This window comes from Pseudalkalibacillus sp. A8 (assembly GCF_045920555.1).
Classification (GTDB): Bacteria; Bacillota; Bacilli; order Bacillales; family Fictibacillaceae; genus Pseudalkalibacillus.
On record NZ_CP174509.1, the window covers coordinates 807,133 to 864,803 of the forward strand.

The 57,671-nt window shown below is 42.1% G+C and carries 51 protein-coding genes and 1 pseudogene (2 of these 52 only partly in view); 37 read left to right on the forward strand and 15 right to left on the reverse strand.

The genetic code is table 11. From position 1 onward, the window contains the following. A protein-coding gene (locus ACJROX_RS04295; protein WP_408009528.1) for a CapA family protein crosses the window boundary here: on the forward strand, window positions 1-1,107 show its 3' portion. The gene continues 6 nt to the left of window position 1, outside the view; only the last 1,107 of its 1,113 coding nucleotides appear in the window; the start codon falls outside the window, past its left edge; its stop codon occupies window positions 1,105-1,107. A gap of 38 nt (window positions 1,108-1,145) precedes the next feature. On the opposite strand, the gene ACJROX_RS04300 is transcribed toward ACJROX_RS04295, so the two are convergent. Continuing rightward, window positions 1,146-3,713, reverse strand: coding sequence for a transglycosylase domain-containing protein (locus ACJROX_RS04300; RefSeq protein WP_408009529.1), 2,568 nt, complete (start codon window positions 3,711-3,713; stop codon window positions 1,146-1,148). 249 nt (window positions 3,714-3,962) lie between these two features. Here ACJROX_RS04300 and ACJROX_RS04305 point away from each other — a divergent pair, with 249 nt between their 5' ends. The 12 genes from ACJROX_RS04305 to ACJROX_RS04360 all read left to right on the forward strand — a co-directional run bounded on the left by ACJROX_RS04305 (window position 3,963) and on the right by ACJROX_RS04360 (window position 19,107). Next, a complete protein-coding gene (locus tag ACJROX_RS04305; protein WP_408009530.1) occupies window positions 3,963-5,081 on the forward strand; it encodes an ABC transporter ATP-binding protein in 1,119 nt (372 codons plus the stop codon). A 15-nt stretch (window positions 5,082-5,096) separates the two neighbouring features. After that, window positions 5,097-5,747, forward strand: a complete 651-nt coding sequence (locus tag ACJROX_RS04310) for an ABC transporter permease (protein ID WP_408009531.1) — start codon at window positions 5,097-5,099, stop codon at window positions 5,745-5,747. A 21-nt stretch (window positions 5,748-5,768) separates the two neighbouring features. After that, window positions 5,769-6,653, forward strand: coding sequence for a glycine betaine ABC transporter substrate-binding protein (locus ACJROX_RS04315; RefSeq protein WP_408011572.1), 885 nt, complete (start codon window positions 5,769-5,771; stop codon window positions 6,651-6,653). A 487-nt stretch (window positions 6,654-7,140) separates the two neighbouring features. After that, window positions 7,141-8,478 carry a S8 family serine peptidase gene (locus tag ACJROX_RS04320; RefSeq protein ID WP_408009532.1) on the forward strand — a complete coding sequence of 446 codons (1,338 nt, stop codon included), beginning with the start codon at window positions 7,141-7,143 and terminating at the stop codon, window positions 8,476-8,478. A 226-nt stretch (window positions 8,479-8,704) separates the two neighbouring features. Continuing rightward, on the forward strand, window positions 8,705-10,420 hold the full coding sequence (locus tag ACJROX_RS04325; protein ID WP_408009533.1) for a S8 family peptidase: 1,716 nt from the start codon (window positions 8,705-8,707) through the stop codon (window positions 10,418-10,420). A 378-nt stretch (window positions 10,421-10,798) separates the two neighbouring features. Continuing rightward, window positions 10,799-11,650: a hypothetical protein gene (locus tag ACJROX_RS04330; RefSeq protein ID WP_408009534.1), complete on the forward strand. Its 852-nt coding sequence runs from the start codon at window positions 10,799-10,801 to the stop codon at window positions 11,648-11,650. A 41-nt stretch (window positions 11,651-11,691) separates the two neighbouring features. Continuing rightward, window positions 11,692-12,723, forward strand: coding sequence for a hypothetical protein (locus ACJROX_RS04335; protein ID WP_408009535.1), 1,032 nt, complete (start codon window positions 11,692-11,694; stop codon window positions 12,721-12,723). A gap of 314 nt (window positions 12,724-13,037) precedes the next feature. After that, entirely contained in the window at window positions 13,038-14,780 is a 1,743-nt protein-coding gene (locus ACJROX_RS04340; RefSeq protein ID WP_408009536.1) for a carbon starvation protein A, read from the forward strand. 215 nt (window positions 14,781-14,995) lie between these two features. After that, entirely contained in the window at window positions 14,996-15,298 is a 303-nt protein-coding gene (locus ACJROX_RS04345) for a hypothetical protein (protein ID WP_408009537.1), read from the forward strand. Window positions 15,299-15,312: 14 nt separating this feature from the next. Next, window positions 15,313-15,579: a cory-CC-star protein gene (locus tag ACJROX_RS04350; RefSeq protein WP_221568885.1), complete on the forward strand. Its 267-nt coding sequence runs from the start codon at window positions 15,313-15,315 to the stop codon at window positions 15,577-15,579. Between the two features lie 18 nt (window positions 15,580-15,597). Beyond that, window positions 15,598-16,542, forward strand: a complete 945-nt coding sequence (locus tag ACJROX_RS04355; RefSeq protein WP_408009538.1) for an ArsA family ATPase — start codon at window positions 15,598-15,600, stop codon at window positions 16,540-16,542. A 450-nt stretch (window positions 16,543-16,992) separates the two neighbouring features. Further along, the gene (locus ACJROX_RS04360; RefSeq protein ID WP_408011573.1) at window positions 16,993-19,107 is read left to right on the forward strand and encodes a HelD family protein; all 2,115 of its coding nucleotides are present in this window, start codon (window positions 16,993-16,995) and stop codon (window positions 19,105-19,107) included. 175 nt (window positions 19,108-19,282) lie between these two features. Here ACJROX_RS04360 and ACJROX_RS04365 read toward each other — a convergent pair whose 3' ends face one another. The 4 genes from ACJROX_RS04365 to ACJROX_RS04380 are packed head-to-tail and all read right to left on the reverse strand — an operon-like array spanning window position 19,283 to window position 23,784. Beyond that, window positions 19,283-20,653, reverse strand: coding sequence for a GntP family permease (locus ACJROX_RS04365; RefSeq protein ID WP_408009539.1), 1,371 nt, complete (start codon window positions 20,651-20,653; stop codon window positions 19,283-19,285). A 32-nt stretch (window positions 20,654-20,685) separates the two neighbouring features. Further along, the gene (pdxA, locus tag ACJROX_RS04370; protein WP_408009540.1) at window positions 20,686-21,705 is read right to left on the reverse strand and encodes a 4-hydroxythreonine-4-phosphate dehydrogenase PdxA; all 1,020 of its coding nucleotides are present in this window, start codon (window positions 21,703-21,705) and stop codon (window positions 20,686-20,688) included. After that, entirely contained in the window at window positions 21,702-23,012 is a 1,311-nt protein-coding gene (locus tag ACJROX_RS04375) for a four-carbon acid sugar kinase family protein (RefSeq protein WP_408009541.1), read from the reverse strand. Before ACJROX_RS04375 ends, pdxA begins: the two co-directional genes overlap by 4 nt. A gap of 1 nt (window position 23,013) precedes the next feature. Then, entirely contained in the window at window positions 23,014-23,784 is a 771-nt protein-coding gene (locus ACJROX_RS04380) for a DeoR/GlpR family DNA-binding transcription regulator (RefSeq protein WP_408009542.1), read from the reverse strand. Between the two features lie 310 nt (window positions 23,785-24,094). Here ACJROX_RS04380 and ACJROX_RS04385 point away from each other — a divergent pair, with 310 nt between their 5' ends. The 5 genes from ACJROX_RS04385 (at window position 24,095) to ACJROX_RS04405 (ending at window position 30,688) form a co-directional block, all read left to right on the forward strand. Next, window positions 24,095-25,081 (forward strand): LacI family DNA-binding transcriptional regulator, encoded by a 987-nt coding sequence (locus ACJROX_RS04385; RefSeq protein ID WP_408009544.1) that lies wholly within the window; start codon window positions 24,095-24,097, stop codon window positions 25,079-25,081. Window positions 25,082-25,157: 76 nt separating this feature from the next. Then, entirely contained in the window at window positions 25,158-26,456 is a 1,299-nt protein-coding gene (locus ACJROX_RS04390; RefSeq protein ID WP_408009545.1) for an ABC transporter substrate-binding protein, read from the forward strand. A gap of 114 nt (window positions 26,457-26,570) precedes the next feature. Continuing rightward, window positions 26,571-27,881 carry an ABC transporter permease subunit gene (locus ACJROX_RS04395; RefSeq protein WP_408009546.1) on the forward strand — a complete coding sequence of 437 codons (1,311 nt, stop codon included), beginning with the start codon at window positions 26,571-26,573 and terminating at the stop codon, window positions 27,879-27,881. Between the two features lie 22 nt (window positions 27,882-27,903). Then, window positions 27,904-28,731 carry a carbohydrate ABC transporter permease gene (locus tag ACJROX_RS04400; protein WP_408009547.1) on the forward strand — a complete coding sequence of 276 codons (828 nt, stop codon included), beginning with the start codon at window positions 27,904-27,906 and terminating at the stop codon, window positions 28,729-28,731. 262 nt (window positions 28,732-28,993) lie between these two features. Next, on the forward strand, window positions 28,994-30,688 hold the full coding sequence (locus tag ACJROX_RS04405; protein WP_408009548.1) for a glycoside hydrolase family 13 protein: 1,695 nt from the start codon (window positions 28,994-28,996) through the stop codon (window positions 30,686-30,688). Between the two features lie 50 nt (window positions 30,689-30,738). On the opposite strand, the gene ACJROX_RS04410 is transcribed toward ACJROX_RS04405, so the two are convergent. Both ACJROX_RS04410 and ACJROX_RS04415 read right to left on the reverse strand, forming a co-directional pair. Next, window positions 30,739-31,167: a DoxX family protein gene (locus ACJROX_RS04410; RefSeq protein WP_408009549.1), complete on the reverse strand. Its 429-nt coding sequence runs from the start codon at window positions 31,165-31,167 to the stop codon at window positions 30,739-30,741. A 43-nt stretch (window positions 31,168-31,210) separates the two neighbouring features. Next, window positions 31,211-32,002, reverse strand: a complete 792-nt coding sequence (locus ACJROX_RS04415; protein ID WP_408009550.1) for a dioxygenase — start codon at window positions 32,000-32,002, stop codon at window positions 31,211-31,213. 245 nt (window positions 32,003-32,247) lie between these two features. Here ACJROX_RS04415 and ACJROX_RS04420 point away from each other — a divergent pair, with 245 nt between their 5' ends. Then, the gene (locus ACJROX_RS04420; RefSeq protein ID WP_408011574.1) at window positions 32,248-32,787 is read left to right on the forward strand and encodes a helix-turn-helix domain-containing protein; all 540 of its coding nucleotides are present in this window, start codon (window positions 32,248-32,250) and stop codon (window positions 32,785-32,787) included. Between the two features lie 144 nt (window positions 32,788-32,931). Further along, complete coding sequence (locus tag ACJROX_RS04425; protein WP_408009551.1) at window positions 32,932-33,129, forward strand: hypothetical protein; 198 nt, start codon at window positions 32,932-32,934, stop codon at window positions 33,127-33,129. A gap of 63 nt (window positions 33,130-33,192) precedes the next feature. On the opposite strand, the gene ACJROX_RS04430 is transcribed toward ACJROX_RS04425, so the two are convergent. Beyond that, window positions 33,193-34,050 carry a MurR/RpiR family transcriptional regulator gene (locus tag ACJROX_RS04430; protein WP_408009552.1) on the reverse strand — a complete coding sequence of 286 codons (858 nt, stop codon included), beginning with the start codon at window positions 34,048-34,050 and terminating at the stop codon, window positions 33,193-33,195. 212 nt (window positions 34,051-34,262) lie between these two features. Between ACJROX_RS04430 and gnd the strand changes: the two genes are divergently transcribed. The 4 genes from gnd to ACJROX_RS04450 all read left to right on the forward strand — a co-directional run bounded on the left by gnd (window position 34,263) and on the right by ACJROX_RS04450 (window position 38,927). Next, window positions 34,263-35,159, forward strand: coding sequence for a phosphogluconate dehydrogenase (NAD(+)-dependent, decarboxylating) (gene gnd / locus ACJROX_RS04435; protein ID WP_408009553.1), 897 nt, complete (start codon window positions 34,263-34,265; stop codon window positions 35,157-35,159). A gap of 22 nt (window positions 35,160-35,181) precedes the next feature. Further along, window positions 35,182-36,522: a gluconate:H+ symporter gene (locus tag ACJROX_RS04440; protein WP_408009554.1), complete on the forward strand. Its 1,341-nt coding sequence runs from the start codon at window positions 35,182-35,184 to the stop codon at window positions 36,520-36,522. A 25-nt stretch (window positions 36,523-36,547) separates the two neighbouring features. Continuing rightward, window positions 36,548-38,095: a gluconokinase gene (gene gntK / locus ACJROX_RS04445; RefSeq protein WP_408009555.1), complete on the forward strand. Its 1,548-nt coding sequence runs from the start codon at window positions 36,548-36,550 to the stop codon at window positions 38,093-38,095. Between the two features lie 265 nt (window positions 38,096-38,360). Continuing rightward, window positions 38,361-38,927 carry a glycerol-3-phosphate responsive antiterminator gene (locus tag ACJROX_RS04450; protein ID WP_408009556.1) on the forward strand — a complete coding sequence of 189 codons (567 nt, stop codon included), beginning with the start codon at window positions 38,361-38,363 and terminating at the stop codon, window positions 38,925-38,927. Window positions 38,928-38,942: 15 nt separating this feature from the next. On the opposite strand, the pseudogene ACJROX_RS04455 reads toward ACJROX_RS04450, so the two are convergent. Further along, window positions 38,943-39,439, reverse strand: a pseudogene (locus tag ACJROX_RS04455) (MgtC/SapB family protein). Between the two features lie 397 nt (window positions 39,440-39,836). Between ACJROX_RS04455 and ACJROX_RS04460 the strand changes: the two are divergent. After that, window positions 39,837-41,771: a lamin tail domain-containing protein gene (locus ACJROX_RS04460; protein WP_408009557.1), complete on the forward strand. Its 1,935-nt coding sequence runs from the start codon at window positions 39,837-39,839 to the stop codon at window positions 41,769-41,771. 47 nt (window positions 41,772-41,818) lie between these two features. On the opposite strand, the gene ACJROX_RS04465 is transcribed toward ACJROX_RS04460, so the two are convergent. From ACJROX_RS04465 to ACJROX_RS04490, 6 genes are all read right to left on the reverse strand, one after another. Beyond that, entirely contained in the window at window positions 41,819-42,604 is a 786-nt protein-coding gene (locus tag ACJROX_RS04465) for an HAD-IIA family hydrolase (RefSeq protein ID WP_408009559.1), read from the reverse strand. Window positions 42,605-42,721: 117 nt separating this feature from the next. After that, complete coding sequence (locus ACJROX_RS04470) at window positions 42,722-43,465, reverse strand: MBL fold metallo-hydrolase (protein WP_408009560.1); 744 nt, start codon at window positions 43,463-43,465, stop codon at window positions 42,722-42,724. An 11-nt stretch (window positions 43,466-43,476) separates the two neighbouring features. Continuing rightward, window positions 43,477-44,289 carry a carbohydrate ABC transporter permease gene (locus ACJROX_RS04475; RefSeq protein WP_408009562.1) on the reverse strand — a complete coding sequence of 271 codons (813 nt, stop codon included), beginning with the start codon at window positions 44,287-44,289 and terminating at the stop codon, window positions 43,477-43,479. A 16-nt stretch (window positions 44,290-44,305) separates the two neighbouring features. Beyond that, complete coding sequence (locus ACJROX_RS04480; RefSeq protein ID WP_408011575.1) at window positions 44,306-45,208, reverse strand: carbohydrate ABC transporter permease; 903 nt, start codon at window positions 45,206-45,208, stop codon at window positions 44,306-44,308. Between the two features lie 118 nt (window positions 45,209-45,326). Further along, window positions 45,327-46,601, reverse strand: coding sequence for an ABC transporter substrate-binding protein (locus ACJROX_RS04485; protein ID WP_408009563.1), 1,275 nt, complete (start codon window positions 46,599-46,601; stop codon window positions 45,327-45,329). A gap of 421 nt (window positions 46,602-47,022) precedes the next feature. Beyond that, the gene (locus tag ACJROX_RS04490; RefSeq protein ID WP_408009565.1) at window positions 47,023-47,667 is read right to left on the reverse strand and encodes an SDR family oxidoreductase; all 645 of its coding nucleotides are present in this window, start codon (window positions 47,665-47,667) and stop codon (window positions 47,023-47,025) included. 151 nt (window positions 47,668-47,818) lie between these two features. Here ACJROX_RS04490 and ACJROX_RS04495 point away from each other — a divergent pair, with 151 nt between their 5' ends. The 12 genes from ACJROX_RS04495 to ACJROX_RS04550 all read left to right on the forward strand — a co-directional run. Next, window positions 47,819-48,556 (forward strand): MBL fold metallo-hydrolase, encoded by a 738-nt coding sequence (locus tag ACJROX_RS04495; protein ID WP_408009566.1) that lies wholly within the window; start codon window positions 47,819-47,821, stop codon window positions 48,554-48,556. Between the two features lie 113 nt (window positions 48,557-48,669). Further along, complete coding sequence (locus tag ACJROX_RS04500) at window positions 48,670-49,665, forward strand: lipoate--protein ligase (protein ID WP_408009568.1); 996 nt, start codon at window positions 48,670-48,672, stop codon at window positions 49,663-49,665. A 125-nt stretch (window positions 49,666-49,790) separates the two neighbouring features. After that, window positions 49,791-50,120: a hypothetical protein gene (locus ACJROX_RS04505; protein WP_408009569.1), complete on the forward strand. Its 330-nt coding sequence runs from the start codon at window positions 49,791-49,793 to the stop codon at window positions 50,118-50,120. A gap of 282 nt (window positions 50,121-50,402) precedes the next feature. Then, window positions 50,403-51,734 carry a phenylacetate--CoA ligase PaaK gene (paaK, locus tag ACJROX_RS04510; protein ID WP_408009570.1) on the forward strand — a complete coding sequence of 444 codons (1,332 nt, stop codon included), beginning with the start codon at window positions 50,403-50,405 and terminating at the stop codon, window positions 51,732-51,734. Between the two features lie 94 nt (window positions 51,735-51,828). Next, window positions 51,829-52,797 carry a 1,2-phenylacetyl-CoA epoxidase subunit PaaA gene (gene paaA / locus ACJROX_RS04515; RefSeq protein ID WP_408009571.1) on the forward strand — a complete coding sequence of 323 codons (969 nt, stop codon included), beginning with the start codon at window positions 51,829-51,831 and terminating at the stop codon, window positions 52,795-52,797. A 20-nt stretch (window positions 52,798-52,817) separates the two neighbouring features. After that, entirely contained in the window at window positions 52,818-53,171 is a 354-nt protein-coding gene (paaB, locus tag ACJROX_RS04520) for a 1,2-phenylacetyl-CoA epoxidase subunit PaaB (protein WP_408009572.1), read from the forward strand. Next, a complete protein-coding gene (gene paaC, locus ACJROX_RS04525) occupies window positions 53,171-53,956 on the forward strand; it encodes a 1,2-phenylacetyl-CoA epoxidase subunit PaaC (protein ID WP_408009573.1) in 786 nt (261 codons plus the stop codon). The genes paaB and paaC overlap by 1 nt, the downstream gene beginning before the upstream one ends. 412 nt (window positions 53,957-54,368) lie before the next feature. Further along, window positions 54,369-54,878 carry a 1,2-phenylacetyl-CoA epoxidase subunit PaaD gene (gene paaD / locus ACJROX_RS04530; RefSeq protein WP_408009574.1) on the forward strand — a complete coding sequence of 170 codons (510 nt, stop codon included), beginning with the start codon at window positions 54,369-54,371 and terminating at the stop codon, window positions 54,876-54,878. 17 nt (window positions 54,879-54,895) lie between these two features. Then, on the forward strand, window positions 54,896-55,204 hold the full coding sequence (locus ACJROX_RS04535; protein ID WP_408009575.1) for an EthD family reductase: 309 nt from the start codon (window positions 54,896-54,898) through the stop codon (window positions 55,202-55,204). Beyond that, on the forward strand, window positions 55,197-55,973 hold the full coding sequence (locus ACJROX_RS04540) for an enoyl-CoA hydratase/isomerase family protein (protein WP_408009576.1): 777 nt from the start codon (window positions 55,197-55,199) through the stop codon (window positions 55,971-55,973). The genes ACJROX_RS04535 and ACJROX_RS04540 overlap by 8 nt, the downstream gene beginning before the upstream one ends. A gap of 14 nt (window positions 55,974-55,987) precedes the next feature. Further along, window positions 55,988-56,761, forward strand: coding sequence for an enoyl-CoA hydratase-related protein (locus ACJROX_RS04545; protein WP_408009577.1), 774 nt, complete (start codon window positions 55,988-55,990; stop codon window positions 56,759-56,761). 92 nt (window positions 56,762-56,853) lie between these two features. Then, window positions 56,854-57,671, forward strand: partial view of an aldehyde dehydrogenase family protein gene (locus tag ACJROX_RS04550; protein ID WP_408009578.1) — the 5' portion only. It continues 700 nt past the right edge of the window; the window shows 818 of its 1,518 coding nt (coding positions 1-818); the start codon lies at window positions 56,854-56,856; its stop codon lies beyond the right edge, outside the window.

The window sequence follows — 57,671 nt, forward strand, 5'->3', positions numbered from 1 at the left end:
GTATTTCTTGGTTTATTCGCTTCTTTAGTCCTTTTGCTTGCGAGCTGTTCCCTTCCTTCTACTCAGACGAGGGAAGGTGAAGTGAATGCTCAACCATCTACCAAAAACGAAACTGACAATCAATCTACTAATGAAATACAGGAAAAGCCCAAGTTAGATGAAATAGTAAATCCTATAACAATTTCTTTTACAGGAGATATACTGTTGGATAGTTGGGTTGGAGCAGCGATCGAACAAAACGGTGTCGATTTTCCATACCAACATACCAAGCATATCCTTCAAAAATCCGATATTACCGTAGGAAACCTTGAAACAGCTGTATCGACACGAGGTACTCCCGAAGAAAAACGATTTGCTTTCCGATCTAAGCCAGAGACACTTCAAGGTCTTGCAAATGCAGGTTATGACATGGTAAGCATCGCAAACAACCATACCCTTGATTATGGAATGGACGCTTTGTTTGATACGATGGATCATTTGGATAATCATGGAATAGGATATAGCGGTGCAGGAAAAAACGAGGAAGAAGCCTTTACTGCTTATTATAAGACGGTGAATGGAAAGAAAATCGCAATTCTAGGATTAAGCAGGGTATTGCCATATGCCGAATGGGCAGCAAGACCAGAAAGTCCTGGAATTGCATCTGCATATACATATGAGCCGATGATGGAATATGTAGAGAAAGCTGTTGAGCACTCAGATTATACGATTGTATTTATCCATTGGAATAAAGAGAGGGAAGATTACCCAGAGGATTATGCACGGGTGATGGCGCGAGAGTTCATTGATGCAGGGGTTGCAGCTGTATTGGGAAGTCATAGCCACTCATTGATGGGAATCGAATATTACAAAGGGGCTCCCATCTATTATAGTTTAGGAAACTTCGTATTCACTCAATCTAAAAGTCATAAGGGTCAAGAGAGTATGATTGTGAACCTGTCTATTGAAAAGAATGAAATAAAGTCGCAAATCATCCCAGCTAAAATCGTCAGTCATCAGCCTACATTAATGGATGAGGGATACAATCGGACCATTATCGATAAGCTTAACCGTCTCTCTTATAATGTTCAAATCGATCAAAATGGTAATGTTAGTCCGAAAGAATAGAAGAAGGGGTTGGCTCATATTGAGTCAACCCCTTTAGGTTAGTCGTCATCCTTATACTCATCATCTGGTTTTTTGTCTGAGCTATCACTAGAACTGCTGCTAGCAGAGCCATTTTCAGAATTGCTGTCATCAGCTCCGTTGTTATCATCGGAAGTATCGCCATCTTCATCACTTGATCTGCTGTCTCCTCCGGAACCATCATCACCGGAACCACCGTCATCGCCGGATCCATCATCACCACCGGAACCACCGTCATCGCCGGAACCATCATCATCACCGGAACCACCGTCATCGCCGGATCCATCGTCATCGCCGGAACCATCATCATCACCGGATCCACCGTCATCGCCGGATCCACCGTCATCGCCGGATCCATTGTCACCACCGGATCCACCATCATCGCCGGATCCACCGTCATCGCCGGAACCATCATCACCGGATCCACCGTCACCGTCGGAACCATCATCACCGGAACCACCGTCACCACCGGATCCATCGTTATCACCGGACCCGTCGTCTTCATTAGAGTCATCTTCTTCCCTTTTCTTCTCTTCTTCTTTATCGTCATCATCTTTCTTTTTCTTTGGAGGTTTATATTCACTTGGCAAAGCTGTCCCTTCTACATACAGCTCTGTTGTAATACTTGAGGACGGTGTATAGCTTGAAGCCTTTTTACCGTTACGTTCATCGATCTTTACTTCCTCTACGGTAGACGGCATTACGAAATCCTTTGTTTCAATATCTTTTAAAACATGGGACATGACTTCCTTGAAAAGCAGTTTGGCAATAGCCGAATCTTCCTTCGTTACATACTGTTCTGCGGATGTTTTTCCATATCCTGTCCAGACTGCAGCGGTATATTGAGTCGTATAGCCGACAAACCAGGAATCTGTTGAGCCATCTTTAATACCTTCTGGAGGGTTTGTTGTCCCTGTTTTACCTGCCAAAGGCAACCCATCGATATTTGCGAGTGTTCCGGTTCCTTCACGGACAACATCCTTCAACATATCAGTGACCATATAGGCAGTGTACTGATTCATCGCTTTTTGCGCTTTGGTTTCGAACTTTTTCGTTTCACCTGTCGGATATTCGATTCTCGTCACGGTATAAGGTTTGTTGTACATTCCTTGATTTCCGAAAGCAGCATAGGCACCAGCCATCTGTAAAGGTGAAACTCCATCGTCATCGCCAAACCCTCCGATTGCATAGGAAGGATAGGCGTGTTCAAGTGAAATGCCTACATTTTCAGCAAATTTTTTGGCACGATCGCCGCCGACCTCCATGAACGCTTTAATCGCAGGAATATTGTACGATTTTACAAGTGCCTCTCTCATAGATAACATTCCATGGAATTCATCATCATAGTTCTTGAATTCTTTGCCATCGATTTCAAGTTCTTCATCTTCAATCTGATGGTAAGTGGACCATTTTTCATATTCGATAGCAGGTCCATAGTCTAAGATCGGTTTGATCGTAGAACCAGGTTGACGCTTGATATCAGTTGCATAGTTGTAGCCTCGCTGGATATCTGCATCGTCAGGATTCCGGTTCCCGCCGATTGCACGAATTGCACCTGTTTTTGTATCTAATAATACGATACCGGCTTTGAAATCGTCATTCGGGTAAGGGATTACATCATTTCCTGTCATCATTTTTTCAGTATAAGACTGAGCATCAGAATCCAGGGTAGTATAAATTTTCAAGCCGCCTGTATAAAGCTCGCTTTCACTGTATCCTTTTTCAAGCAATTCTTCGATGACATGGTCGACGAAGGCTTCATAACCTTTGTTTTCAGGTTTTTTATACAGGATTTCCTCTAATTCTGTTACATTGGCCTTCTTTTCCTCTTTTTCTGAAATGAATCCCTGTTTTTCCATTGAGGAAAGTACAATGCTTCTTCTTTCTATTGCATTTTCAGGATTTTTGATCGGATCATAACCGTTCGGCCGTTGTGGTAAACCGGCAAGAAGTGCAGCCTCAGCGACGGTCAATTCTTCAACACTTTTACCGAAATATACATCTGCAGCCGCTCCTAGCCCATATGCACCGTTGCCGAAGTAGATTCTATTAAAATACATTTCCAATATTTCATTTTTGGAGTACTTTCGTTCCATTTTTATAGAAAGGTAAGCTTCTTGTATCTTCCGTTTCAACGTTTTCTCAGGGGATAGATATGTATTTTTTACGACCTGCTGGGTGATTGTACTTCCACCTTCTGATCCCCAACCTTCTGTAATATTGGCGAGAGCTGCCCCTCCGATTCTCTTGAGATCCAATCCGAAGTGCTCCCTAAAACGTGCATCTTCTATCGCTATGAAAGCTTGTTTTACATGTTCAGGTACATTTTCGATATTTACTGGAATACGGTGCTCCCTACCGGCCAGCTCAGTGATCTTATCTCCGTTCATATCGTATATGGTTGAGGAATTCGCATATTTTAATTCCTTTTCTGTCAAATTCGGAGCATCTTGTATGAATGCCAGCCCAGTTACTCCACCAGCGACTAATATAAGTAAGAAGACGAGGAAGGTCGCAAGGAATACTTTGAAATAGCCATTTTGATTCTTCTCTTGCCTTGCTGCTTTTTTATTTTGGAATCGAGACATTTTGCACACGACCTTTCTTTTGGCTGTTACTTTAAATGGTTGATTTCTGCGTATTTCGCTTAAACAACAAAATGTGTTAACAGGTACTTTTTAAAAATTAAAGTATTGATTTGAAAGTACCCGGCAAATTCCATTTATAAACATTAGTGGAAACTGGTGTTTGAAATTTTTTAAATAACATTGATATGATGTTTATTAATGGGGACAGAGGGTAATCTAAATTGATGATAGTTAAAAGGGGGAACTTGAATGATCGAGTTTAAACAAGTCAGTAAAACTTTCCCGGATGGTTTCCAAGCATTGAAGAATATCAATTTTCATGTCAACAAGGGAGAGTTGGTGACTTTGATCGGTCCGAGCGGTTGCGGAAAAACGACCACGATGAAAATGATCAACCGATTACTGGAACCTAGCAGTGGTGAAATCTTAGTGGATGGGGAGAATATCAGAAACCAGAATCCTGTCCAACTTAGGAGGAACATCGGTTATGTCATCCAGCAGATCGGACTTTTTCCACATATGACCATAGAAGAGAATGTAGCGTTGGTACCGAAGATGAAAGGTTGGTCCAAAGATAAATACATACGTAGAGTCGATGAACTGCTCGACCTTGTCGGACTGGATCCGAAGGTTTTCAAAAAGAGGTATCCATCTGAACTGAGTGGTGGCCAACAACAACGGATCGGTGTAATAAGAGCTTTAGCAGCAGAACCGCCTGTCGTTCTGATGGACGAGCCCTTTAGTGCACTGGATCCGATCAGCCGTGAACAATTGCAGGATGAACTCGTCGCCTTACAGGACAACATCCAGAAGACGATCGTCTTTGTAACCCATGACATGGACGAAGCTCTTAAAATCGCTGACCGGATCGCGATCATGGATGGTGGTGAAATCATACAATTGGCTACACCGGACCAGATCCTGAGGCATCCAGCGAATCAATTCGTTGAAGACTTCATCGGTGAGGAGCGGATGAGTAAGGAACTTGGAGGTAAGACAGCTACATCCTTGATGCTCTCTAAAGTTGCGACCGTAAAACCGAGTCGTGGACTTGCAGAAGCGTTACAACTCATGAAAACCTATACTGTCGATAGTTTGATGGTGACGAAATCGAAGGGAGAACTTCAAGGCATTTTGGAACTCCCCAAATTGGAAAATCATTATGGTGATGAATCGAAAAAGGTGGAAGATATCATGTCTCCGGTTGCTCATTCTGTAACGACCGAAACAAACTATACAGACATTGCAGAAATCTTCGCAAAGCACCAAGTTACTATAATACCAGTTTTAGACGAGGGCAGGCTGGTCGGCTTGATTACGAGATCAAGCATGATGAGAGGCCTTGCTGGAATGAAACAAACCGTATAGAAATGAGGTATATCATTGGATTGGAACAGTTTTTTTGACACATTCATAAATAGATGGCCCACGATTCTCACCGCTCTTCAGGAGCATTTGTATCTTTCGTTCGTCTCGATCCTGATCGGTATTTTGATATCAGTGCCATTAGGAATTATCATATCCCGTTTGAAAAAGATCGCTGAATTCGTCATCGGGGTCACGGCTGTTTTCCAGACGATTCCGAGTTTAGCTTTGTTCGGATTCCTGTTACCCGTTTTCGGAATCGGGAGTACACCCGCGATCATCGCATTGATGATCTATGCCCTTTTACCAATTTTAAGAAATACATACACAGGAATCGTGGGTGTCGATGATTCATTAATCCAGGCTGGAAAAGGTATGGGAATGACATCGGGGCAAATACTATGGAAAATCGAACTTCCCCTGGCTCTGCCTGTCATCATGGCGGGAATCAGGACCGCAACGGTACTGACAATCGGGGTTGCCACATTAGCGACCTTCATTGGGGCAGGCGGTCTCGGCGATGTCATCTATAGAGGCCTAAGCACATTGAATAATGAGTTGGTTTTAGCTGGCGCGGTCCCGGCTGCATTACTTGCAATCTTTTTTGACTCGATTTTAAAAGGGATCGAGCGTATCGTTACGCCAAAAGGACTTAAAAAACAAGACTAGGAGGATCTCATTTTGAAAAAGATGTTGTTACCGATTTTACTATTGATGTTGATTGTTGCCGGTTGCGGTGGTGGAGGAGCTGGAGGTGACACACTTGTCATCTCAGGTAAAAAATGGACTGAGCAATATATCCTTCCGCATTTGATGGCTGAATATATCAAGGCGAACACGGATTATGATGTACAAGTGAAAGAAGGTCTTGGGGAGGTCGATGTCCTGACCAAAGCGATGGAAAGTGGAGATATCGACATGTATGTTGAATATTCAGGTACTGGATATCTAGCCGTTTTAAAGGAAGAGTATAACCCAGACCAATCCGCTGAGGAAGTATATGAAGCAACGAAAAAAGGATATAAGGAAGAAAAGGACATCGTCTGGTTGCCTCCGCTTGGATTCGAGAACAATTATGGATTGGCGATGACGGAAGATACGTATAATCAATTAGGTGTCAAAACAACTTCGGAATTAGCCGAAAAATCGGATGATCTTGTCTTTGCAGCACCGCCGGAATTCTATGAAAGACCAGACGGATTCGATCCGTATGTCAAAACGTACGATCTCAACTTTAAAAGTAAAGAAAGCCTGGATCCGAACTTGATGTATAACGCTGTCAAGGACGGTGAGGTCGATCTCATCACTGCATTCACGACAGATGGACGTATAGAGCGGTTCAATTTAAAGATCTTGGAGGACGATAAGAACTTCTTCCCACCATATTATGCTGCACCATTGATCCGTCAGGAAGCATTAGATAAATTCCCTGATGTGGAAAAAGTGATGAAAGAGCTTGAAGGTCAGATTTCATCTGAGGAAATAGCTGAAATGAATGCAAAAGTCGATATCGACAATGAGGATCCACAACAAGTAGCAATCGACTTCCTGAAACAAAAAGGGCTTATCGATTAAATAGACGACCAATATTTAGCGGACATAGGAAGCCCTTATTTGCTCAAAAACCCCATCCTTTACAAAAAAAATAGAGGACACCAGAGACCTTATTTGGTGAAATTCATTATAAATAACCTGCTTTTAACGCAAATAACGGAATAGATACCCTCTAAAATTTGTACATTTTTGATAAGGCAAATGAACCCATGGAAAAATTTCATTTTCTCCATGGGTTTTTCTCGTTGATATAACTTTAAAGGTTTATGCGGTGCCAGGAACCCAAGTGAAACCCTTGGCGCAGTTGACTTCTTAAACGGTGCCTGGTACAGATACTGTGGTACACATACTTATTTTAGGGTATGGGTTAAAACATTAGTACTATGATTATATGAACAGGACCTACTTAACACTTCTATCTATTGCTTGATTGTCTCCAACATGAAAATCCTCGAAAATTGTATTTGTATGAAAAGTTAGATAATTATTATTTGGGGAGGCAACATGAATGAAGAGAATCGGTTCGATTATTTTAAGTACAGCGTTGATCATCGGATTGTTTTTTGCAGCTCAATCCAATCATCAAGCACAAGCGTCAACCATTGAAATTGATGAAGCTCTTTCCAGCGTGATAAGTACAGCTGGTGATCAATTCATCGTAGAAGCTGTCGTCACCTATGATACTATGCCGACAGACGCACAAGTTGAGGAACTGCAAGGCTTCGGATTATCGACGAAAACCTATAAGAATCTGCCCATGGTGGCCATACAAGGAACTAAATTGGAAGTAGAATCATTGCTTTCATCAGCAATTGATGCTGTTTCAATCTTTTATAATAAAGATTTAGAGTATAAGCTTCGTGACAGCCGCCAATTGATCGGTGCTGAAAATGTATGGAACGATCTCGGATATACTGGGGAAGGCACGACGGTCGCCGTCATCGACAGTGGTATAGATGCGACACACCCTGATCTTCCTCTTGGCGACAAGGTAGTCCAAAATGTAAAGTTTCTAGTTGGGGATAGCTTGTTCTCAGACGGATCAGAGTCTTTATTCTTGGAAAATGTAGCTAATACAGATACATCCTCCGGTCATGGTACTCACGTTGCAGGAACCATTGCCGGCCTTGGCACTGCCAGTGACGGGCTCTATAAAGGTGTAGCGCCAGATGCAAAACTTGTTGGCCTTGGAACAGGTGAGGCGATCAGTGTACTCTGGGCACTTGAAGCCTTTGATTACGTATTGGAAAACCAGGATGAATACGGTATCGACATCATCAGTAACAGCTGGGGTACGACAGGAGATTATTCTCCCAATGACCCGATCAATGTAGCGAGCAAGAAAGCATATGATGCAGGGATGGTTGTAGCTTTTGCAGCTGGAAACGAAGGTCCGGAGAACGATACATTGAATCCATACTCAGCAGCCCCTTGGGTGATCTCAGTAGCTGCTGGAACTAAAGATAAAGAACTAGCAGACTTTTCATCAAGAGGAATTCCTGGGGATGAACTCGTACACCCTGACATCACAGCACCTGGTGTTGATATTGTAGCAGCAAAATCATCGACTGGATTAGTGATGAATGTTCTCGGAACAACAACCGATGTTACTTACATCGATGCAGCTCACCTTCCATATTACACGACTGCAAGCGGGACAAGCATGGCAACACCTCATATTTCCGGAGTAGCAGCGTTGATGTTGGAAGCTAACTCTGGCTTAACACCAGATGGCGTATTCAATGCACTCACCAATACTGCTGATCCAATGGCTGGATATAAACTTCATGAAGCAGGTGCAGGTTATGTAAATGCTTATGAAGCTGTAAAAGCTGTCGAAAAGTAATCAACATCAATACAATGAGAGGCACTTCATAAAGTTGCCTCTCTTTTTTATACGATAACCATGACTAATTTACCACAATCATTCCGCTGCTATAACGAATTGACTACAGCATAAATAAACCATAAGAACAGTCTGATTTAAAACATACGGTGAATTGTAACTGTTTGTAATCTCTCGGAAAATGAAAGTATGAAAATATAAAAATATCAAAATCAGGAGGAATGACATGAAAAAAGTCAGCTTATGGATCCTTACTTTGGTCCTTATTTTAGCGTATTCTTTATCAGGGGCAGCGGATCATGCCCGGGCTCATACATTTGAAGTAGATGAAACGCTCCAGAATGAATTAGCATCTACAAGTGAATCTACGATTGTTGAAGCCGTCATCACTTTCGAGAATATGCCAACAGATACACAAATAGCGAGCGTGAAAGCCCTTGGCCTGAAGACGAAAACGTATAAAAATCTCCCGATGATCGCCATTAAAGGCACGAATACAGAAGTACAGAAATTGTTGGAATCAGACCTGGATGCACTTTCTGTCTACTATAATAAGGATTTGGAATACTTTCTTCGTGACAGCCGTGAACTTGTTGGGGCTGAACGTGTCTGGAATGATCTTGGCTACACAGGCGAAGGAACGACAGTGGCTGTAATCGACAGCGGGATAGATGCGACTCATCCGGATCTTCCTTTGGGAGAAAAAGTCGTACAAAATGTCAAATTTATCTTAGGCAATCTATTTACAGATGAAGCTCTTTATTTAGAAGATGTTGTAAATACGGATACGTCTTCCGGGCACGGGACGCATGTCGCGGGCACCATTGCAGGATCAGGAACAGCAAGTGATGGATTATATAAAGGTATCGCACCGGATGCTAAATTAGTAGGGCTTGGAACTGGAGAAGGGATCAACATTTTATGGTCACTGGAAGCCTTTGATTATGTCCTGGAAAATCAAGAAAAATATGGGATCGATGTCATCAGTAACAGCTGGGGGACGACTGGTGATTATTCACCTAACAATCCGGTGAATGTCGCAAGTAAAAAAGCACATGATGCAGGGATGATTGTCACCTTTGCAGCAGGCAACGAAGGACCGGATGATGACACATTGAACCCGTATTCAGCTGCACCATGGGTCATATCAGTGGCTGCTGGAACAAAGGATAAGCAACTTGCTGACTTTTCTTCACGCGGCGTGCCAGGTGATGAAGTCCTACACCCGGATATCACTGCACCAGGTGTGGATATCGTTGCAGCAAAATCATCTACAGGTTTAGTCATGAATTCATTAGGGTCTGTAACAGATGCCACTTATATCGAACCTCAGCATCTTCCATACTATACGACAGCAAGTGGTACGAGTATGGCAACCCCTCATATCACAGGCATTGTCGCCTTGATGAGGGAAGCGCAGTCTGGTTTACATCCGGATATCGTATTGGATATTTTACAAAAAACTGCCGAACCGATGGAAGGGTATCAATATCATGAGGTTGGTTCAGGTTATGTGGATGCATACGAAGCTGTAAAATCAGCTGAAAAAACCAGCCCGAATATTGGTAAATATAAAGATAAGAAAACAGGCAAAACCTATGAAACTTACTTTGTTGAAGAAACATGGGAAGGAACTCTTGGTGCAGGTGTCTCAGAAGCTGGAGCAGCTTCGCATGACTACTATGATATAACCCTTGATAAGGATACTGTCAGTCTGAAGGTACGGATCGATTGGACATCTCCAACCAATGATCTTGATCTGGAAATCCGTGACCCAGCTGGTGAGCTTGCTGGTTCCTCTGGAAATGCAGTTACTACGACAGAAGAAACCACCATTCCTGAGGTTACCGACGGCACTTATACGGTTGATGTCATAGGATGGCTGAATACAATTGAACAATATAATGGTACCTATACGATCGAAAAGATTTTAAAGAAGTGAAGTAATACCGAAGAAAGGGGCTGACTTGTTCAGCCTTTTTTCTTTAAAGATTATAAAACTTTTGTTTCGATGAAGCAATGTCTAGCTCCAACGCCCAACCACTTGGCTCACTTCAGTCCTCCTGTGGCGGTCGACACATTGATTGAGGCCGAAGGATTACCCATGCAGAACCGAACTTTGTTTGGTTTGAGTCTCCTCGGTTGGACTTCCAGTGAAATTCGTGGTTGATCAGGACGTTTGCGCTTTTCTTAGTATACATATTCAGGAGATTTGTAGGCCTATATGGCTATTTGTCTCACTTTGCCGCCAGTACCCGACATAATTTGCTAAAATCAATAGAAGCTTATAAATATTGGGACTTGAAAGGAGGTGAAGTACGTGCGAATCCAAACCCTGATTGTTAAAGGGCTTATTGCGGGAGCATGTCTGTTGGTTCCATCTGAAGTTCTTGCGAACGGCAAAGAAAAGCTAGATGAATTACCTGATCCTCCAGTGGAAGCAGATAATCAAGCAGAAGAACATCAAAATGAAAATGCTGATAAGAACACCAAAAAAGATCGACAAATTGGAAGCTCCGATCAAAAATCAAATCGGGAGCTGCCTGACCAAGCAAAGGCTGAAGTGAATGTTGATGAAACTGGAGAAAAAGGAAAGCCGGCGCATGCAAAGATTGATGCAAAAGACAAAGCAGCGAATGGGAAAGGTGTTTCCGAACTTAAGAAGGAAACGAATAAACCTGTCCAGGACACTGAAAAAACCGGAACCTCAGTACATAATGACCGTGGTAAAAACGAAAACCCTTTAAAAGATGAATCTTCTTCTTTTGAGTCTAAAAAGGAGACAGATGAACAAAAAGCAGCAAAACTGGATCACAATAACAAATCAACAACCGATTCAATTGAAGACAAAAAACCTGACGCAGCTGACAATACTCAAAAATCCAGGAACAATCAGCAGCCATTACCTCATGAAGAAAGTCCGGCTGATGCACCGTTTGTGATCCCTTCGCAAACTGGAAACCAGCTATCAAAACCGAACAAACACAACGATGGACCTTCAAATACATCTGGAAATGGCTCTCTTTTGTATGCTTTATCTTTTACAGGGATCGGTCCATTGGTCACACTCGATCGTGATTTCTTAGCTGAACATCGGAGAGAACACAATCAGTGGATCAATGCACCGCCTTCACCACCGCCGAAATCAAACCTTCTTCCTCATAGTGCTTAATGAATGAAAAAATTATTAATGAGAAGAAGGAGAGATTTCTAATGGTACGTGTAAACGGTAAATTGGTAGTCAAGTCTTTGGTGTTGGCAGGAGCACTTTCTTTTGGTGCTTTTGTAGGTGTCGATTCAGTTGAAGCAGCTGGAAATGGGAAAAAGTCTGAAGTAAAAGTTCAAGCTCTAGATGATGAAGTGAAAGTTGAAGCGAAAACAAAAGCCAAGAACAACCCATCAGCAGAGAACAAGGCTGAATCTCAAGGACACGTCCATGCTAATGAAAAAGCAAAAGAAAATGCAGCTCCACAATCTGCTGTAAAAGCAGGTTCTGAAACAGACGCAGAAACTGATGTAGAACCTAAAGAAGAAGCAGAAGTAGAAGAAACTACCGAAACTGATGTCACAACTGAAGAAGAAGCAACTACTGAAGAATCTACCGAAACTGAAGTAGAAGAAGATGTAGAAGCAGACGAAGATAATGAAGAAGCAAAAGAAGAGAAGGTGAATCCTTCTGCAGAAAACAAGACGAAGTCCAGTGCTTATCATGCAAGTGACATTGCAAAAGAAAAGGCGCCAGCTCACGCTGCAGTCAATCTTTCTGTTGAACCAGAAACTGAAGAAGACGAAAATTCAGAAGAAGAAACAACTGTTGAAACTGATGTAGAAGGCAAAACTGAAGAAGATGAAGCTGCAGACGAAGATACTGATGCAGAAGTAGATTCAGACGTTGATGCTAACGAAGATACTGAAGTAGAAACAGATGCAGACATGAAAGAAGAAGATGCTGAAACAGAAGTAGAAGTTGATGTTGAAGAAGATGCCGAAAAAGATGTTGAAGAAGAAACTGATGAAGAAGAAGCTAATGTTTCTGCAGAGAACAAAGCAAATGCACAAGGGCATGTAAACGCTAGCGAAACTGCAAAAGAACACGCTGCAGAAAATTCTGCTGTACTAGCTGGAACTACTGAAGACACGACTACTGAAACTGAAGAAGAAACAAAACAAGAAACAGATGTAGAAACGGATCTTGAAACAGAAACAACAACTGAATCTGAAACAAACACAGTTACACTACCATAAGAATCACAATAAGGAAGACCGGGAATGAGTCCCGGTCTTTTCTTATGGCAAATTTCAGGATTCCTTACATTTATCCGGTCTAAACCTGCTGATAGTGACAATATAGTAATTAATTATGAACATATTTTAGTTAAAAAGAACTGAAGGTGCAATAAAGTAGTAAAAAAGGATTAAAAACACCGTATAATAACACCACAAATAGTCCTATCCCTATTATCCTATAAATACCAACATTCTGAATTTTCCATAATAATATTGACAGCGATTACAACTTTGCCTACCATTAGAGTAATGAGACAAAGGAGGGGTAGGTAATGAGTAGTTTACTTTTAGCGGCAATTGGAATATTTATTTTTTTAATTGGTTATCGCTATTATGCAAAATTTATAGCTGAAAAGATTTATAAACTTGATTCCAATTTTACGACGCCAGCACACAAATATAAGGATGGGGTCGACTTTGTTCCTACAAATCGATTCGTATTGTGGGGGCATCATTACAGTTCCGTAGCTGGAGCGGCACCAATCGTCGGGCCGGCAATCGCGGTTTACTGGGGATGGGTCCCGGCAGTTATATGGGTCATTTTAGGTACCGTATTCGCAGCCGGCGTACATGATTTCGGAGCACTTGTTTTATCTATACGTAACAAAGGTCAATCTGTTGGTACGATTGCCAATAAGTTGATCGGTCATCGCGCAAAGATCTTGTTCTTGTTTATCATCTTGATTCTTGTATTGATGGTTAACGCAGTGTTTGCTTGGGTAATCGCTAACCTGTTCGTTAACTTCCCTGCTTCTGTACTATCGATCTTCATTCAGATTCCATTAGCGATCTGGATCGGGTACGCAGTTTATAAAAAAAGCGGAAGCATGCTGCTTCCATCTATATTAGCACTTGCATTCATGTATGGTGCTGCTGTCCTCGCATCTAGATTTGAATTCCTTCAAATCGATCTAGTTAAATGGTTCGGGGGAGAAGGAACTACGGTGATGTTCGGGTTGAACGGAGTCTCAATGGCGTTCTTCGTCTGGATTATCGTATTGATGGTCTATGTATATTTCGCTTCTACATTACCTGTATGGAAGCTATTACAGCCAAGGGATTATATCAACTCACATCAACTTGTACTTGGTCTAGTTATTCTCTATCTAGGGGTCATCTTCACTAACCCTACAATTACTGCACCTGCGGTAAATTCAGGCGCAGATATATCTATGTGGCCGCTTCTTTTCATTACGATTGCATGCGGGGCGATTTCAGGATTCCATGGGCTCGTCGCTTCTGGAACATCTTCTAAACAACTTGATAAAGAAACGGATGCTAAATTTGTCGGTTATCTTGGTGCGGTTGGCGAAGGAATGCTTGCCTTACTAGCGATCATCGCTGTAACGACATTCTTTGCGACTGGTGCTGATTTTACTGCAGCATATAGCAGTTTTGCAGCAGCAAGTGCTGGAGGACTTGGAAACTTTATCGCAGGTGCTGGTGTCCTGGCATCGGGTGTTGGTATCCCAGCCGACATCGCGGCGACGATCGTAGCTGTAATTGTCATCAGTTTTGCAGCGACTTCACTCGATACTTCTGTACGTTTGATGCGCTATATCATTTCAGAGCTTGGTACTGAATATAAAATACCAGCACTTACTAAAGCTCATGTGGCTACGTCCATTGCAGTAGGTACAAGTGCAATGCTGGTACTTCTTCCAGAAGGACCGAACGGATTCGGATCAGGCGGATACTTGTTATGGCCATTATTCGGTACATCCAACCAACTTTTAGCAGGCATCACATTGCTACTTGTGTCCATTTGGTTGAAGAAACAAGGGCGAAACTTCATGCCGACGTTCATTCCGATGGTTTTCGTTTTATTCATGACTGTCTGGGCGATGGGGAAACAGGTCATATTTGATTGGTCTGGGGCAGGAACGGCCGATACGAACATCTTGCTCTTCGTCTTTGGAGCTTTGATCCTCGGATTTGCGCTTTGGATTGTTGCAGAAGCTTTCAAAGTTCTGAGCCAAAAACAAGATCCTTCAGATATGGATAAGACTGCTTGATAAAATGATGGCTAAAGGGGGGCGGGAAACTGCTCCCTTTTTTGGCCTTATGTATTAGCCGAGGTTCAGCCAGTGCCAGAATGCTGGAATGCTCACGTTTTTAAATCATAATAAAAGGGTGATCGATTATGAAAGGCCAAATCCTTATCATCCGCGTCTTTCCTGAAGTCGGTGGCGGCTGATGTGGGGGTGTCTCTGGTGACGGGTTCATCAGTATGAATGATCAATTTGCAGACGATCGGAAAGAAATGGAAGAAATCGGTATTTTATATCAACAGATTGTGAATGAATATGGAGACCAGATGGATCTTGTTTATGCGGATCCGAGAAATCTGATTTCAATTGCAGCATATATGTTTGGACATGTTCGACATGGTAAAATAGGATTGCTTGAAGTCATGAAAAATCTCTTTTGGAGAGCCCGCCGTGGAGCTGTTTTTTTGAATGGAAGATGGCTGAATGACAGGGCCCGTACGAATGAAGAGATTTTAACATTAATACAACAGGAAATGAGCTAGCGGGGTGATGAGCGATGACAGAAGCGAAGTGGTCTTTTAAAAGACTGATTGAATTATATGACGAGATATTGAGCCATAACCATAAAACGGAGATCAAGCGTGAGCTTCGTGATGAGGATGATCTGTTCTTGCTTTTATGTTTTTCCGAATTGCTAGGTATCCCGAATCCGGTATCCTATTATACGCTTGAACTATATCCGTCAATCCTTGAAAAGTTCCATGATTGGCATTTGCGGATGGGGATGGAAAAGTCACCGCTTGAAGGCATTCGTTGTTGTTGATGAGAGGTTGTGTGTCGAATGAAAAAGATTGTTAATAAACAGATCATATTCTTTGGGGGAAAAGGCGGTGTAGGAAAGTCGACATCTGCCTCTGCGTTTGCTTTGACTTCTGCTAGAAAAGGTCAAAAGACGCTACTTGTGTCGACCGATCCGGCCCATAACGTTGGGGACATTTTTCATAAGAGGTTGTCTGGAAAACCACAGCGTCTGACTGAAAACCTTTTTGGGATTGAAATCGACCCGAACGAAGAGACAAAACGTTATCTGGGTGGGGTCAAAGATAACCTGAAAGGGCTAGTGAAAGCGAAAATGGTTGAGGAAGTCCATCGACAGATCGATCTAGCTGGAAGTTCCCCAGGGGCAGATGAAGCTGCGATGTTCGATCGGCTCGTATCGATCATTCTGGATGAAAAAGAGACCTTCGATACGATCGTTTTCGATACGGCCCCGACCGGTCATACCATCAGGCTATTGACACTGCCCGAATTGATGGGGGCATGGATCGATGGGATGCTGAAACGCCGTGAGAATCTGAACAAAAACTATTCCGCCTGGATGGGTGACGGGGAACCAGTCGAGGATCCGATCTATGACATCCTAGATAAAAGAAAAGAGCGCTTTGCTGAAGTCCGTAAAGTGTTATTGAATCAAGATTTGACCGAATATGTATTTGTTCTGAACGCAGAGCGTCTACCGATTCTCGAAACGGAAAAGGCGTTGAACACGTTGAAAAAGCATGATCTTCTCGTAAATACGGTTGTGGTCAATAAGCTTTTACCTGATGTGGAAGATAGTCCTTTTCTTCAAAAACGAAAGCAACAGGAGAAAGAATATATCAAAATGATCGATAAGAAATTCGGTCAACAAGAGAAGATTTACATTCCATTACTGGATGGTGATGTTTCGTCATTAGATGCCCTTGATCAAATCAGTAATGCAATGAAGGAAGAACTTTTCCAATAGGAAGTTTTACGCTTATAAGTGTCTGGATCTCCCTTGAGGTTCAGGCATTTTTTTGATTTCCTGTACTTTATCTTTGTTAATTTTCGCGAAATTCACTCCCTTTCCGCAGGCGATCCGCAAGCCTCATCGCTTGTACATGGATCTCAACACAAAAATGAAATCATTTTCGTGTCTGCGATGAGAATTCTTTAGAAGCATTTAGTCGAAGTTCATTATTATACTCGAAGATCCTTAATGGTTATTGGCCTGCGGGGTCTCGCCTGGCCCGCTTTTCCCGCAGGAGTGTCGCGAATTTCTCTTCTATCAAGAATTTTCTTGAAGTGTAAACAACATCATAAAAGCGTATTTTAAAATTCACTTGTTGTCAGTTCCAAAGTCTGGTAGAATTATTTTTCCGTCTGACTTTTCAGACGATAAACTCTAAGGAGGTAACTGAACGTGAAGAAACAGATTCAAAGTGCCTTTGATATTGAGAAGCAGCAACTCGAACAAATCGCTGCAGAGATCAAGAGTCAGATAATGAAGTTGGAAAAGATACCGAGGTATTTTGGTGAGGATATTGCCGAACAAGCTCTCGACGATCATCGTGAGCAAGCCCGAAGGAACCTGCGAATAGCAAAAGAGGAGCCATTTTTCGGAAGAATCGACTTTCATCCAGAGGGAGAGCCAGGACCAGAAGAGATCTACATAGGTAAGATTGGAGTTACTGAGGAATCGACGAACGAGCTTATGGTCATCGATTGGCGTGCGCCGGTTGCCAGCCTTTTTTATTCGTATAGTGGTGGGGAAGGGGACATCTATTATTTAGCTCCAGAAGGAAGAGTCGATGGTGATATCCATTTGAAGCGGAATGTAGTCATCCGCAATCAGAAGCTCCAGCGTGTAGTTGATACTTATGTAATGGGCAGCACTGAAACAGGGGGAACGGATGAATTTTTAATTTACCGGTTGGGAGATAAGAAGGACAATCGATTGCGTGACATCGTCTCGACCATTCAAGCTGAGCAGAACCATATCATTCGTGCGGATAAAAACCAGCCACTGATCATCCAAGGGGTTGCAGGATCCGGGAAAACGACAGTTGCCCTTCATCGTCTTGCTTACTTGCTATACCATTACAGGGATCATCTCAGTGCAACGCAAATGATCATCTTCGCTCCGAACAGGATGTTTCTTGACTATATTTCCAATGTCCTTCCGGAACTTGGTGTTGGCGGGATTCAACAGACTACGTTCAATGAATGGGCGCAAGGAGTACTGGAAAACGGTATCACTGTTTCGGAAGGTACAGACGAACTGGAAAGCATTTTTTCAAAAGGGCTGGAGAATACCAAACATGTCCTGGAAGCTGGAAGATTGAAGGGCTCATTGGCATATAAAAAAGTTTTAGAGGAAGCTTTGAACCAGCTTGAAAAGACTATGGTCCCGGAAGCGGATTTGAAGCTTTGGGAAGGGGCTGTCTTGCATTCCTCTACCGTAAAAAAGTGGAACGATGAACAGCGGCATTTCCCGATTTCAGTACGACGAAACCGGATAATGAAGCGATTGAAGACATGGGCACAGAAACAAGTGGAAGAGATACTGCCCCATGAACGGAAAGAACGGAAGAAAACTGCTGATAAACAATTGAAAGCTTACATGAAAGAATGGCCGGATCACAGTGCCTTTTCATTTTATAAGGAATTATATAAGAAAACGAGGCTGCAAGATTTCGCTTTACCGGTCCAAAAATACCTGCCTCAAGAAATCAGGGACGATACAAGAAAGCGGATGAACAAAAAAGGAGTGACGGCAGAAGATTTACCAGCGCTTATCTGGATTCATCAAAGGCTTATCGGAATGGATAAGCAGTTTACTTATCAGCATGTAGTCATAGACGAAGCGCAGGATTTCTCACCATTTCATATAGAAGTGTTGAAATTGAATGTAAGCGAGGATTCGTTCACTATCCTCGGTGATATTTCACAAGGAATCCACTCTTACAAAGGGATTAAGAAATGGGAAGAGTTCATAGAGGTGTTTGGACAGGAGAAGTCCCAATACGTACAAATGGGGAGAAGTTATCGTTCTACCTTAGAGATCATCGAGTACGCCAATCGGATCCTGCAAAACATGCGGCACACAGGTGGTCTCGCAAAACCCGTATTCCGAAGCGGTGAACCAGTCAAGGAAGTCCAGGTGAGTAGGACTGATCGGATCGAGAAGACCTTATCGGTTTTAGAAAAAATCCAAGAGTCGGATGCAAACAGTATTGCAATGATAGCAAGGACTGCAAAGGATTGTGAAGAAATTCATGAAAGGATAACGGCTCATGGAATTGAGGCTTCATTAATAACAGCCGACCAGACAAATTATCAAGGCGGTATTTCGGTGATACCTGTGTATTTGACAAAAGGCTTGGAATTCGATGCCGTGGTACTTCTGGATGCCGATCCTGATCATTATCAACTCAACGATGCGGATGCAAAGCTCTTATATGTAGGATGTACAAGAGCCCTACACCAATTATGGGTCTTGTACGAAGATGAATTAACACCGCTGGTACGCACAAAGCTGAATCTATGATCGCTATTGTTGAGCAACTTTAACCCATGATCGGGCAATTATTCTCATTCATTGAGCAACTTTGCAATGGTCGAGCAACTTTCTCATTTCTTCGAGCAATAAAAAGGGCTGACACTTTTTTAGGTCAGCCCCTTTACTTTTATAGTTTATGACTATTAAACTTTTAGCCTATTTTTCAGCCTACTACCAGGTTTGCGACCAATAGCAATACGAGGGAAGCTGCCCACACAATCGTAGTGGGAATTGACCATGTGAGAATCTGTTCTTTCACATTTTTTATTCCTAACATACGGTTTACAACCCAGAATAAGCTATCATTGAAATAAGAGAACACCATGGCACCGAGTGTCGCTGCCTGAGCTGCGAGTACCATATTGACGTCCAGACCAGCTAAAATCGGTGCTGATATGGATGCGCCGGTAATCATTGCGACTGTACCACTACCTTGGATTAAGCGGACGATACTGGCGATGACGAATGGGAGTAATATGGCAGGCAGGGAAGTCTGCGCGATTTGTTCCGCAATATAGTCACCTGCGCCGCTTTCTCTCAACACATTACCTAAAGCTCCACCTGCACCAGTCACAAGCAGGATGATACCCGCATCCTTGATACCTTCTTCCATACGATCGATCGCAGTCGATTGCTTCACATGATTATATAGACCGTAGATGGCGAAGATTAGTCCAATTCCGACAGCAATGATAGGAGCTCCTAGGAAATTGATGATATCATAAATGCCACCTTCAAGCCCGATTGCTGCGATCGTTGTATTTAAGAAAATCAAAAAGATCGGTACTAAAATCGGTAATGAGGAACGCAGTAAAGACGGTAGATTTTTATTCTCTTGCATTTCGTAATACTCTTCCAATGTTTGCGGCATTTCAGGTCTTACGAACCCTTGGCCATCTTCATCTGGAAGCTGGTAGATCTTTTTACCTACCCATTTCGCGTAATAGACACCAACAATGATAAGCGGAATTGCGAAAATCAAACCTGTGAGGATCATCCATCCTACATCGACACCGAAGATTCCAGCAACGCCTAAAGGTCCCGGGGTAGGAGGAACAGCATGGTGTGTCACGGCAAGACCGACACCAAGCGCGACACCTAATGCAACAACGGATTTACCAGTCTTTTTTGATAGCGCTTTCGCAAGTGGGGCTAAAATAACGAAAGCAGAATCGACGAAGATGGGGATTGAGACGACATATCCTGTAACAGCCATCGCCCATTCTTCTTTTCGCTTTCCTAACCATTTTATAAAACTATAGGCCAATCTTTCCGCAGCGCCTGAGACTTCCAATATACGGCCCATCATTACACCAAAACCGATGACGATTCCGATTGAACCAAGTGTGCCGCCAAATCCTGAGGTGATGGCATTGACCACGTCAGGGGCTTTCATACCCCCGACGATTCCAGTGATGGATGCTGCGATGATCAATGCTAGAAAGGCATGGATTTTCGTACGTAAAACTAGAAAGATTAGAAAGAATACTCCGAGAACTAAGCCTAATATCATTTGTGCTCCAGATGCTTCCATTTTTATTGCCTCCTATAGGTTGTTAACTGTTGTTAGATATTCTTCCGTGTGAATCTAGAAGCGTATTTAGCCGCCAGCTTTATGCACTCTTCCATACTGACGGTACTAGCAATACCTTTACCTGCGATATCGAATGCTGTTCCATGGTCCACAGAAGTTCGAAGGAATGGCAGACCATTCGTAATGGATATCGTTCTTTCGAAATCAGTCATTTTTGCAGCAATATGCCCTTGGTCATGATAAAGGGAAAGGACTGCATCGAATTTTCCATTTAACGCATGATGGAAAACCGAATCTGCAGGAACCGGTCCAACAGCATCAATGCCATCTTGATTTGCAAGTTCAATTCCAGGGGTCAATTCATCAATTTCTTCGCGTCCGAACAATCCGCCTTCACCAGCATGTGGATTCAATCCTGCTACAGCAAATTTCCGTTTTTCGACACCTAGACGTTGAAGGGCTTTATCACATCGGTTCAAATAATCACGGACACGTTCCTTTGTCATTTGATCGATGGCATCCTTTACACTGAGATGGCGTGTCAAAAAGAAGATCCTCATATTACGGACTTCAAACATCGTTAATGGATCATCCGTGTTTGTAAGAGCAGCAAGCATTTCTGTATGCCCGATATATGGAACTTCTGCAGCTTTTAATGATTCCTTATTGATCGGAGTCGTCGCCATGACATGGACATCTCCAGCATTAGCAAGTTCTACCGTTTTCTTGATATAATCGAAGGCAGCTTGTCCACATTGAGCTTGTACTTCTCCAAATTTCAGTTCATCGACCTTCAAGTTCGGAAGATGGATGACATCGATCGTTCCAAACTCATATTTTCCTTCTTCAGGTGAATCCACTTTATTTATCGAAAGATTCACATCCATGATCCCGATTGCTTTTTCCAAGACCTCAGTATGCCCGATTACAATTGGACGCGACTGTTCATAAATCTCTTTTTCACTTAAAGCACCGACAGTGATTTCAGGTCCTATTCCTGCAGGGTCCCCCATAGGAATAGCGATGATTGGTTTTTCAATACGTGTTGTCATACGTTTTTCTCCTTTCTGTATTGGGAAAGTTTATTTTTTAAAAGTTGTACGCAATCATAAATGGCTTTCTTGTCACCGACAAGTCCACCTTTGGTCACGACGGAAATGCCATCGAAATGTCCACCGATGAACTGGCCGTAAGCCGCTAACGGAATAACTTCATCGTCAAGATGTATACCTGATGCTCCACTTATGGCACAAATAGAAGCTGTAACATCACCGCCGCTTGAAAAACAGCCCTCAATTTTGTATGGTGATTGTTCAATCAGTTTCCTTGAAATCTTAGCAAGCCCATCAGTTATTCGCTTAGCAAGTGCATCTTCAGAGGACTTTTCAACAATGGCTTTTTCTTTCAAGTTCACCCGCTTTGCACCAGGGTGGTAGGTCGTAACTACAATGAGGTCATTTTCCTGTACCATTTTCAGGGCTTCATCAACAGAACGTTGTATCTCTTCTTCCCATCTTCCATTAAAAGTGGCAAGCTTTTCAGCGTCTACATGAATAGGAGTAATCTGTGCCTTAGAGTACAGGTATTCAAGTTGCCTTCCGGTCATCGTGGTAGCACTTCCTACGGTGACAAGGATTTTACTTGGATTAACTTGCTTCTGGATGTAATCACGGCAATAGGAAGCAGTGAGTGGCCCAGGGTCACATGGTATGACCTTCTTGTTTTCAATCAACGTCATCGCTTTTGCGATTTCATCGATTTCTTCATCAGTCACAGCATCGATGGAAATGATCCTTATTCCTTTTTCGGTGAGATCCTTTATCCTGGCTGCAATGGGTTCCGCTCCTTTAAGAACTGTAGATAATGGAATGTGTTCTACAGGGTATAAGCTTTGGGATTGAATGATATTCGGAACGTATGATTCAGTTAAAGGTTTGATCGGATCCCTTGCCACATCCGTTTCTTGTAATGGAACACCCTCAACAAGCAGATATCCTCCTGTGGTGACACGGCCTGATTTAGGAAAGGAGGGACAGACGATTGCAATGGTTTCTTCGCCTAATTCATCGAGCATCGCATCAATTTCATATCCGAAATGCCCCCTGACTGTACTGTCAATTCTCTTGCAAAATACAGTTACATCCTGTTCTTTGAATTTATTGATAGCCGTTTTCACACGTTGCTGGCATACACTGACTGGGGAATATCTACTGTCTGTATCAATACAAATCGCATCATATTGATTTTTTTCCGGTAATGGAGCGTCCCGCACCACTGTTGCGGTCTTGAATCCTTGTTTTGTCAGTCTGACTCCTGTAGCATTCGCACCGGTCAAATCATCTGCAATAACTCCAATCACATCAAGTCTCCTCACTTTCTATCTGGTAGGTCTTTACTTGTTGCTCAATGAGTGCATAATCTTCTCTTTTGCCTCGGTTATCTGTGATGAAGCCTTTCAAATCAGCTAGAGAACAAACTTTACTGAAGGCTTTATGATTTATTTTGCTTGAATCCGCCAGTAACCAGGTTTCTTCAGCAGATTCCATCATCAGTTTTTTCACGAGCGCTTTTTCTAAAGTAGGTGCTGTAATCCCTGCCTGAATATCAATTGCATGGGCACCAAGGAAAAACAAATCAACGTGGATCCCTCTTAAAAATTCTTGGGTCTGGGCACCGAATAACGCTCCTACATTGTTTTGAAGATCTCCGCCAGTCACGATCACCTTCAATGATGAATCGACCAGTTCACTTGCAATTTTTATATCATTGGTAATGATAGTGAGATCCTTCCGATCTACTAATTGTCGTGCTAACTCAAGGGTGGTAGTTCCTGAATCAAGTAAAATGCTTGATCCGTCTGGGATGAATTCTACAGCCTTTTTTGATATGGCTCTTTTTTCATGTACATCCTTTGTTTCTTTATTCAAATATGGTGTTTCAAGGGTAAGGGACCTAGGTGAAACCGCTCCCCCATGGGTTCTGATCAATTTTCCATCCTGTTCTAATTGGACAAGATCCCGCCGGATGGTCATTTGAGAAACATTGAACTTTTCACTTAAATGTTCAATATCCACTTTTCCAGTTTCATTCACATGGGAGATGATTCTTTCCCTTCTTTGTGATGGGGACATTGTGTTCATTCCTTTACTGGTGTGTTCATTTTTATCATTAACTATTATCAATTATGTTAAAAGTGAACACAAATGTCAACAAAAATGTTCATTTTTATCATTTATTGTGTTTGAAATTAACATTCGGTGCCAGGTACCAATTAAAAAGTCAATAATACCAAGGGGTCTGAAACAGTGCCAGGCACTTAATGTTTTTGTTATAAAAAAAACCTTGTAATTTTTCAGACTTTTCAATATAATCAGTTATGAAAACGATTTCATGTATATACAAGTTCTGGAAGGAGGGGGAATCCTATAAGTAGGAGATTGAATGGCGACGATATCTGATGTAGCTAAACGTGCCGGATTATCACGCACTACTGTCTCACGTGTGATCAATCAACATCCCTATGTCAGCGAGGAAAAGAAAAAACTTGTAATACAGGCGATGCAGGAGCTTCAATATGTACCGAATTCAAACGCACAGAAATTGAGGAAGCAAAGAACCGAGACGATTGCGGTGTATGTGCCGCGTCTTACCAATCCATTTTTCAGTCAATTGGTTGAAACGATGGAAGAAGTCGCTGCAGAAAAAGGATTTCAACTCTTATTCTGCCAAACAAGGTATAACAAGCAACAAGAATTAAGTTATCTGCAATTGTTACGAAGAAAGCAGATTGATGGATTAATCTTAACTTCAATGGAAAATCATTGGTCAGAAATTGAACCCTATTTAACATACGGCCCGATCGTCCTTTGCAATGAATATGATTATGAAGCAAAAGTTCCGATGGCACATCTCGACCAGGTAATGGGCGGTTATATCGGAACAAAGCACTTGATCGACCGTGGACATCAATCGATCGTTTACTGCAGTTCAGAGCCAGGTGGCAGCAGGGTATCCAAAGGCAGGCAAGAAGGCTACATAAAAGCCATGCACCAGGCAGGCATCTCAATTGAACCAGAATGGATGTACACGGATCAATTCACGATAGAAGGCGGAAAACGCTTATTCTATCGGCTCCATAATCTGAAGGAGCGGCCGACAGCAGTATTTACCGGAAGTGATGAAGTAGCTTCAGGGCTTATATTCGAAGCAAGGAAAAATGGCTACCGCATTCCTGATGATTTAGCCGTCATTGGATTTGATGATCAACCGGTCGCTGAACTGATGGACCTGACAACGGTCAAACAACCTATCCATCAATTAGGAAGGACTGCGATGGAGTTGATGGTCGAACAAATCCAGTCATCCAAAAAAATCACCACGAAACGAGTTGAATTACCATTTGAACTAATTATAAGAGAGTCAACCTAAGGGGATTTTTAAGATTTTCATCTTTAATTTTTTACAAAATATGAAATCGATTTCAAAATTAAAGGAGGATATTAGTATGAAAAAATCAAAATGGACAAGTTTGTTCTCAATTTTGCTCATATTGAGCCTTATCCTGGCGGCCTGTAACTCCAATGAAGATAGTGGAAGCGGCGGGAATGATGATGAAAACAAATCTGAAGATGAACAAGTGACAATTGTTTATGCAAGAGGTCAAGATGCTACGAAAGCGACAGATGAAATCATCAAAGCGTTTGAAAAAGAACATCCGAACATCAACGTTGAATTCCGTGAAATGCCCTCTGACACAGGAGCACAGCACGATGCTTACGTGACAGCATTGAACGGTAAATCTAGTGAAATTGATGTTATGGACCTTGATGTCGTGTGGCCGGCTGAATTTGCACAAGCGGGTTATGTGATGCCGCTCGATCGCTTCTTGAAAAATGACGGAATCGACTTAAAAGATTACAACGAGGGTGCAGTAAGTGCTGCTAACTTTGAAGGAAGACAATGGGCAATGCCAAAATTCATCGATGCTGGAATGCTGTTCTACCAAACCGACATCACAGAAGAACCATCGAAAAACTGGGATGAGCTTATGAGCCAGGCATCAGAGCTTAAAGGTGAGGAAGGCACGAAGTTCGGGTATTTGATGCAAGCAAAGCAATATGAAGGATTGGTTTGTAACGCAGTTGAATTCATCGCCTCCTATGGTGGATCGATTGTTAATGAAGATGGTGAAGTGGTTGTAGATAGTGAAGAGTCGATTAAAGGTCTTGAAAAGTTGGTTGAAGTAGCAAATTCAGACTTCGTGCCTGAAAATATAACGACGTTCACGGAGCCTGAATCCCATACTTCATTCATTGAAGGAGAATCACCATTCATCCGTAACTGGCCTTACCAGTATGCTTTAGCGAATGACGAAGAGCAATCTAAAATTGTCGGAAATGTTGGAGTTGTGCCGCTCCCAGAAGGGGATGCTGGATCTGCGGCAGCTCTTGGCGGATGGATGACAGCAATCAACCAATTTTCTGAGCACCCAGAAGAAGCCTGGGAATTCGTAAAATTCATGACAGGACCTGAAGGGCAAAAGATTTCAGCGATTCATGGCGGTCTCGCTCCTACGATCTCTTCTCTCTTCGAGGATGAGGAAATTTTAGAAGCGAACCCATTCTTTAAAGAAGAAGGATTCGTAAACGCACTTGAATCTGCAGTATCACGTCCGGTCGTTCCAAACTACCCGGAGATTTCAGAAATCATCCAGATCGAAGTTTCTAAAGCGATCGCCGGGGAAAGCACACCAGAAGAAGCAGCAAAAGCAATGCAATCAAAAATCGAAAATGCCATGAAATAACGAAATCAGATAGGGCTGGCTCTACCATATGTTACTTGGAGTTGGTATTAAAATGTCCATCCCCAGTAAGATACGATGGGGTCAGCTTCCATCATCGAAAGGTGTGAAAATGGATTGAGTGATCATACTTCGAAACCTAAGAAGAAACGTAAACTTTCTGAGAGCTCCGTGGCTTACTTTTTGATTGCACCTTCACTTCTTCTGATTCTCGTTATTGCGATATGGCCGGTTATCCAGTCCTTCTATTTTTCTTTGTTTGATTTGAGACTGAACAATCCTACCAAATCAGAAGTCCATACGAGCCATATGATTGATCTCCAACGTTATTTAGATAACTATTTTCTATTAGAAGGTGCGATTGATAAAGAATTAGACAAAGCTGATGAAGGTAACACCGAAGCATTGAATGGTGTGAAAGAGGACCTCTCTAAACTAGATTCATCTTTATTAGAAGATGAAAAAATAAAAGAACGGTACGAAGTCATCGATGAAAAACTGATGAAATTTGAAAAGATCGGTCCAAAGGAAAAGCTTGTCGAGGTTGAGAAAGACCGGGCGGAAGAAATACAAACTACTCTGAATGATATCGAGAAAAAAGTGAAAGGTCTCAGCGACCTAGAAGACCCGAATACAGTCAAAGGGTTGAGTTCCGCTTTAGCTGATTCGGTCATCAAACCGAATTTCATCGGTTTCGACCATTATGCGAAAAATTTAACAGACAAAAGAATGTGGATGTCGATCTGGAATACCGTCGTCTTCACAGTCGTGTCTGTTGCAATCGAATTAGTGATCGGGCTGATGATCGCACTGCTTATCAATAAAGCATTCTTTGGAAGAGGGCTTGTCCGGGCATCCATCCTCATACCCTGGGCGATTCCTACAGTTGTTGCCGCTTTAATGTGGAAATTCCTTTACGATGGCCAGAATGGGATCGTTGCAAAAATATTTGAAGAAGTCGGTCTGGTCAATCGGATGGCGACACTCCTGACTACTGATACGGGAGCAATGTTTTCCGTAATTTTTGCGGATGTCTGGAAAACGACGCCTTATATGGCTTTATTACTGCTTGCTGGGCTTCAGACGATACCGACGAGCATGTATGAAGCAGCCGCAATCGATGGGGCGAACAAATGGAATCAGTTCTTCACGATTACACTTCCTTTATTGAAAACCAGTATACTTGTCGCCTTGTTATTCCGGACATTGGATGCATTCCGCGTGTTTGATCTCATTTTCGTATTGACCGGAGGAGGTCCTGCCAATTCAACTGAAACCATATCCTTGCTTGCCTATAAAGTCATGATTGCTCAATCGAACTTTGGAGAAGGTTCAGCTCTATCTGTGGTGGTTTTCCTCTGTGTAGCGATCATCTCCATGATTTACATTTCTTTATTAGGCAGAGATCTTTTGGATGATAAAAAATAGGAAAAAGGAGAGGGTGAGTTGAATGCAGAAAAAAGCCGGACCTTTGTTTTATATCGGTTTATTCATATTTATTTTTCTAGTGATGTTTCCGTTTTTATGGATTCTGATCAGTTCATTAAAGCCCGTATCTGAATTATTTGGTGAAAAAGCGTTCGTTCCTTTTACATCGGATCCCACTTTTGTAAACTATCAATCCGTATTCGTGAACCATCCATTCTTGACATACTTGAAAAATAGTTTGATAGTCTCTGGGGTGACAACTATATATACCGTCCTCATCGCTTCATTTGCGGCTTATGCAATAGCACGGATGAAGTTCAGAGGTAAAACCGTCATACTGGGGCTTGTACTATCTGTCTCGATGTTCCCGCAGATTGCTACAATCTCCCCAATTTATATCATTCTGAAAAATCTAGGACTGACTAACAGTTACATCGGGCTGATCATACCGTATACGACCATTACTTTACCGTTATCGATTTGGATTCTTGTTACGTTCTTCAGAAAAATTCCCTTCGATCTGGAAGAGGCTGCAAAGATTGATGGAGCATCCATTATGCAAACGTACTGGCGGGTCATTCTTCCGCTTGCTGTACCAGGAATTTTCACAACAGCCATCCTTGTATTCATAGCGGCATGGAATGAGTTCTTGTTCGCCCTTGTCTTAAATACGCAAGAAGCATATAAAACAGTGCCTGTAGGGATCGCCATGTTCCAGGGACAATTTACAATCCCCTGGGGTGAAATTTCAGCAGCCACAGTCGTCGTTACAGTACCTTTAGTGATTATGGTCTTGTTATTCCAACGCCGGATTGTTTCAGGACTGACTTCTGGTGCGGTGAAAGAATAGTAGTTCTTTAGAAAGGCTTTGTAAGAGAAATTCACGATACTCCTGAGGGAAAAGCGGGCCAGGCGAGACCCCGCAGGCCAATAACCATTAAGGATCTTCGAGTATAATAATGAACTTCGACTAAATGCTTCTAAAGAATTCTCATCGAAGACACGAAAATGATTTCATTTTTGTGTTGAGATCCATGTTCAAGTGAGGAGGCTTGCGGTTCGCCGAGGAAGACAATTACGTAACACAGAGCCTAAATGAATAGGAGGCAATCATGGCAAAACAATGGTGGAAAGAAAGTGTCGTTTATCAAATCTATCCCAGAAGCTTCAACGACAGCGACAATGATGGGATAGGAGATTTGAACGGAATTATTGAAAAGCTGGATTACTTGAAAGAGCTGGGAGTGGATGTCGTATGGTTATCGCCGGTTTACGAGTCCCCGAATGATGATAACGGGTATGACATATCCGACTACCGTTCGATCTTGGATGAATTCGGTACGATGGACGATTGGGAACGTCTATTGGATGAGATGCATAGACGGGACTTGAAACTCGTCATGGACCTTGTCGTCAACCACTCCTCAGATGAACATGCGTGGTTTGCAGAGTCCCGGAAATCAAAAGACAACCCGTACCGGGATTACTATATTTGGTGTCCTGGAAAGAATGGTGGAGAACCGAACAATTGGGTATCGTTTTTCAGTGGATCGGCTTGGCAGTATGACGAAGCTACTGATGAATACTATATACATCTGTTTACGAAAAAACAGCCGGACTTGAACTGGGAAAATCCAGAACTTCGGAAAGAAGTCTACGATCTTATGAAATATTGGCTCGATAAAGGTGTTGACGGGTTCCGCATGGATGTCATCAACGTCATCTCCAAAACACCTGGATTACCAGATGCAAAGGTCACGAATGATCGGAAATACCAGTGGGGTGGAGAGCACTTTGTTAACGGCCCGCGTTTTATGGAATTCATGCAAGAGATGAATGAAAAGGTCATTTCAAATTATGACGTCATGACGGTAGGCGAAATGCCGATGGTTTCACCAGAGGATGGTGTTCGTTTCACGAATGAGAAAGATGGAATCGTCAATATGCTCTTTCAATTTGAACACATGGATGTCGACAGCATCCCAGGACATGCTCTGGGAAAATGGGCGATCAATGATGAATGGAAGCTTACGGATCTGAAGAAAGTCATGAGTAAATGGCAGATAGAGATGCAAGAAGGGAACGGCTGGAACAGTCTTTACCTTGAAAACCATGACCAGCCGCGTTCCGTTTCGCGATTCGGAAATGACAAGAATTATCATGAGGAATCCGCTAAAATGCTTGCTACATGGCTACATATGATGCAGGGAACCCCATATGTGTACCAGGGACAGGAGCTTGGTATGACGAACGTCGCCTTTGATAAACTCGAGGATTATAAGGATGTAGAAATCCATAACTTCTATCGGGATGTTGTAGAGAATGGGAATGAAGACCCTGATATGATCATGGAGGCGATCCGTGCAAAGGGAAGGGATAATGCAAGAACGCCAATGCAATGGAATAGTGACACTAATGCAGGTTTTACGAATGCCGAGCCTTGGATTAAAGTGAATCTGAACTATACGGATATCAACGCAGAACAACAGGTGAACGATCCGAATTCCATCTTTTCGTATTACAAAGAGTTGATTAAGCTCCGAAAACAGTATGAAATCGTGGTTTATGGCGATTACCAGTTGATCCTTGAGGATGATGAGCAGATTTATGCTTATATGCGTATATTAGGGAATGAAAAGCTGTTGGTTGTTACAAACTTCAGTAACAAAAAGCCTCTTTTCAAACTGCCTGAAGACATTTCTTTTGGTCAAAAAGAGCTTCTGATCGCCAACTATGAAGTACGGGATGAGGAAGTCAAGGAATTCACCTTAAAACCATATGAAGCACGCGTATATAAATTAAAATAAGGAACGGGATCAGAGTCCCGTTCCTTTTCTCTTTCTGCAAATTTTTCAAATCAATTCATGGAAGACAATTTTTCGGATTCTTGCCTTTTAAAGATGGCTTGATCAAGTGCATAAGCCTTAGAACCACTGATAGAAAGGGCTACTGCCATAGCTAAAAGCGCTAGATCCAATTCATAGCCGGTCATTTGGCCATTACCTAAAAATCCTGCTGCAAGTTTCACTTTTACGATAGCACCGATCATTAATAGGACAAATAATGCGGATACAACTCTACTGAATAAACCAAGAACCAGAGCGATCCCTCCGATAAGTTCCAACAATGCAACACCATAAGCCAGAAACCCAGGAAGCCCGATGCTGTCGAACCATCCAGCGGTATTTCCTATCCCGCCCTGGAATTTTACAAGTCCATGGATAAAGAAAGTCATCCCTAATATAACCCGTAACACCAAATTACCTGCTTCATACTTATTTTCCATATTATTACCTCCAAGTAAGAATTTTGAAAGATTTTTAAAATGCTTATATCGATTCTCCAAATTGCCACACACTATGACTCAGATTTCCATATCGATAACTACGATGTAACAATGTCGCACTTTGATCTTGATCGGCTGCGCCCATCGCATAGAAAATCGGAATGAAGTGTTCGTTCCCATATGGTGGTACCGCAAGTTCAGCAGCTGGGGCTAACGAATCGTAACTGAATAATGATTCCAAATCCCAATTCTTCAATCGTAGATCCAACCATTCATCAAAGTCTAGTGCCCATTGGTCGACACTTCCGTCATCGCTGCCCATCCTCAAAGCACTTAGATTATGGACAGTACCACCACTAGCTATGATCAATATATCATTTTCTCTTAAATGAGATAGGGAACGACCAATTTCATACTGCTGGCGGGGCGTAAGAAGTGGGTTTACAGACATTGAAATGACAGGGATTTCAGCAGAAGGGTAGAGCATCTTAAGTACTACCCATGCCCCATGATCCAACCCCCGCTTATGATCGACCTCATATGGAACACCGTGTTTTGTAAATAAATCTTTGATTTCTTCTGTAACGGATCCGCTTCCTTTCGCGGGATATTTTATACTATAAAGAGCTTCTGGAAATCCACCGAAATCATAGATGGTTTCAAACTCATCTACATCACTTACCTTTTGGATCGGTGATTCCCAGTGCGCTGAAAACAGTATGATAGCTCTAGGCTTTGCTAACGTACGTCCTAAGGTATACAAAAACCTGGTATACGTATTACTCTCGATTGCCAAAAGGGGTGCCCCATGAGCGATAAACAAAGATGGCATCATTATAAGTTCTCCTCCTTTTTTACGCAAGGTCGTATTTACCGAATTATTAAAATTTTTCTGATTTTTTATTCATATAAGGATAAATTATTCTTATGAGTATACAACAACATAAAAAATAAGTTCCGTATGTTTCTTTATATGAATATTAATTAGTTATAAGATAACAATGAGTTTATAGATTGTCAATGAGTATTTTGCTAATATATAAATAAGTTTTTTAAATGGAAACATTAGAGGTGATTAAACTGGAAATTGGTACAAAGATTCGTTCGATCCGAAACAGAAAGAAAATCACCATTGCTCAAATGTCTGAGGGGACTGGACTTTCAAAAGGTTTTATAAGCAATGTTGAAAATAATAATACTTCTCCATCGATCAGTACATTAAGTACGATTGCAGAGTACCTAAGAGTACCATTGCCTTATTTATTATTAGAAAAAAAACAACACATGCGAGTCATCAGGAAGAATTCAAGAACAAGCTCGACTTTCAATGGTTTAAAAATAGAGCATCTTACCTCAAAAGGCGGGCTCAGAATGATGATCGTGGAATTTCCGCCAGGGGCTTCTATTGGAGAACCCCATTCTCATGAGGGAGAAGAGTGCCATCTTGTATTGGAGGGGAAGATTCTGGCTGAGCAAGGAGAAGACTCCATCATTGTAGAAGAAGGGGATTCCTTTAGTTGGAATGCTAGTGTTCCTCACTTTGTGAAAAACGTAGGAGAGGGTAAAGCAATTGTCTTGATCTCAATTTATTCAGATACCGAATTGACTGATGTATTGTAATTTTGCATTCATCTCAACAACCGTAAAATCCTTTTCAAGAAGCTGGGTTTCCTTTATTTTGACCGAACGTTGATATGATAAAGATGAGTCTCGACGTTTTAAAAAACAATAGAACGGAAATGTAGTGTAAAAGGAGGTAATCCTATGGATTCTAAAAATAATAAAAGTCAAAATAAACAGAAACTCCATAATCAGAAAGAGCCGGAACATACACTTCATGAGGATGAAACCGTAGACCCAATGCCTGTTGAAGATCAGAAACAAGAGATCAAGGAAGAGAGAAATAAACATCAAACAAAAGACGATTCATCAAGCGAAAGACGTTATCGTAAGAATGAATGAGGAAAGCGACCTTTTTATGGTCGCTTTTTTTTACTCTTTAAAGTAGTCCTTTATAAGAGCTGTCTAAATTCGTTTGACAGAGATCGCTTTTCTCATTTTGTTCAAGGAATCCTGCGATTTATCCTTCGTTTTCATCATGACATTCACGTACAAGGCATCAATGATGCTCAGTTGGGCTATCCGTGAGGCTAAAGCTTCTGAACGATAATCCGTTTCTTCAGATGTCGTGAACAGAGGGACGTCCACTTTTTGCCCCATAGGGGATTTGGCCAGTGTCGTGATTCCGATTGTTTTCACCTTATTTTGTTTTGCGACATCCAACACCTCTAACAAGTCTTTGTTCGTTCCGGAATGGGAAATAAACACGATGACATCCTGCTTAGTCAGTTGAGATGCAGCCATCAGCTGAAAATGTGAATCCGAATAGGCTGCAGATTGAATCCCGCTTCGTAAAAACTTATGATGGGCATCCTGTGCAACAATCCCCGAACCGCCATTCCCGTAAAATTCAACTTTTCTAGCATGAATGATCATTTCAACCGCTCTTTGATAAGGTTCCTGCTCTAAAATATGAGTGGTTTCTTCAAGGGTTCGGATGTTGGAGCGGAACACTTTTTGAGCAACTTCTTTTTCATTATCCGTTTCATTGATCGTTTCATGTATATCCTTGACAGGGTTGACGATTTCAGAAGCCAGCGCGATCTTCATCGCCTGATAACCTTTAAAACCGAGCCGTTTACAGAAACGGAAAACAGTGGCCTCAGCAACCTGCAGATCGTCTGCCACCTGACTGATCGTCGAATGGATGATGTGTTCTGGACTATTCAATATATAGTCAGCAATCATTTTTTCTTTTTCACTGAACCTGTTATAGAAGGAACGAATCCTAGGTATGCAGTGTTGTTGTTGGTCTTTACTCAAGGTTGGTCTCCTCTCCACAAAAGGATGTTCAAAAAGTATCCGGATAAGTGATGTTCAAAGACTTTTAAGGTTATTACTATTATATACCATTCTATTACGAAAAAAAATTTCATGAAAGCGGTTGAAAAGAAAAAATATTTTTGTATAATTGGTGACAAAAGAAATATTTTTTCATCACATGGCATTCATTATATATCATTGGAGGGTTTATTATGCAAATCGGTTTGATTGGTCTTGGGAAGATGGGGTACAACCTCGGTTTGAATTTACTTGATCACAATCATGAGGTACAAGTTTTTGATGTGGATGCTTCAACTGTCGATGCATTTGAAGCAGATGGCGGAAATAGCCACTCCTCAATTAAACAATTAGTTGAAAACTTAGTAGCACCAAGAACGGTCTGGATTATGGTTCCAGCAGGAGAAATCACAGAGGCTGTCATTTCTGAGTTAGGTGAATTACTGGACCCAGAAGATATTATTGTTGATGGGGGAAACACCAATTATAAAGAGTCTGTAAAAAGAGCTGAATTCTTAGGTGAAAAAGGCATCCATTTCCTCGACGTCGGGACAAGCGGCGGCGTAGACGGAGCAAGGAACGGTGCTTGCATGATGATTGGCGGTAACGAAAGTGCTTACAAACGCCTGGAATCAGTGTTTAAAGAAGTAACGGTTGAAAATGGCTTCCTTTACACAGGTAAATCAGGTAGCGGACACTTCTTGAAGATGATCCATAATGGAATCGAATACGGCATGATGCAAGCCATCGCTGAAGGGTTCGACATCCTTGAAAAAAGCCCATTCGATTACGACTATGAGGGTGTATCGAGAGTTTGGAACAATGGATCGGTCATCCGTTCTTGGTTGATGGAACTCACTGAAAATGCTTTTTCTAAAGATGAAAAACTTGAAGATATCCGAGGCGTCATGCACTCATCAGGAGAAGGAAAATGGACGGTTGAAACAGCACTTGATCTGCAAACTGCTGCACCGGTCATCGCTCTGTCATTGATGATGCGTTATCGCTCGTTGGAAGAAGATACGTTCGCGGGCAAAGTCGTTGCTGCATTAAGAAATGAATTCGGCGGACATGATGTTGTAAAAAAATAATAGTTGATTGGGGGAGAAGGAGATGTCAGGAGCAGGATTGATTCTAGTCGCCTTATTAGGCATAATCGTTTTACTATTCTTAGTCATGAGGACGAAATTGCAGGCATTTGTCGCACTACTGATCGTCAGTATTCTAGTCGGTATCGGCGCTGACATGAAGTTAAGTGACATCATCGGTTCGATTCAGGAAGGGATGGGCGGCACTTTAGGTTTCGTAGCCGTCGTCGTCGGCCTTGGAGCGATGTTCGGACAGATGCTTGAAGTATCCGGCGGAGCTGAACGCCTTGCACAAACGCTTATCAAGAAGTTCGGAGAAAGCAGAGCACAATGGGCATTGAGTATCACAGGTTTCATTGTCGCGATTCCGGTATTTTTTGATGTCGGGTTCATCATTTTAGTTCCGATTGTCTACGGGTTAGCGAAGAAAACAGGGAAATCCCTCTTGTTTTACGGGATCCCGCTTCTAGCCGGTCTTGCGGTTACACATAGTTTCGTGCCACCGACACCTGGGCCGATCGCGGTTGCAGAACTCATCGGAGCAGACATCGGCTGGGTCATTTTATTCGGTATCCTTGCAGGGATTCCTTCTATGATTCTTGCAGGTCCGGTCTTCGGTAAATATATTGCGAAGAAAATCCATGTGAATGTCCCGGATTACATTGATCTTGAAGAAAGAAAATATGACAGGGAGCTTCCGGGCTTTGGGACCGTCACGAGCTTGATTCTCATTCCACTCGTATTGATCCTTTTGAATACGTTTTCAGGTGTGCTTTTGCCTGAAGGGAGCAATTTACGAGCATTCTTGACTTTCCTAGGCCATCCATTCGTTGCTTTAATCATTGCAACAGTACTTGCCTTTTATATTCTTGGAACTCGTAAAGGATATTCGAAGGATGAGGTACAAAAGATAGCCACGAAAGCTCTTGAACCAGCGGGAATCATCATACTTGTCACAGGTGCAGGTGGAGTATTCAAGCAAATCCTCATCGATTCTGGTGTAGGCGATGTATTGGGTGAGATGATGGCAGGTTCATCATTGCCACCGTTACTATTGGCGTTCTTGATTGCTGCATTTGTACGTGTCGCACAAGGTTCGGCTACCGTATCCATGATCACTGCAGCCGGAATCATGTCCCCGATCATCGATTCCCTTGGATTAGGTGGACCGGTGCTTGGATTGATGGTCATCTCGATTGCAGCCGGGGCTACGATTTTATCTCATGTGAACGACAGTGGTTTCTGGCTAGTGAATAGATACTTTGGACTTGATGTAAAAGATACTTTGCGCTCATGGACGATGATGGAGACGATCATCGCACTTGTAGGTTTTGCAGTCGCATTCACAATCGGAATCTTCATTTAATGGAACTGAAAGGACGTTTTCAATCATGCAACAAGAATGGTTTGTAGGAGTCGACATAGGGACAACCAGTACAAAAGCGGTCGTATATGATGCATTGGGCGAAGTTTTAGGACTTCATAATGTGGAGTATCCCTTGCATACACCTGAAGTATCTGCCGCCGTACAGGATCCTGAAGAAATTTTTCAGGCTGTGTTGATGAGCATCCGTACAGCTATAGAAAAAAGTGAAGTAGATGGTAAAAAGATGGGGTTCATTTCTTTCAGTTCAGCAATGCATAGTTTGATTGCAGTCGATCATGAAGGATCACCGCTAACGCAATGCATCACCTGGGCAGATACGAGAAGTTCGAAATGGGCAGAAAAATTGAAGGCAAGTCCAATAGGCCATGAAATTTACAGAAGGACAGGGACGCCGATCCACCCGATGTCACCATTGGTTAAGCTGATGTGGTTGAAGGAAGAGTATCCACAACTGTTCCAGTGTACGGCTAAATTCATTTCGATCAAGGAATATGTGTTTAATAAGCTATTCGATTTGTTCATTGTGGATCATTCCATTGCTTCAGCAACGGGGCTCTTCAATTTAGAAAAAATGATATGGGATGCTGAAGCACTTAAGGTAGCCGGAATAACAGCAGATCAATTATCAGAGCTGGTGCCGACGACAAAATCTATTGTTGGTTTGGACGAGAAGTTTGCGGAGGTTTTAGGAATCGATCAATCGACTCCATTTGTCATAGGGGCAAGTGACGGTGTGCTGTCTAATCTAGGCGTCAATGCGATTGAACCAGGTGCTGTAGCTGTGACGATCGGTACGAGTGGAGCGATCAGAACCGCAGCCAATAAACCTGTTACAGATCCTAAAGGTCGTACATTTTGCTATGCTTTGACAGAAGACCTCTGGATTATTGGAGGACCAGTCAACAACGGAGGGATGACGTTTCGTTGGTTGAAGGATGAAATATGTGGGGCGGAGATCGAATCAGCAAAACGGCTGGGGATCGATCCTTATGAAGTCCTTACAGGAATTGCTGCCAATGTTAAGCCGGGAGCAGACGGATTATTGTTCCATCCTTATTTAAGTGGAGAAAGGGCGCCGTTATGGAATGCGGATGCCAGAGGTTCATTCTTCGGATTAGCGTTGCATCACGGGAAGCAACATCTGATACGAGCTGTACTAGAAGGAATCGTCTTCAATCTGCATTCGGTTATGCTTGCTCTCAAAGAATTGATCGGCATGCCGAACAGAATCCAGGCAACTGGTGGATTCGCACGTTCTCCACTATGGAGACAGATGCTTGCTGACATTTTCGATCAGGAAGTATTTGTTCCTGAAAGTCATGAAAGTTCCTGTCTGGGTGCTGTCATTCTCGGGATGTATGCACAAGGCAAGATCGAAACACTCGATCATGTGAAGACGATGGTCGGATCAGTGCATCAACATACTCCTGACCCAACGCATGCAGAGATCTATAATGAACTGATGCCCATCTTCATCCGGGTATCGCGAAAACTGACTGATGAGTACGAGGCAATCGCCGCCTTCCAAAACAATCACGTAAAACCGGAATAAATATGATTTTGGAACGGGGCTGTCCCAAAACAATAGTGTCAGACATCACCAACACAACATTTTGTATCACGATATTTCCCAAAGTGTTGTTAGATTCGGTGTAAGTCAGACACTAATGGGACAGTCCCGTTTTTTATGGATGTCCACTTAGGCTGATAATAGGTTATCAATACGCTATCTTGAATGTGTTATAATTAATTTCACAATATTAAGAATTCATTATTACATTAATACAATGTACACAACTAGATTGGGGAGATTAAAGATGCCTAATATTGTCGATATCGTTCAATCACAAGTCATCTCTTCTATTAAAAGAGAAAGAGATTTGGACAAAGCCATCAACTCTAATTCAAATATTACGTTTGTTTTGACTGGAGACATCATCACTACCAAAGGTTATTTGGATCAATTAAAAAAAGCGGACAAAATGACATTTGTACATATCGATTTTATCGAGGGTCTGTCAAATACCAAGAGTGCAATCACTTACATAGCTGAAGTCTGGAAACCTATGGGGATTATTACGACTAAAAGCAACCTGATCAAGTATGCAAAAGAAGAAGGATTAATGACGATCCAACGCCTATTTCTAATTGATAGAAATGCATTGAAAAAAGGAATCGAAATTGCCCATAATTGTAAACCAGATGCTATCGAGGTCTTACCTGGCTTGATGCCATCTGTGATTGATGAGTTGACAAGACTGACGAACCTGCCAATCATAGCTGGCGGGTTAGTAAGCAGTAAAGAAGAAATACTGAATGGGTTGAGAGCAGGGGCATTGGCTATCTCATCTGGTGATCCTAAATTGTGGAATCTAGAATTATAGATTCCTATTTCATCGTTAAAAGTTTTCTTCAATATCTTTCGATTTATTTTTCTGTGTAAACCATCGGTTAATATTATGTTCTTCAAAAAAATTCCCGATTCTCGTTATGACGGAGGTGATAACGGTAGCAAAAATGACAATCCCATAAAACCCAGCACCGATACCGATGCCTCCTACATAGAAAATCATAGCGGCAGAAGTCAGTCCTTTGACACGTAATCCATCTTTTAAAATGACACCTGCGCCTAAAAAGCCTAATCCAGAGACAATTTGAGCAGCAAGCCTCATAGGGTCCATCATTTTTCCACTGTTATCATCACTAAGAACTTCTGCACTCTGAATAGAAACCAATGTAATCAACGTACATGCAACTGCTACATAGGTATAGGTTTTTAGTCCCGCAGGTTTATTTTTTGAAGTTTATCCCAGCCTATCAAAAACCCAAGAATAGCACTTATCAAGATTCTGAAATAAAACTCATATGCCCAAAAAAAATCAATGATATATTCCATTATCGCGGACTCTAAACTTGACGTAATGAGTATAAATAAAAGATCACACCATAAAGCGAATTCTACTAAGATAGAATTGCACTATGGGTGGTCTCTTTTACTCTTCCCTAAAATATCTATTAGATTTATAAATAGATGATAAAGCAACTCTAGTAAAATTGAAATTGTATAATTCTGAAAATTTAAAATATTATATTGTATTATCTGAATCACTCCTGTATCATAAAGATAATCAAATAATTTCCAAGACAAAGTTTGTCTAGGGTAGAGAAGAAGAGAACCCTGTGACATTAATTGGTATTACATCCATTGTAATACTTTTTAATCGTCATGGGGTTTTATTTTTTGGGCCGGTATCAAGCAGGGGAAGAAAACACTTTATTCAAGGAAGATAAGTATGAAAAGAAATTTTGACAAGTTGGTAATGTATTTCGTCTCGTTTGTACTGGTTATGGGCATTATATTTTCAGTAGCTCCGCCTCATAAGACAAATGCATTAGAAGGAAGTCCCACTATCCCACCATTGCTTATTACAGAAGTAGTTCCTAACACTGACAACTATGCTGGTTATGACGCCTTTGAGCATCTGGAAATCTATAATAATAGCAGTGAACCTATCGATTTAAAAGGATACAAAATCGAATCTTATAATTGGAATGCAGTAATTACCGAATCTTTAATCATTGAACCATGGGATACACAGATTTTTTGGACAAGAACAGAAAAAATTGGACCGATTTCATTAGAAGCCTTCAATTACAATTACTTCATGTCTTACAAAAGTAAGTATTTTGAGGAGGCCCAGGTTCGAATTTTAGAGGATATCCCTGGTTTAGTTAACAGCGGTTCCCGATCGGTAGCCGTATTTGATCCTCAGGGCCTTGAAGTCGTTAGAGCAAATTATACAGGCAATGATGTATCTTTGAAAAAATCAATAATCTTCGGCTACCCACAAGATGGGACCGTGACCATGAAGAAGTTAGCGGGTCACCAGGAACCGACACCGGGATGGATCATCGAGGATCAAGCGCCAGCTCGCCCGGTACAGGATGATGTGGCTCCTGAGGTACCAACCAATATGAATTTGACGGCTGGAAATGGCGAAGCGATATTGACATGGGACCCGGATTCAGAAACTGATATTTACCGATATCATATCTACAAGGATGGGGACTTAGAATTCTCGGTAGACCCATCGGTAAATGAATTCACTTTATCTTCCCTTATCGGTAATAGGGATTATGTAATCGAAATGACAGCAGAAGACACTTCAGGGAACGTGTCAGAAAAATCGGTTCCTATGATTGTAACACCAGCCCATCAGATCATCACACAGGTGGAACGTTCCTCACATCATAAAGACCCCAAGTATCAGGATCTTTGGGATATCAGTGAAGGTGGTCCGATCATAGCAGGTTTGGTCCAGGATCTCGTGCCACAGGGACTTACCTATTATAAGAAAAAGGATTGGTTGCTGACAGTCAGTTATTTGGATGATGGACGTCCTGGAACATTGACTGTCACGAATGCAACCAGTGGGAAATTAATCAAATCTGTATTATTGTACAACACAGATGGTACGCCATATACAGGGCACGCTGGAGGAGTAACTGTCAGTAGGGACCACGTATGGATTTCTTCAGAGGAATACTTGTTCCAAATGAAAATCAGCGATCTAGTTACTGTTGAAAATAATGGAGAGATCCAATTCATCGAACAAATACCTGTCCCGGTACATGCAGCTTATACTGTATATGATGAAGGAATTCTTTGGGTTGGGGAGTTTTATGAAGCAAACTCTTATCCTACTGACCCATCACACCATATCGAGAACCGTGAGGGCGAAATGCACTATGCCTGGATGGTTGGCTACAATCTTGAACGCAACAATGACAACTTGTCAGATGAGCATTGGAATGGTGATCCGGCCCAATCAGCAACACCTGATTATGTATTGTCGACTACTGGAAAAGTCCAAGGTGCAATCGTGCAAAAGGCAGCGAACAATGGGATTACGCTAAGCACCTCCTATGGAAGAGGGAATGACAGCGTCCTATACCGTTATGAATATCCACTAAACGAAGAGTCACATGATACTGTTGAAGTGAATGGAAAAGAAGTCCCTCTTTGGTTCTTAGATGGTGCAACTTCGAAGCCGCGACAAAGTATCGTAGCAATTCCGATGCCGGAAGGAATTGTCGAGATTCAAAAAGAACTTTATGTCGTTTTCGAATCCGGAGCAAATAAATACAGATATACCACCACCTACCCTATGGACCGCATGCTGAAGATCGATATGAAAAAATTGATGAAAGATGACAAAGAATATTAAGAGGTTATAAAAAAGGAGGGCGGTCATACCGTTCTCCTTTTTTATCCTTAAATCACTTTATTGAATAATATTCCTTTCACCGATGTAAACACATAATCTGGTTGCCATTCAGAGGTTGGGACCTCGCCAGCAAGCGTAACCCCAGATAGGACCAATGCTGTTTTCATCCCGGCATCTATCCCCATCCGAATATCTGTTTCAAGTCGGTCGCCGATCATGATACATTGTTCGGGTGGAAGCTTGAGAATATTGATTGCAGCCTCTACCGTCAACACAGAAGGCTTTCCAATTTGTACATCAATTTTCTTTCCTGTGACCCCCTCTAATGCTCCGATCATTCCCCCGCAATCTGGAACTTCGCCAAACTCGACAGGACAAGTTCTGTCTGGATTGGTAGCAATCGTTTTCGCACCGTTCTTAACTGCCTGGTATGCAAAGTTTAAATGTTCATAATGAAAGTCACGATCCCATGAAAGAATCACAATATCTGTCTGTTCAGGGGTATGGGCAATGGGAAACCCAGCGTCCATAATCTCATTTTTTATAATCTGTTCGCCAATGACATATAGGGTGGAGGCAGGGTGGTTAGTCTTCAAATAATTGATCAATGTCAATGTCGGGTTCAAGATATTGTTTATGGTCACATCAATATTGAAGTTCCTTAACTTTTTCACGTATTTCTGTCTGGATTCAATTGTTTTATTGGTCAAAAACAAAATTTGCTTTCTTTCTTTTTGAAGACTTTTGATTACAACATCTGCATCTTTAATTAACTGGTTTCCGAGATAAATCGTACCATCCAAGTCAAAAATATAACCCTTGATTTCTTTCATCTTATCCTCCGTTATCCATAAAATAATCCCTTGAGCCTGACGAAATATCCAATTAAAAAATTGGATTATTCATTGCCCAAGGGATTCTCCTATTCTCTATCCTTGTATGCTATTTTTTTATACGTTGATACACATCATTTCTTCGGCTGTTTGGACCTTCTCTGTAATATCTAATCTAGAGAGTTCCTCATCATAAGGTTCTTTGTCACTTAAATGAACCAGTATCACTTTGCCAATCGACTTAAGTTCATAGGAATCAGATATCTCTGGTAAACTTGTATGAATTGGATCAGTCTTCTTAGCAGAGGTCGCCTCATGGATTAATACATCTATATATTCATATGTCTGGATGTATGAATTTACTTCACTGTCTCCTGAATAGATGATTAATTTACCGTCATATCTTATTTCTAACCCAATGGTAGGTACAGAATGGAGTGCTGGAAAACAAGAAATATGCAAATTTTCATTTATTATCAGTTCTTCAATATGATCACCATTGAATGTCTTTATATGAAGCGGAAACTGTATACCCCATTCATAAACTTCCATAGTATCCAGCCACTGATGAAGTTTTTCCTCATTCCTTTCATCACAATAGAGCGTCAGTGGCTTATGTCTGTTTTCAAGCCACATTCCCCATAATAACGAAGGGAGGCCGTATATATGATCGATGTGGAAATGGGTAAATATGACGGAGTCAAGCTCTTCTAGATCCACATTGATTTGTTTCAGTTTCCTGCATGGATTCCCACTGACATCGATCAACACATGATAGCCATCATTTGAAAAACAAAGTGAAGTATTATCTCGTTCACTACCAGGATAGGCACTGCCAGTCCCAAGAAAATGTATCTCCATTTTTACACCACCTATTTAATTCCGGAATGCATGAAGCTGGATACAAACTGTTTTTGGAAAATAAAAAATGCGATCAGCAATGGGAAGATGACCATTACCGTCCCTGCTGTCACCATTCCCCATTGAGCTCCTGTTTCATAGGATTGGGCAAATTTTGCAAGCCCGACAGTCAATGGACGATTTTCATCGGAATTCGTGATGATCAACGGCCACATGAAATTGCTCCAATGATGGCTGACAGAAACCAATGCGAATGCAATATAAGTCGGCTTTGCAGACGGTACATACACATGCCATAATGTTTGCCACCATTTACAGCCGTCTATTTTAGAAGCTTCATCCAGGTCAAAAGGAACCTGCTTGAAGGTTTGCCTTAGTAGGAATACACCGAAGGCAGAAGCCCAGTATGGAAGCATTACGGCAAGCTTCGAATCCACCAAACCTAATTGACTCATAACTTGGTAGTTCGGGAACAAGAGAATTTCCGGCTGGATCATCAATTGTAGTAAGAATAAGATGAACAATCCATTTTTACCTCTGAAATTCACTCTGGCGAATGCATAAGCTGCAAGTGTGATGGTAAATAATTGGACGATCAAGATACCGAATACGATGATGAATGTGTTCGCGTAATAAGTAAGAAAGGGGGCAGCATTCCATGCATCTATGTAATTCTGGAAGGTGGGATTGGATACCCAAAGGGGAAAGGAGCTGCTTATCACTTCTCTCCCTGTAGAAAACGAGGTGATGAAAACCCATAGTAATGGAATGAAGAATACGAGTCCCAAAATGACGATAACGGAAAAATTAATCTTTTTATACAAAGAGATTCCTCCTTTCTCAATAATGGATTTTCTTATCTAAAAATAAATAATTGAATGCCGTGATACCTAATAGCACAGTGATTAATACGACGGTCAATACCGCTGCTTTACCAAGATCCCAATTCGTAAAGGCTACTTCATAAATATAATAAAGCAATAGATTACTAGCATTGTCTGGGCCGCCCTTGGTCATGATGTATAGATGATCTACATTCTTGAATGCATTTGTAATCGCTACGATCATGACGAAAAGCGTTGTCGGCATAAGTAATGGGAAGGTGATATGCCGGAATATTTGAAAAGGCTTCGCTCCTTCTATCATGGCAGCTTCATATACATCTCTCGGCAAATTTTGTAAACCGGCTAAATAAAAAATCATAAAAAATCCAGTATCTTTCCATATGATCATGATAATCATGGCAATCATAACTGTACTTTGATCACCTAACCAGTTTGGACCACTTGCTCCGAACATATGTAAGAATTTTTCCAGAAGTCCATATTGTGGCGTGTAAATGAACAACCAGATGTTTGCAACAGCGATCAACGGGATGACTGTCGGATAAAAAAATGACGTTCTTAGCAGGGCACTGCCCGCCATTTTTTTGTTTAGCCATATCGCTAAATACATTGCCAAAAATAGACTGGTTGGAACAGTACCAATAATGAATAATAGGTTATTCAGCATCACTTTTTTGAAAATGTCATCCGTAAAAACCTCTTTATATTGATCAAGGCCAGAAATTTGGAGCCTGGTCATTGGTCCACTATAAAAACTTAAATGAATGGATTTAAGTGTAGGATAGAATGTGAATAACGATAAGAATATAAAAGATGGGAGTAATAATAAATAAGCGAAAATATTCTGTTTGAAACCGAAACTGAGTTTTCTCTTAGGGGCGTTTTGTTTGATAGCCATCAGTTTACTTGTGGGTGCGTATTGTTTGTTAGCCATCAGTTTACTTGAAACCTCCAATCTTTAGTAAAGAGAAGCCCAAATCAACAAGGTTTTAATCCGAGCTTCTCCACATTTCTATTTAGTCCTGGAAAGGTTCCAAAACTTTTTCTGCTTCTTGTTGAGCTTTTTCCAATCCTTCATCTACTGTGCTTTTTCCTGTTAAAATCGATTGGATTGCATCGTTCAAGATTTTTTGGACTTCCCCATTTTGATAGGTGGCCAATTCACTGTCAGCATATTCAAGCTGTTCACGCGCAATGGTCGCTTGTGGGAATTCTTGTACATATTCTTTCAACTTATCTGTCTCGTAAGCAGAATTTCTTGTAGCAACATAACCAGTATCGATCGACCATTGGGCAACGCGCTCAGGATCCGTTAAGAATTTCATGAACTTGATTGCTGCTTCTTTATTTTCTTCCGGAATGTCTTTGAATAGATAAATGTTTCCGCCACCAGTCGGTGAACCATATTGGTTGTTGGCAGGTAAGTAAGCTACACCAAAATCAAAATCCGCATTTTGCTTTACATTGGTCAGGTTTCCTGTCGTGTGGTACATCATCGCCGTTCTTTGGCTTAAGAAATCAGATGGAACTGTCGCCCATTCAATCGTACCTTTAGGCATGACCTCATGCTTTTGGCTTAAATCGAGATTGAATTGCATTGCTTCTTTTGCAAACGGCTTATCAAAATAAGTTTCTTTTCCATCTTCTGACATGATATTTCCTTCAGTCTGCAATGCTAGGGCTTGGAACATCCAGTATTGATAACCTGTACTAGGAATTTCAAGCCCCCATTGGTCCTTACCGCCATTCACCGTTAGTTTTTTACTGTAATCAACTAGCTCATCCCAAGTTTTTGGAGGGGCTTCCGGGTCAAGGCCCGCTTCAGCAAAGGCATCTTTATTGTAGTAAAGGACGATAGTACTTCTTTGGAAAGGCAGGCTATAAACCTGATCGCCAATTTTCGAGTTAGCCATGAAAGCCTCATAGAAATCATTGAAATATTCTTCATCGAACAAAGGCGTCATTTCTTCAATGACATCATTCTCTAGCAAAGTAAATAGATCGATAGAAAATAAGACTGCTAATTCTGGAGGATTACCACCTTGAACAGAAGCCATCACCTGAGTCATCGTTTCCGAATAACTCCCTCCATACCTTGCATTGACCTTGATATCCGGATTTTCCTCTTCAAAGTCTGCAACTAAACCATCCACGATCTTAGCAACATCCCCACCAACAGCAACAGGGAACCAGAAGTCTATTTCTGTAACTTCCTTGTCCGCCCCTCCGTTGTTGCAAGCTGCAAGAATAACCAGCAATACAGTAAACAATGTCAACAACTTGACCCTCATTCATACTCCTCCTTTAATAATGTCGCTTTTATATATTTAAATAAATAAAGCCCTATGAACAATAAAAAGTACTACATAAAAAATGTAATACACTTTATTGCTCACAGGGTTCTCCTCATCTCTACCCGAAGACAATAACATGTCCGGTATTCATTTGATTATTAATAATAATATAACAATTTTTTACCAAGAGCAATCATTTTTTGAAGGCGCTTTCAAATTAATTAGAAGATTAAGATTATTCGTAATGCCTTCAACTTTTATTTGTGAAAGGAATCATTTTACAGGGGATAAGTGAAGAATTAAGTATCAGGACAAGATTGAAGATTAACTAGACAAAATTCCAAATTATCAGGACAATTACAAGTTTTCAAAAAAAACGGGACTGGCCCAAAGTTGGGACAGTCCGGTTTCATCATTATTATAACGATTTCAATGCTTTTACGATATCGTTATCCCCGGAAAGGAATTCGAATGCTTTGCCATATGTGTTCTCCAGGGTCAACGATTCGATCATCACTCTTGCTACATCCTCACGTGGAATATCACCTGAGTAGTCATCGAGCTTTTCTGCTGCTCTGATTTTACCAATGCCAGCTTCATAAGAGAGTCTGCCTGGTCTGACGATCGTATAGGTTAGTGAGCTTCCTCTTAATACGTCATCCGCTTTTTTCTTCGCCTCGAAATAATGTCTCATACTCTCAGATCCATATTCAGGGTCATCAGCTCCGACCGTACTCAGCATGACAAATCGTTTTACGCCATGATTCTCTGCAGCCTTTATGAGCTTGATCGCTCCTTCCTGATCCACTGTTATCGTTTTTTCAGGTCCAGTCTTCGATCCAGAACCAGCGGCAAAGAGAATTGCATCACAGCCTTCAACTGCATGATCAACTTCATCTTCTAAATCCGCCAACACGGTTTCACTGATTCCAAATTCCTCAAGTTTAGCAGACTGTGTAATATCGCGAATCATTGCAACGGCCTGATGGTCATTGCTTTGACCTAACATTCTAAGTATATGGCGGCCTGTACCACCGTTTGCTCCTACTACAAGTACTTTCATCCTGTCAAAACTCCTTTCAATGAAAACATAATTATTATTTACCACAAAATCAAAGAATATAAACGATTTTGTATGAGGGTTAGCGGTATACTAATAGCAGTGTCTTGTGTTATATAGAATTTATAGGAGTAAACCGAATGGAGTGAGATACGTGAAAGTAACCGTCATCGGTTGTTGGGGTGGATTTCCGAAAGTCGGCGAAGCGACCTCAGGTTATTTGTTACAGGAGGATGGATTCAATTTATTGGTTGATTGTGGAAGCGGCGTCCTTTCAAAAGTACAGTCCTACATAGCTGTAGAGGACCTTGATGCAGTCATCATCTCCCATTACCATGCTGATCATATTGCAGATATCGGTCCTTTGCAATTCGGAAGGTTAGTAAAATCACATACTGGTAAGACATTAGCAAAACTGCCGATCTACGGACATCGTTTTAACGAAACGGAATTCAAAAAGTTAACTTATAAAGAGTTTACGGCTGCAGAAGAATACAACCCGGCTATGCCGATATCAGTGGGTCCGTTTGAAATTGCCTTTTTACAGACGAAACACGCCGTCCCGTGTTATGCTATGCGGATTGAAGGCGGTAGCCACACGGTAGCTTATACAGCTGACTCGAGTTTCCAGGAGGAATTTTTTCCTTTCTTCCGCGGCGCAGATACTTTACTGTGTGAATCTAATCTTTACAAGGGGATGGACGGTACGAGCGTTGGTCATATGACAAGCGAAGAAGCGGGGATTGTTGCAAGGGAATCGAGAGTTGGAAAGCTGATTTTGACCCATCTGCCTCATTTCGGCGAACTCGAACAGCTAGTACCTGAGGCTAAGGAACAATTTCATGGGGATGTCGTCCTGGCGGAAGAAGGTTTCGTCTGGGAAGGGGAATAGTTAGCCTTTTTGCATACAAATACAACAAATATTGGTAAACAGTGTAAAAATATTGGTAATGGTCTCTAAAATATTGGTAAACAGTCCAAAAATATTGGTAAAGGAGGACAAGCATGTTACTTTTTATTGATAACGAAAATATCACAGACCCCAGAGTGAATCTGGCCATTGAAGAATATGCGCTTAAATATTTGGACATCAATGATACATATCTATTGTTCTATATCAATGAACCATCGATCATCATCGGGAAAAACCAAAATACGGTGGAAGAAATCAATTCCGAGTATGTCCGGGAAAATGGAATACACGTAGTCAGGAGACTATCCGGTGGAGGAGCGGTCTATCATGATCATGGGAACTTGAATTTCAGTTTCATTACGAAAGATGATGGCAACAGCTTTCATGATTTTAAAAAATTCACAGAACCGGTCATCAAAGCTCTTCATAGACTAGGTGTTCCAGCAGAGTTGAGCGGACGGAACGATATTCTCGTCGATGGGAAGAAAATTTCCGGGAATGCTCAGTTTTCAACGAAAGGCCGCATGTTCAGCCACGGTACACTCATGTTCGACTCTCAAATTGAGAATGTCGTTTCTGCATTGAATGTGAATATGGATAAAATAAAATCGAAGGGGATCAAATCGATCCGGAGTCGGGTTACGAATATACGTGAGCACCTTGACCAAGACATGACGACCGAACAATTCAAAGAAACCCTGCTCCGTTATCTGTTTGAAGAAGAAAAAGAGATTCCACAGTATCGACTGTCTGAAGAAGATTGGGAAATCATTCGTAAAATTTCAGCAGCACGTTATCAGAACTGGGATTGGAACTACGGAAAGTCACCTAAATTCAATGTGAAGCATTCTCACCGTTTTGAGGGGGCAGGTCAGTTGGATATTCGTTTGGATGTTGTGAAAAATACAATCCAAGCATGTAAGATCTATGGTGATTTCTTCGGCGTTGGAGATGTGGAGGATATCGAGTCACGCCTCATCGGAGTACGGTATGATTACGAAGAGATCGAAAAAGCATTAGCCGATCTTGACATCGGCCATTATTTAGGAAAAATCACGAGAGAACAGTTTTTACAATTGATTCATTAATCATCTAGAAACACCGAAGCATCTACAAGTGTAGGTGCTTTTTTTTATTTCACGTTTTTAAAAAAATAGGCACATCAATCTTCTGGGTGAATATCATGACATTGTGAGAAAGGGGATGATGAATAATGTCAGAACAACATTATGACGAATCGATCCGAGATGATGAGCGGGCAAAACACATGTACGACAAATGTAAACAATATAAGCAATATCATGTATTGGTTGAAACGAAGGACGGCAAAAAATTCGACGCGATCGTCATGGGTTTGAAAAAGGATAAAGTAGAACTTCTCGTGCCTGAAATGATGGAACCGGAAACTTACGATCGAAATGATACCAGGCAGCCAAGATTCAGAAGGTTCGGAGGGCTCTTGCTCCCATTAGCAGCTATAGCTGCATTATCGTTGCTTCCTTATTACCGTCCATATCCTTTTTACCCATATCCTTATTTTTAAAATCAGCCTCCCTTTTTGAGAAAGGGAGTTTTTTTTAGTTTTTATTTCAGGGGATCGATATATACTTGGGCTCATTCGGTGCAAAATTGAAATTATTCAGAGCAATTGAGAGAAAATCAGGTGCAAACACAAGATATATCAGTAGGAACTTAAAATAATTGGCTGATTCCGGCTTAAATCAATTATCTGAAAATTGACACAAGAAAACGCTTTCCTTATACTGTTTTTATATACCGTATTTATCATGTATCGAGATTTTTTCGTTATATAAGGAGGGGTAAGATGATTTATAATGTGGAAAAAGAAACGATGAATAAGCAAGACAAAGAAAAGCTTCAGCTTGAAAGGCTGCAAAAAACAGTTCGTGCTGTCTATGAGAATGTTCCTTTTTATCAAGAAAAATTCGATGAAAAGAACGTGACACCAGACAATGTCCAAAGTCTCGAAGATTTGAAGAAACTCCCTTTTACGAAAAAGAAGGATTTGCGGGATCATTATCCATTCGGCCTTTTTGCGGTCGATCAGAAAGAAATGGTCCGTCTTCATGCATCCTCGGGGACAAGTGGAAAGCCGACGGTCGTTGGTTATACGAAAAGTGACATCGAAGTCTGGAGTGAGGTCGTAGCTCGTGCCATTGCTTCAGCTGGCGGAGAACCAGGAAGTGTATTGCATAATACCTACGGATATGGGTTGTTCACTGGAGGTTTAGGTCTTCATTATGGGTCTGAACGACTAGGGATGGTGACTGTCCCGATCTCAGGCGGGAATACTGCCCGTCAAATCCTTCTAATTGAGGACTTCCAGCCTCAGGTCATTTGTGGAACACCTTCTTATGTCCTTAACATTGCTGAAACGATGGAAAAGATGGGAAAAGACCCGCGAAAGACAAGTCTTAAATTCGGCATTTTCGGAGCGGAGCCTTGGTCGGAAGAAATGCGGCAGACGCTTGAAAAGAAGCTTGATATCAAAGCGATCGATATTTATGGGCTCAGTGAAATCATAGGCCCTGGAGTGTCGATCGAATGCCACGAAGCACAAGACGGCTTACATATTGCAGACGACCATTTCTACGTTGAAGTAATCGACCCAGAAACGCTGGAACCAGTAGAAGATGGGGAATATGGCGAGCTTGTCTTCACGAGCCTGACGAAGGAAGCATTCCCGATCATCCGTTATCGTACCGGTGATATCGCTGCGCTAAATCGTGAAACTTGTAAATGCGGCAGAAACTCTGTCCGAATGTCGAGGGTGAAGGGTCGGATCGATGATATGCTGATCATCCGCGGAGTGAATGTGTTCCCTTCTGAAATCGAGAATTGCTTGCTGCAGGTTGAAGAATTGGTCCCGCATTATCAAATCCTATTAAAGAAAAACGGAACGATGGATCATATTGAATTACAGGTGGAAGTCAATAAAGCCACTTTTGAAAAATGCGCAGGGGACATGGAGTACCTTAATATGGACGAGTTGAGAAGGCGGATCCAGCATCAGATCAAGTCGAACTGCCTTGTCTCCATCCAGGTGCAGATCATGGAACCGGGCTCAATTCCACGATCGGAAGGAAAGGCGGTCAGAATCGTAGATCTTAGAGAAGAGAAAGTATTACAGCAGTAGAATATTTATATAAAGTTAGTAAAAGGATTGAATTATTTATAACGATATTCTATAATGACGTTAAATAAACGTAATACTCGGAAGGTGATAATAGATGACTATCGAAAAATCATTCGATCAGTTGACAGAGGAAGAGAAGTACGAACACTTCTTGAACCGGATTGACGCAGGAGAAAAGATCGAACCGAACGATTGGATGCCTGATGATTACCGTCAATCTTTGATCCGTTTGATTTCCATGCATGGAATCAGCGAAATTATGGGAGCGCTTCCAGAAAAGGAATGGGTACCGAAAGCCCCATCTTTACATCGTAAATTGGCGATCATGGCAAAAGTACAAGATGAGATGGGCCATGGACAGCTGTTGCTGCGTGTAGCAGAAGACTTGATGGAACCACTTGACATGAATCGTGAAGACATCATGCAGAACTTATTCTCAGGAAAATTGAAGTTTCACAATGTGTTTCATATGAAAGCGCCTACATGGGGAGACGCTGGGATCATCGCTTGGTTGGTTGATGGAGCAGCGATCATTTCACAAAGCATGATGCTGAACTCTTCTTACGGTCCATATGCAAGAGCTTTGAAGCGAATATGTGCTGAAGAAGTTTTCCATGCACAGCACGGTGAAAGTATTATTATGGCGCTGGCAGAAGGAACGCCTGAACAACGTGATTTGTTACAGGATGCGCTTAACCGCTGGTGGACAGCACTTCTCATGTTCTTTGGACCGAAGAGCAAGGAGAATGCATCGACTTCCCACGTCGATAAGAACATGAGATACAAAATCCGTGAGAAGACGAATGAAGAGCTTCGCCAGGAGTTTTTCACAAAATATGTACCGAGAATCTGGTCCCTCGGCCTGACGATTCCGGATGAGACGATCCATTTTGATGAAGAACAAGGGTTGTGGGTCTATCAGGATCCGGATTGGAGTGAATTCAAGGAAATCGTAACTGGAAACGGTCCGCAATCGAAAGAGAGACTGGAGCTTCGCAAGATTTCTTACGAAAACAATGCCTGGGTGCGCGAGGCCTTGAATCCAACATCGAAGGCAGTTTAGACGGACGAGGAGGGAAACCATTGAACCAAGAAAAAGACGGTTTTTACAGTGTATATGAGGTGTTCAGTAAAAAGACAGATAAAAGCCCGCTGCAGCACCAGTTCAGTCTTCTAGCCCCTAATGAAGAAATGGCTTTGATCATGGCAAGGGAAAATTTCTTCCGCCGTGAACCTGTAGCTGACATTTGGGTGGCAAAGAGAGATAACATCCGTACGATGACCCAAGAGGAACGTGAAATGTTGAAGCGGTTGAATAACAAAGAGTACCGTGAAACGAAGGGATACGGATATTTAAAGAAAAAATGGCGTAAATACCAACAAGAACAATTCACAGAACAAAGCTTACTTAGCAACAGCAAGGGAGGAAAAGAGTAATGGCACAGGATAAGGCACTAGTGGAACTGCTCTATTCCCTGGCGGATGATGATTTCATCCTGGCATACCGAGGCTCTGAATGGCTCGGGCTTGCTCCTCATATCGAAGAGGACGTGGCCTATTCCTCTATCAATCAGGATATGATGGGGCATGCAGTAAAGTTTTATACCCTTCTTGAGGAATTAGGGGAAGGGAAAGCTGATGAGCTGTCGCACCTTAGATCTCCAGAAAAATTCAGAAATGCAGTTTTGTTAGAAGAGAAGAATGGAGAAGGGACGTATCTTGAACAGCCGAACTTCGACTGGGCATTTGCGGTCGTACGGAACTATTTCTACTCTGTCCATAAAAAAATCCGCATGCAATCTTTGAAACAATCAAGCTATGAACCTCTTACCGATTCTGCTTCAAAAGTGCTGATCGAGCTGCAATACCACTTGATGCATTGGGAGACATGGTTCAAGCAATTGATGACAAGCACTAATGAAGCGAAAAAACGTATGACCGCAGCGATTGAAAGATGCTGGAACGAGATGGACGGCGTACTTTCGCTTGGACCACTTGCTGAAGATATGGTCAGTAAAGGATACATCGAGAGTGAAGAGGAAATGCGGTCGAAATGGCTTGCACATATGGAAAAGACATTTGAACAAATTGCTGCTCCATTACCTGGTGAACTTGGCATGACAAAAGGAAATGGCCGCCAGGGTGAACATACAGAAGACCTCAATCAAGCATTGTCTACGCTTTCCGAGGTTTATGAGACGAATCCAAAAGTCGCTTGGTAATACATCATCCGAATTGTCATAGAACGTGACACTTATATACAGTATAAGCGAAATTCACGTACTCCAGCGGGAAAAGCGAGCCAGGTGAGTCTTCCAATGCCCCACACTTTAAGGATCTTCGACTAACAACCACCACGTCCCTGTGGTGAACGTCGAAGCCAGCCCATCCGTGTGCAAGTGAGGAGGCTTTCGGAATTAGGTAATTCAGAGAAGTAATGTCTAACTCAGCGACCAGTCACTTGGATCACTTCAGACTTCCTGCGGCGGCAACAGCCTCCTCGTCAGTCTTCCAGTGACCTACGTGACTAAGCGTGTCGCTTCCGCTTTTCTTAAGCCTGCGGAATGGGAGTGAATTTCGTAGACCTCAACAACAATGCTTTTTTTAAAAAATCAAACTGAGAGGAGGGTTACGATGACCGGAATTGAATCTAAACAATTGGTAGACACGATTTATGATGTCCTCCAAGCTGTTACTGACCCTGAAATCGATTCTGTCAGTATTTTGGATCTTGGAATGGTTGAAGGTGTTGAAGTCGTAGATATGTCGGCAAAGGTCGGAGTCCTTCCAACCTTCACAGGCTGCCCGGCACTCGGCATCATCCAACGGGATATCGTAAATGCCGTCATTGAAGTTGAAGGTGTTTCTGAGGTTGAAGTGACCTTTTTATCCAAGCCGATCTGGACGACCGACCGTATTACTGACCAAGGGAAAGAACAGCTTAAAGAATTCGGTATATCGCCTCCTCCGGCAAACCATACACCAGGAGAACCGTGGGAAATCCCGTGCCCATATTGCGGCTCGGTGTATACGACAATGGAGAATCTTTTCGGGCCGACTGCCTGTCGCTGCATTCTCTATTGCAGAAGCTGCAAGAATCCATTTGAAGCAATGAAACCCGTTGCCAACATAGGCGACGAATAAGAAAGGGTGTATATATAATGGTAAAATTAATCGCACTTTACAAGAATCCAGAAAACAAAGAGGAATTTGACGAGCACTATTTCAACACACACGGACCTATTACAGCTAAGATACCCGGACTTCGTAAAATGGAAGTGACGAAAATCGTCGGGTCTCCAATGGGAGCTAGTGACTATCACCTCCTTTGTGAAATGTACTACGATGATCATGATGCATTGAAGGCAGCAATGAAAACGGACGAAGCAAAAGCTTCTGGAAAGGACCTCATGGGATTTGCAGGTGACTTGGTGACACTGATGATTGGTGAGGAAGTCGACGGTGAGTAATAAGGAGACCATTCAAACCTGGACTGAAGATGGCGTTGGTGTCATTCAACTGAACCGTCCAAAAGTATTGAATGCTTTGAATCGAAAAATGGTCACCGAAATCCTTCAAACGATGGAGGAGTGGGACCGTGATGATAGCGTGTCGATCATGATCGTTACCGGAAATGCGAAAGTCTTTGCCGCAGGAGCGGATATTGCTGAAATGGCAGAGGATGATGCGATTTCGCTGGAACTCCTCAATCAATTCGCTGAATGGGATCGTCTCGCATGGGTGAAAAAGCCGATCATCGCAGCAGTGAATGGTTATTGCCTTGGAGGCGCATTCGAGCTTGCATTGAGCTGTGACTTGATCGTTGCAGGTGAAAACGCGCAATTCGGATTTCCTGAAGTGAACTTAGGGGTAATGCCAGGAGCTGGCGGGACCGTTCGACTTACGAAATTGATGGGCCGGGCAAAAGCACTTGAATGGTTGTGGCTCGGTGAATATATGACCGCGAAATTTGCGAATGAGAACGGTGTCGTCAATCGTGTCGTAGCACCAGAACTTGTTTTTGAGGAAACCATGAAACTAGCTCGTAAAATCGCAAAACAAGCACCTTTGTCTGTACGGATGATTAAAGAATCTGTCAACAAGTCCGTCGATTACTCCGTTTATGAAGCGATGCAATATGAACGGAAGAATTTCTCCCTCCTGTTTTCTTCAGAGGATCAGAAGGAAGGCATGAAGGCATTTGTAGAAAAACGAAGCCCACAATTCAGAGGAAAGTAAGGAGCGGTCTAGCTATGTATGAAACGATTCAATATGTAATAGAAAGTCATGTTGCCTGGATTCGATTGAACCGCCCGGAAAAATACAATGCTTTTACTGAACAGATGAACATAGAGATAACAAAAGCTTTAAAAGAAGCTGAGAGAGATGGCAGTGTTCGCTGTTTAGTCATAACAGGTAACGGAAAAGCATTTTGCTCGGGACAAGATCTGGCGGGGGTTAAAGAAGGTGCGGATTTTGGGGAAATACTGCGTAAAGGCTACAACCCGATGATTGAAAAGCTGGCCAGCTTTGAAAAGCCAGTCATCGCAGCTGTTAATGGTGTTGCTGCTGGTGCGGGGATGAGTTTAGCCTTAGCGTGTGATTTTCGATTGCTTTCAGATAAAGCTAGTTTTATAGAAGCATTTATTAATATCGGTCTTGTACCCGATTCTGGAAACCTCTTTTATCTTCCTAGATTAGTAGGCCATGCGAAAGCACTTGAGCTCGCGGTGATGGGGGAAAAGGTCTCAGCAGAGGAGGCAAAGGACCTGGGGTTGGCAACGAAAGTCATTCCGCTTGATCGTTGGGAAGAGGAAGTTTCAGCATTTGCGGAAAACTTGGCACATAAACCAACGAAAGCGATCGGCTTGATCAAGAGATACTTACTGAAAAGCTGGGATGCAGATCTAAGTGAAATGCTCGAAAACGAAGCGTATGCCCAGCGTACAGCAGGTCAGACAGAAGACCATGCTGAAGGGATACAAGCATTTCTAGAGAAAAGAAAGCCTGTATTTAAAGGCTGCTAATAAGAAAAGCGGAAGCGCCCGTAAAGATTTGGCGCTGGCCGAATCATCTCATCCATGAAAATACTAACTACAATTAAAGGAGTGACTGATCAATGAGTACAACTAAGGAACAACAACAAGTCGCAACAGAAATGAAACGTGAAGCGTACAAGATGATCATCAATGGACAACAGGTCGACAGCGTTTCTGGAGAAACATTCACTACTTACAATCCTGCAACTGGTGAAGCCCTTGCACAAGTGGCGAAAGCTGGGACAGAAGACGTAGATAAAGCAGTTGAAGCAGCTCGAAATGCTTTTGACTATGGTAAATGGCCGAAATACCCTGTTGGAAAACGCGCTCGTGTATTGAATAAAATTGCTTCAATCATGCGCAGCCGTTTCAATGAATTGGTCGAGCTGGAAGTGCTGAATAGCGGGAAGTCATTGACTGCTGCTCAAGGCCAAGTGATGCAAGCTGTTGAAAACTTTGAATTCTATGCAGGTGCAATTGTTGGCCATCGCGGACATGTGAACAATATGCCTGGACCTTTTACAAATACGACTTCGAACGAACCGATCGGTGTTTGTGCACAGATCATCCCTTGGAATTATCCGATGATGATGGCTTCTTGGAAGGTAGCACCAGCAATCGCTACAGGTAACGCAATCGTATTGAAACCTGCAAGCTTGACGCCGCTTACAGCAATCATTTTAACGGAAATCTGTCATGAAGCAGGTGTTCCAGAAGGTGTTGTCAATATCGTCACTGGACCTGGATCGACTGTAGGTTCACACCTAGTGGATCACCCTGGTGTCGATAAAGTCGCTTTCACTGGTGAGACCGGTACTGGTAAAGACATCATGGCGAAAGCTTCTGAAACATTGAAGCGAGTGACTTTAGAACTTGGTGGTAAATCACCGAACATCGT

Bases quoted from the DNA above. Each gene is read 5' to 3' on its own strand.
- ACJROX_RS04300 (WP_408009529.1), bottom strand. From the start codon at position 3,713: ATGTCTCGATTCCAAAATAAAAAAGCAGCAAGGCAAGAGAAGAATCAA.
- ACJROX_RS04305 (WP_408009530.1), top strand. From the start codon at position 3,963: ATGATCGAGTTTAAACAAGTCAGTAAAACTTTCCCGGATGGTTTCCAA.
- ACJROX_RS04315 (WP_408011572.1), top strand. From the start codon at position 5,769: ATGTTGTTACCGATTTTACTATTGATGTTGATTGTTGCCGGTTGCGGT.
- ACJROX_RS04320 (WP_408009532.1), top strand. From the start codon at position 7,141: ATGAAGAGAATCGGTTCGATTATTTTAAGTACAGCGTTGATCATCGGA.
- ACJROX_RS04325 (WP_408009533.1), top strand. From the start codon at position 8,705: ATGAAAAAAGTCAGCTTATGGATCCTTACTTTGGTCCTTATTTTAGCG.
- ACJROX_RS04335 (WP_408009535.1), top strand. From the start codon at position 11,692: ATGGTACGTGTAAACGGTAAATTGGTAGTCAAGTCTTTGGTGTTGGCA.
- ACJROX_RS04340 (WP_408009536.1), top strand. From the start codon at position 13,038: ATGAGTAGTTTACTTTTAGCGGCAATTGGAATATTTATTTTTTTAATT.
- ACJROX_RS04345 (WP_408009537.1), top strand. From the start codon at position 14,996: ATGAATGATCAATTTGCAGACGATCGGAAAGAAATGGAAGAAATCGGT.
- ACJROX_RS04350 (WP_221568885.1), top strand. From the start codon at position 15,313: ATGACAGAAGCGAAGTGGTCTTTTAAAAGACTGATTGAATTATATGAC.
- ACJROX_RS04355 (WP_408009538.1), top strand. From the start codon at position 15,598: ATGAAAAAGATTGTTAATAAACAGATCATATTCTTTGGGGGAAAAGGC.
- ACJROX_RS04365 (WP_408009539.1), bottom strand. From the start codon at position 20,653: ATGGAAGCATCTGGAGCACAAATGATATTAGGCTTAGTTCTCGGAGTA.
- pdxA (WP_408009540.1), bottom strand. From the start codon at position 21,705: ATGACAACACGTATTGAAAAACCAATCATCGCTATTCCTATGGGGGAC.
- ACJROX_RS04380 (WP_408009542.1), bottom strand. From the start codon at position 23,784: ATGTCCCCATCACAAAGAAGGGAAAGAATCATCTCCCATGTGAATGAA.
- ACJROX_RS04385 (WP_408009544.1), top strand. From the start codon at position 24,095: ATGGCGACGATATCTGATGTAGCTAAACGTGCCGGATTATCACGCACT.
- ACJROX_RS04390 (WP_408009545.1), top strand. From the start codon at position 25,158: ATGAAAAAATCAAAATGGACAAGTTTGTTCTCAATTTTGCTCATATTG.
- ACJROX_RS04400 (WP_408009547.1), top strand. From the start codon at position 27,904: ATGCAGAAAAAAGCCGGACCTTTGTTTTATATCGGTTTATTCATATTT.
- ACJROX_RS04405 (WP_408009548.1), top strand. From the start codon at position 28,994: ATGGCAAAACAATGGTGGAAAGAAAGTGTCGTTTATCAAATCTATCCC.
- ACJROX_RS04410 (WP_408009549.1), bottom strand. From the start codon at position 31,167: ATGGAAAATAAGTATGAAGCAGGTAATTTGGTGTTACGGGTTATATTA.
- ACJROX_RS04415 (WP_408009550.1), bottom strand. From the start codon at position 32,002: ATGATGCCATCTTTGTTTATCGCTCATGGGGCACCCCTTTTGGCAATC.
- ACJROX_RS04425 (WP_408009551.1), top strand. From the start codon at position 32,932: ATGGATTCTAAAAATAATAAAAGTCAAAATAAACAGAAACTCCATAAT.
- gnd (WP_408009553.1), top strand. From the start codon at position 34,263: ATGCAAATCGGTTTGATTGGTCTTGGGAAGATGGGGTACAACCTCGGT.
- ACJROX_RS04440 (WP_408009554.1), top strand. From the start codon at position 35,182: ATGTCAGGAGCAGGATTGATTCTAGTCGCCTTATTAGGCATAATCGTT.
- gntK (WP_408009555.1), top strand. From the start codon at position 36,548: ATGCAACAAGAATGGTTTGTAGGAGTCGACATAGGGACAACCAGTACA.
- ACJROX_RS04450 (WP_408009556.1), top strand. From the start codon at position 38,361: ATGCCTAATATTGTCGATATCGTTCAATCACAAGTCATCTCTTCTATT.
- ACJROX_RS04460 (WP_408009557.1), top strand. From the start codon at position 39,837: ATGAAAAGAAATTTTGACAAGTTGGTAATGTATTTCGTCTCGTTTGTA.
- ACJROX_RS04465 (WP_408009559.1), bottom strand. From the start codon at position 42,604: ATGAAAGAAATCAAGGGTTATATTTTTGACTTGGATGGTACGATTTAT.
- ACJROX_RS04470 (WP_408009560.1), bottom strand. From the start codon at position 43,465: ATGGAGATACATTTTCTTGGGACTGGCAGTGCCTATCCTGGTAGTGAA.
- ACJROX_RS04480 (WP_408011575.1), bottom strand. From the start codon at position 45,208: ATGGCTATCAAACAAAACGCCCCTAAGAGAAAACTCAGTTTCGGTTTC.
- ACJROX_RS04485 (WP_408009563.1), bottom strand. From the start codon at position 46,601: ATGAGGGTCAAGTTGTTGACATTGTTTACTGTATTGCTGGTTATTCTT.
- ACJROX_RS04490 (WP_408009565.1), bottom strand. From the start codon at position 47,667: ATGAAAGTACTTGTAGTAGGAGCAAACGGTGGTACAGGCCGCCATATA.
- ACJROX_RS04500 (WP_408009568.1), top strand. From the start codon at position 48,670: ATGTTACTTTTTATTGATAACGAAAATATCACAGACCCCAGAGTGAAT.
- ACJROX_RS04505 (WP_408009569.1), top strand. From the start codon at position 49,791: ATGTCAGAACAACATTATGACGAATCGATCCGAGATGATGAGCGGGCA.
- paaK (WP_408009570.1), top strand. From the start codon at position 50,403: ATGATTTATAATGTGGAAAAAGAAACGATGAATAAGCAAGACAAAGAA.
- paaA (WP_408009571.1), top strand. From the start codon at position 51,829: ATGACTATCGAAAAATCATTCGATCAGTTGACAGAGGAAGAGAAGTAC.
- paaC (WP_408009573.1), top strand. From the start codon at position 53,171: ATGGCACAGGATAAGGCACTAGTGGAACTGCTCTATTCCCTGGCGGAT.
- paaD (WP_408009574.1), top strand. From the start codon at position 54,369: ATGACCGGAATTGAATCTAAACAATTGGTAGACACGATTTATGATGTC.
- ACJROX_RS04535 (WP_408009575.1), top strand. From the start codon at position 54,896: ATGGTAAAATTAATCGCACTTTACAAGAATCCAGAAAACAAAGAGGAA.
- ACJROX_RS04545 (WP_408009577.1), top strand. From the start codon at position 55,988: ATGTATGAAACGATTCAATATGTAATAGAAAGTCATGTTGCCTGGATT.